The organism is Pseudofrankia coriaricola (genome assembly GCF_032027725.1).
Classification (GTDB): Bacteria; Actinomycetota; Actinomycetes; order Frankiales; family Frankiaceae; genus Pseudofrankia.
The window spans coordinates 1-56,368 of the sequence record NZ_JASNFO010000036.1 but is presented as its reverse complement, the minus strand read 5'-3'; the positions used below and the strand labels follow the sequence as shown (position 1 = coordinate 56,368).

54 protein-coding genes and 3 pseudogenes (1 of these 57 cut by a window edge) are annotated in these 56,368 nt (G+C 71.4%); 30 read left to right on the top strand and 27 right to left on the bottom strand.

Translation table 11 applies throughout. The features are described 5' to 3' along the window. Positions 1 to 350, bottom strand: the beginning of a protein-coding gene (locus tag QOZ89_RS20200) for an aldehyde dehydrogenase family protein (protein ID WP_312624534.1). The gene continues 1,123 nt to the left of window position 1, outside the view; the window shows 350 of its 1,473 coding nt (coding positions 1–350); the start codon lies at positions 348 to 350; its stop codon lies off the left edge, out of view. A 153-nt stretch (positions 351 to 503) separates the two neighbouring features. Between QOZ89_RS20200 and QOZ89_RS47430 the strand changes: the two are divergent. Then, positions 504 to 716, top strand: a pseudogene (locus tag QOZ89_RS47430) (SDR family NAD(P)-dependent oxidoreductase); the annotation flags it as partial. Between the two features lie 44 nt (positions 717 to 760). Beyond that, positions 761 to 937, top strand: coding sequence for a hypothetical protein (locus QOZ89_RS20195; protein ID WP_241842309.1), 177 nt, complete (start codon positions 761 to 763; stop codon positions 935 to 937). A gap of 80 nt (positions 938 to 1,017) precedes the next feature. Here QOZ89_RS20195 and QOZ89_RS20190 read toward each other — a convergent pair whose 3' ends face one another. Both QOZ89_RS20190 and QOZ89_RS20185 read right to left on the bottom strand, forming a co-directional pair. Then, positions 1,018 to 2,268, bottom strand: a complete 1,251-nt coding sequence (locus QOZ89_RS20190; RefSeq protein ID WP_312624533.1) for a cytochrome P450 — start codon at positions 2,266 to 2,268, stop codon at positions 1,018 to 1,020. A gap of 244 nt (positions 2,269 to 2,512) precedes the next feature. Continuing rightward, entirely contained in the window at positions 2,513 to 2,707 is a 195-nt protein-coding gene (locus tag QOZ89_RS20185) for a ferredoxin (protein WP_071053162.1), read from the bottom strand. Between the two features lie 642 nt (positions 2,708 to 3,349). On the opposite strand from QOZ89_RS20185, the gene QOZ89_RS20180 reads away from it, so the two are divergent. Beyond that, positions 3,350 to 4,408 carry a hypothetical protein gene (locus tag QOZ89_RS20180; RefSeq protein WP_312624532.1) on the top strand — a complete coding sequence of 353 codons (1,059 nt, stop codon included), beginning with the start codon at positions 3,350 to 3,352 and terminating at the stop codon, positions 4,406 to 4,408. A gap of 149 nt (positions 4,409 to 4,557) precedes the next feature. On the opposite strand, the gene QOZ89_RS20175 is transcribed toward QOZ89_RS20180, so the two are convergent. After that, on the bottom strand, positions 4,558 to 5,082 hold the full coding sequence (locus QOZ89_RS20175) for a SixA phosphatase family protein (RefSeq protein ID WP_071053161.1): 525 nt from the start codon (positions 5,080 to 5,082) through the stop codon (positions 4,558 to 4,560). Positions 5,083 to 5,260: 178 nt separating this feature from the next. Here QOZ89_RS20175 and QOZ89_RS20170 point away from each other — a divergent pair, with 178 nt between their 5' ends. Further along, on the top strand, positions 5,261 to 5,560 hold the full coding sequence (locus tag QOZ89_RS20170; RefSeq protein WP_312624528.1) for a hypothetical protein: 300 nt from the start codon (positions 5,261 to 5,263) through the stop codon (positions 5,558 to 5,560). Positions 5,561 to 5,748: 188 nt separating this feature from the next. Here QOZ89_RS20170 and QOZ89_RS20165 read toward each other — a convergent pair whose 3' ends face one another. Then, the gene (locus tag QOZ89_RS20165) at positions 5,749 to 6,357 is read right to left on the bottom strand and encodes a TetR/AcrR family transcriptional regulator (protein ID WP_312624526.1); all 609 of its coding nucleotides are present in this window, start codon (positions 6,355 to 6,357) and stop codon (positions 5,749 to 5,751) included. Between the two features lie 48 nt (positions 6,358 to 6,405). On the opposite strand from QOZ89_RS20165, the gene QOZ89_RS20160 reads away from it, so the two are divergent. After that, positions 6,406 to 7,290: an alpha/beta fold hydrolase gene (locus tag QOZ89_RS20160; RefSeq protein WP_312624523.1), complete on the top strand. Its 885-nt coding sequence runs from the start codon at positions 6,406 to 6,408 to the stop codon at positions 7,288 to 7,290. On the opposite strand, the gene QOZ89_RS47425 is transcribed toward QOZ89_RS20160, so the two are convergent. The 5 genes from QOZ89_RS47425 to QOZ89_RS20140 form a co-directional block, all read right to left on the bottom strand. Continuing rightward, entirely contained in the window at positions 7,232 to 7,552 is a 321-nt protein-coding gene (locus tag QOZ89_RS47425; protein WP_397428810.1) for a TauD/TfdA family dioxygenase, read from the bottom strand. The genes QOZ89_RS20160 and QOZ89_RS47425 overlap by 59 nt on opposite strands. A gap of 97 nt (positions 7,553 to 7,649) precedes the next feature. Then, positions 7,650 to 8,444, bottom strand: coding sequence for an SDR family NAD(P)-dependent oxidoreductase (locus tag QOZ89_RS20155; RefSeq protein WP_312624521.1), 795 nt, complete (start codon positions 8,442 to 8,444; stop codon positions 7,650 to 7,652). A 182-nt stretch (positions 8,445 to 8,626) separates the two neighbouring features. Then, positions 8,627 to 9,628, bottom strand: a complete 1,002-nt coding sequence (locus tag QOZ89_RS20150; protein WP_071052491.1) for an aldo/keto reductase — start codon at positions 9,626 to 9,628, stop codon at positions 8,627 to 8,629. Positions 9,629 to 9,737: 109 nt separating this feature from the next. Beyond that, a complete protein-coding gene (locus QOZ89_RS20145) occupies positions 9,738 to 10,556 on the bottom strand; it encodes a sugar phosphate isomerase/epimerase family protein (protein WP_071052492.1) in 819 nt (272 codons plus the stop codon). A 224-nt stretch (positions 10,557 to 10,780) separates the two neighbouring features. Continuing rightward, positions 10,781 to 11,818, bottom strand: coding sequence for a zinc-dependent alcohol dehydrogenase (locus QOZ89_RS20140; protein WP_071052493.1), 1,038 nt, complete (start codon positions 11,816 to 11,818; stop codon positions 10,781 to 10,783). 98 nt (positions 11,819 to 11,916) lie between these two features. On the opposite strand from QOZ89_RS20140, the gene QOZ89_RS20135 reads away from it, so the two are divergent. Continuing rightward, on the top strand, positions 11,917 to 12,621 hold the full coding sequence (locus QOZ89_RS20135; RefSeq protein WP_071052494.1) for a TetR/AcrR family transcriptional regulator: 705 nt from the start codon (positions 11,917 to 11,919) through the stop codon (positions 12,619 to 12,621). A gap of 387 nt (positions 12,622 to 13,008) precedes the next feature. Here the strand turns inward: QOZ89_RS20135 and QOZ89_RS20130 are convergent, their stop codons facing one another. Next, entirely contained in the window at positions 13,009 to 13,248 is a 240-nt protein-coding gene (locus QOZ89_RS20130) for a transcriptional regulator (RefSeq protein WP_083419618.1), read from the bottom strand. Between the two features lie 315 nt (positions 13,249 to 13,563). Here QOZ89_RS20130 and QOZ89_RS20125 point away from each other — a divergent pair, with 315 nt between their 5' ends. Continuing rightward, the gene (locus tag QOZ89_RS20125) at positions 13,564 to 14,997 is read left to right on the top strand and encodes a carboxylate-amine ligase (RefSeq protein ID WP_083419619.1); all 1,434 of its coding nucleotides are present in this window, start codon (positions 13,564 to 13,566) and stop codon (positions 14,995 to 14,997) included. A 40-nt stretch (positions 14,998 to 15,037) separates the two neighbouring features. Further along, positions 15,038 to 15,484, top strand: coding sequence for a hypothetical protein (locus QOZ89_RS20120; RefSeq protein ID WP_071052497.1), 447 nt, complete (start codon positions 15,038 to 15,040; stop codon positions 15,482 to 15,484). Here QOZ89_RS20120 and QOZ89_RS20115 read toward each other — a convergent pair. Both QOZ89_RS20115 and QOZ89_RS20110 read right to left on the bottom strand, forming a co-directional pair. Continuing rightward, positions 15,467 to 16,309: an oxidoreductase gene (locus QOZ89_RS20115; protein ID WP_312624515.1), complete on the bottom strand. Its 843-nt coding sequence runs from the start codon at positions 16,307 to 16,309 to the stop codon at positions 15,467 to 15,469. The two genes, QOZ89_RS20120 and QOZ89_RS20115, sit on opposite strands and share 18 nt — an antisense overlap. A gap of 46 nt (positions 16,310 to 16,355) precedes the next feature. Then, positions 16,356 to 16,655, bottom strand: coding sequence for a hypothetical protein (locus QOZ89_RS20110; protein WP_312624513.1), 300 nt, complete (start codon positions 16,653 to 16,655; stop codon positions 16,356 to 16,358). A gap of 176 nt (positions 16,656 to 16,831) precedes the next feature. Here QOZ89_RS20110 and QOZ89_RS20105 point away from each other — a divergent pair, with 176 nt between their 5' ends. Continuing rightward, the gene (locus tag QOZ89_RS20105; protein ID WP_312624511.1) at positions 16,832 to 17,485 is read left to right on the top strand and encodes a TetR/AcrR family transcriptional regulator; all 654 of its coding nucleotides are present in this window, start codon (positions 16,832 to 16,834) and stop codon (positions 17,483 to 17,485) included. 246 nt (positions 17,486 to 17,731) lie between these two features. Here QOZ89_RS20105 and QOZ89_RS20100 read toward each other — a convergent pair whose 3' ends face one another. Further along, the gene (locus QOZ89_RS20100) at positions 17,732 to 19,255 is read right to left on the bottom strand and encodes a purple acid phosphatase family protein (RefSeq protein WP_241842211.1); all 1,524 of its coding nucleotides are present in this window, start codon (positions 19,253 to 19,255) and stop codon (positions 17,732 to 17,734) included. A 151-nt stretch (positions 19,256 to 19,406) separates the two neighbouring features. On the opposite strand from QOZ89_RS20100, the gene QOZ89_RS20095 reads away from it, so the two are divergent. Further along, positions 19,407 to 20,048 carry a TetR/AcrR family transcriptional regulator gene (locus QOZ89_RS20095; RefSeq protein ID WP_241842219.1) on the top strand — a complete coding sequence of 214 codons (642 nt, stop codon included), beginning with the start codon at positions 19,407 to 19,409 and terminating at the stop codon, positions 20,046 to 20,048. Positions 20,049 to 20,057: 9 nt separating this feature from the next. On the opposite strand, the pseudogene QOZ89_RS20090 reads toward QOZ89_RS20095, so the two are convergent. From QOZ89_RS20090 to QOZ89_RS20060, 7 genes and pseudogenes are all read right to left on the bottom strand, one after another. After that, a pseudogene (locus QOZ89_RS20090) lies at positions 20,058 to 20,183 on the bottom strand (ATP-binding cassette domain-containing protein); the annotation flags it as partial. A 48-nt stretch (positions 20,184 to 20,231) separates the two neighbouring features. Beyond that, positions 20,232 to 21,347, bottom strand: a complete 1,116-nt coding sequence (locus QOZ89_RS20085; protein ID WP_312624506.1) for an NDMA-dependent alcohol dehydrogenase — start codon at positions 21,345 to 21,347, stop codon at positions 20,232 to 20,234. A 47-nt stretch (positions 21,348 to 21,394) separates the two neighbouring features. Beyond that, entirely contained in the window at positions 21,395 to 22,564 is a 1,170-nt protein-coding gene (locus tag QOZ89_RS20080; RefSeq protein WP_312624503.1) for an amidohydrolase family protein, read from the bottom strand. Positions 22,565 to 22,634: 70 nt separating this feature from the next. Next, on the bottom strand, positions 22,635 to 23,420 hold the full coding sequence (locus tag QOZ89_RS20075; protein ID WP_312624501.1) for an SDR family NAD(P)-dependent oxidoreductase: 786 nt from the start codon (positions 23,418 to 23,420) through the stop codon (positions 22,635 to 22,637). Between the two features lie 3 nt (positions 23,421 to 23,423). After that, the gene (locus QOZ89_RS20070) at positions 23,424 to 25,142 is read right to left on the bottom strand and encodes an N-acyl-D-amino-acid deacylase family protein (RefSeq protein ID WP_312624499.1); all 1,719 of its coding nucleotides are present in this window, start codon (positions 25,140 to 25,142) and stop codon (positions 23,424 to 23,426) included. Positions 25,143 to 25,363: 221 nt separating this feature from the next. Further along, a complete protein-coding gene (locus QOZ89_RS20065) occupies positions 25,364 to 26,266 on the bottom strand; it encodes a PaaI family thioesterase (RefSeq protein WP_312624497.1) in 903 nt (300 codons plus the stop codon). A gap of 217 nt (positions 26,267 to 26,483) precedes the next feature. Beyond that, complete coding sequence (locus QOZ89_RS20060) at positions 26,484 to 28,520, bottom strand: NADPH-dependent 2,4-dienoyl-CoA reductase (RefSeq protein ID WP_312624495.1); 2,037 nt, start codon at positions 28,518 to 28,520, stop codon at positions 26,484 to 26,486. 76 nt (positions 28,521 to 28,596) lie between these two features. On the opposite strand from QOZ89_RS20060, the gene QOZ89_RS20055 reads away from it, so the two are divergent. Then, entirely contained in the window at positions 28,597 to 30,045 is a 1,449-nt protein-coding gene (locus tag QOZ89_RS20055; RefSeq protein ID WP_198543504.1) for a class I adenylate-forming enzyme family protein, read from the top strand. 86 nt (positions 30,046 to 30,131) lie between these two features. Here QOZ89_RS20055 and QOZ89_RS20050 read toward each other — a convergent pair. Next, positions 30,132 to 30,281 (bottom strand): annotated as a pseudogene (locus QOZ89_RS20050) (transposase); the annotation flags it as partial. A gap of 146 nt (positions 30,282 to 30,427) precedes the next feature. On the opposite strand from QOZ89_RS20050, the gene QOZ89_RS20045 reads away from it, so the two are divergent. From QOZ89_RS20045 to QOZ89_RS20030, 4 genes are all read left to right on the top strand, one after another. Continuing rightward, positions 30,428 to 32,152: an N-acyl-D-amino-acid deacylase family protein gene (locus QOZ89_RS20045; RefSeq protein WP_312624490.1), complete on the top strand. Its 1,725-nt coding sequence runs from the start codon at positions 30,428 to 30,430 to the stop codon at positions 32,150 to 32,152. Between the two features lie 18 nt (positions 32,153 to 32,170). Then, entirely contained in the window at positions 32,171 to 33,463 is a 1,293-nt protein-coding gene (locus QOZ89_RS20040; protein ID WP_241842212.1) for an amidohydrolase family protein, read from the top strand. Positions 33,464 to 33,645: 182 nt separating this feature from the next. Continuing rightward, positions 33,646 to 34,959, top strand: a complete 1,314-nt coding sequence (locus tag QOZ89_RS20035) for an ABC transporter substrate-binding protein (protein ID WP_071052509.1) — start codon at positions 33,646 to 33,648, stop codon at positions 34,957 to 34,959. A gap of 245 nt (positions 34,960 to 35,204) precedes the next feature. After that, on the top strand, positions 35,205 to 35,969 hold the full coding sequence (locus QOZ89_RS20030) for a nitroreductase family protein (protein ID WP_071052510.1): 765 nt from the start codon (positions 35,205 to 35,207) through the stop codon (positions 35,967 to 35,969). A gap of 165 nt (positions 35,970 to 36,134) precedes the next feature. Here QOZ89_RS20030 and QOZ89_RS20025 read toward each other — a convergent pair whose 3' ends face one another. Both QOZ89_RS20025 and QOZ89_RS20020 read right to left on the bottom strand, forming a co-directional pair. Next, positions 36,135 to 37,019: an oxidoreductase gene (locus tag QOZ89_RS20025; protein ID WP_241842214.1), complete on the bottom strand. Its 885-nt coding sequence runs from the start codon at positions 37,017 to 37,019 to the stop codon at positions 36,135 to 36,137. Positions 37,020 to 37,099: 80 nt separating this feature from the next. Beyond that, positions 37,100 to 37,252: a tetratricopeptide repeat protein gene (locus tag QOZ89_RS20020; protein ID WP_312624485.1), complete on the bottom strand. Its 153-nt coding sequence runs from the start codon at positions 37,250 to 37,252 to the stop codon at positions 37,100 to 37,102. Positions 37,253 to 38,138: 886 nt separating this feature from the next. Between QOZ89_RS20020 and QOZ89_RS20015 the strand changes: the two genes are divergently transcribed. Continuing rightward, complete coding sequence (locus tag QOZ89_RS20015) at positions 38,139 to 39,188, top strand: lipocalin-like domain-containing protein (RefSeq protein ID WP_312624483.1); 1,050 nt, start codon at positions 38,139 to 38,141, stop codon at positions 39,186 to 39,188. 184 nt (positions 39,189 to 39,372) lie between these two features. On the opposite strand, the gene QOZ89_RS20010 is transcribed toward QOZ89_RS20015, so the two are convergent. After that, a complete protein-coding gene (locus tag QOZ89_RS20010; RefSeq protein ID WP_312624481.1) occupies positions 39,373 to 39,660 on the bottom strand; it encodes a DUF1330 domain-containing protein in 288 nt (95 codons plus the stop codon). A gap of 53 nt (positions 39,661 to 39,713) precedes the next feature. Here QOZ89_RS20010 and QOZ89_RS20005 point away from each other — a divergent pair, with 53 nt between their 5' ends. After that, a complete protein-coding gene (locus QOZ89_RS20005) occupies positions 39,714 to 39,932 on the top strand; it encodes a hypothetical protein (RefSeq protein ID WP_312624479.1) in 219 nt (72 codons plus the stop codon). 153 nt (positions 39,933 to 40,085) lie between these two features. On the opposite strand, the gene QOZ89_RS20000 is transcribed toward QOZ89_RS20005, so the two are convergent. After that, complete coding sequence (locus QOZ89_RS20000) at positions 40,086 to 40,772, bottom strand: response regulator transcription factor (protein WP_071052515.1); 687 nt, start codon at positions 40,770 to 40,772, stop codon at positions 40,086 to 40,088. Positions 40,773 to 41,462: 690 nt separating this feature from the next. Beyond that, complete coding sequence (locus QOZ89_RS19995) at positions 41,463 to 41,999, bottom strand: RrF2 family transcriptional regulator (RefSeq protein ID WP_241842215.1); 537 nt, start codon at positions 41,997 to 41,999, stop codon at positions 41,463 to 41,465. Positions 42,000 to 42,096: 97 nt separating this feature from the next. Between QOZ89_RS19995 and QOZ89_RS19990 the strand changes: the two genes are divergently transcribed. The 13 genes from QOZ89_RS19990 (at position 42,097) to der (ending at position 56,221) form a co-directional block, all read left to right on the top strand. Continuing rightward, complete coding sequence (locus tag QOZ89_RS19990; protein WP_071052517.1) at positions 42,097 to 42,831, top strand: SDR family oxidoreductase; 735 nt, start codon at positions 42,097 to 42,099, stop codon at positions 42,829 to 42,831. A 130-nt stretch (positions 42,832 to 42,961) separates the two neighbouring features. Continuing rightward, positions 42,962 to 44,290 carry an NAD(P)/FAD-dependent oxidoreductase gene (locus tag QOZ89_RS19985; protein ID WP_312624477.1) on the top strand — a complete coding sequence of 443 codons (1,329 nt, stop codon included), beginning with the start codon at positions 42,962 to 42,964 and terminating at the stop codon, positions 44,288 to 44,290. Between the two features lie 464 nt (positions 44,291 to 44,754). Further along, complete coding sequence (locus tag QOZ89_RS19980) at positions 44,755 to 44,994, top strand: lipopolysaccharide assembly protein LapA domain-containing protein (RefSeq protein WP_312624475.1); 240 nt, start codon at positions 44,755 to 44,757, stop codon at positions 44,992 to 44,994. 120 nt (positions 44,995 to 45,114) lie between these two features. Beyond that, positions 45,115 to 45,690 (top strand): PaaI family thioesterase, encoded by a 576-nt coding sequence (locus QOZ89_RS19975; RefSeq protein WP_312624473.1) that lies wholly within the window; start codon positions 45,115 to 45,117, stop codon positions 45,688 to 45,690. Between the two features lie 282 nt (positions 45,691 to 45,972). Continuing rightward, entirely contained in the window at positions 45,973 to 46,959 is a 987-nt protein-coding gene (locus QOZ89_RS19970) for a ParA family protein (RefSeq protein ID WP_071052521.1), read from the top strand. Between the two features lie 592 nt (positions 46,960 to 47,551). Further along, positions 47,552 to 48,241: a M50 family metallopeptidase gene (locus QOZ89_RS19965; protein WP_071052522.1), complete on the top strand. Its 690-nt coding sequence runs from the start codon at positions 47,552 to 47,554 to the stop codon at positions 48,239 to 48,241. A gap of 185 nt (positions 48,242 to 48,426) precedes the next feature. After that, the gene (locus QOZ89_RS19960; RefSeq protein WP_312624471.1) at positions 48,427 to 49,488 is read left to right on the top strand and encodes a segregation and condensation protein A; all 1,062 of its coding nucleotides are present in this window, start codon (positions 48,427 to 48,429) and stop codon (positions 49,486 to 49,488) included. Then, positions 49,485 to 50,357 carry an SMC-Scp complex subunit ScpB gene (scpB, locus tag QOZ89_RS19955; RefSeq protein WP_312624470.1) on the top strand — a complete coding sequence of 291 codons (873 nt, stop codon included), beginning with the start codon at positions 49,485 to 49,487 and terminating at the stop codon, positions 50,355 to 50,357. The genes QOZ89_RS19960 and scpB overlap by 4 nt, the downstream gene beginning before the upstream one ends. Positions 50,358 to 50,636: 279 nt before the next feature. Further along, positions 50,637 to 51,395, top strand: coding sequence for a pseudouridine synthase (locus QOZ89_RS19950; RefSeq protein ID WP_241842217.1), 759 nt, complete (start codon positions 50,637 to 50,639; stop codon positions 51,393 to 51,395). A gap of 2 nt (positions 51,396 to 51,397) precedes the next feature. Then, positions 51,398 to 52,567 (top strand): prephenate dehydrogenase, encoded by a 1,170-nt coding sequence (locus tag QOZ89_RS19945; RefSeq protein ID WP_083419624.1) that lies wholly within the window; start codon positions 51,398 to 51,400, stop codon positions 52,565 to 52,567. A 194-nt stretch (positions 52,568 to 52,761) separates the two neighbouring features. Then, positions 52,762 to 53,544, top strand: a complete 783-nt coding sequence (cmk, locus tag QOZ89_RS19940; protein ID WP_071052523.1) for a (d)CMP kinase — start codon at positions 52,762 to 52,764, stop codon at positions 53,542 to 53,544. Then, positions 53,541 to 54,503 (top strand): lysophospholipid acyltransferase family protein, encoded by a 963-nt coding sequence (locus tag QOZ89_RS19935; RefSeq protein WP_083419625.1) that lies wholly within the window; start codon positions 53,541 to 53,543, stop codon positions 54,501 to 54,503. The genes cmk and QOZ89_RS19935 overlap by 4 nt, the downstream gene beginning before the upstream one ends. 335 nt (positions 54,504 to 54,838) lie before the next feature. After that, on the top strand, positions 54,839 to 56,221 hold the full coding sequence (der, locus tag QOZ89_RS19930) for a ribosome biogenesis GTPase Der (RefSeq protein ID WP_071052524.1): 1,383 nt from the start codon (positions 54,839 to 54,841) through the stop codon (positions 56,219 to 56,221). Positions 56,222 to 56,368 lie beyond the last annotated feature (147 nt).

Here is a 56,368-nt window from a genome sequence, read left to right as displayed (position 1 = left end):
TCGGCGGCGGCGAGCGGCGCGTGGTGGTGGACGTAGGCGGGGCCGCCGCTGTCGATCACGGCGAGTGTCCCGAGCTCGTCGACGTGTGCCCGCAGCAGGTCCGCCAGCCGCAGCAGCACGTCGCGCCGCGCGGCTGTGGGCATCGCCTTCCAGACCGCCAGCGCCGCCCGCGCGGTCGTCACCGCCTGGTCGATCTCGGCGGCCCCGGCGACGGGCACCGCCACCGTCGGGTTCCCCGTCGCGGCGTAGACGTGCTGGTAGGTCCCAGCGGACGTGTCGCGTACCAGCTTGTCGCCGATCAGCAGGCCAGGCTCGCCGAGTAACTCGACGGGCGCTTCCAGGACGGGCATTCGTTCCTCCGACTTCCTGTCTTGGCCGCTCGGCCGGTGCTCTGTTCGCCTCGCCAGCCTGGCCCGCGGCAGTGGCGGACGACACATGCCTAAGTTAGATTAATGAACTGACTATTTCAACCACCGCTCGGGCCAGTCCGAGGGAGCGCGGGTATGTCGATGGCGGGGAAGGTCGCGGTCCTGACCGGGATCTCGTCCGGGGTGGGGCGGGGGGTCGCCGCGGAGTTCGCCCGGCAGGGCGCGCTCGTCGTCGGGATGGCCCGCCGGGAGGAGCTGGGCAAGGCGTTGGAGCGCGAGGTACGCGACGCGGGCGGCGAGCTGACGTTCGTCGCGGGCGACGTGCGCCGCACGGACGACTGCGACCGCCTGGTCCGCACCCGGGCTACGAACGGACCGGGGCGGGTGACGAGTTGGCGCGGGCGCTGCGGCAGTCCCCGACGGACGTCGGGAAGGCGCTGGCGTTGCTGTGCGACGACGATGCGGCCCTCATCAACGGTTCGACGATCGCCATCGACCGGGCGGCGACCGCGGGGTTCGTCGCCTCCAGCATGGTGCTCATGTCCTGCGCGGAGCTGCTCACTGGCTGACCGGCCGCGGCGGCCGGGCGTCGCCTGGCCGCCCGTCGGCGGTCCCGGTGCCGGTCGCGCGACCGGCACCGGGCCGGGAATCAGAGGACGAAGTCGCTGCCGACCTTGCCGCCGGGCGTGAAGACCGCGGGCATGTCGATCCAGCCGTTGACGATGCCGATGGTCGGGTAGCGCTGGGCGGCCGTGAAGTCGATCTGGAAGTCCGGGATGCGGCGCAGGACCTCCTCGAGCACGACGCGGAACTCGACCCGGGTGAGGTTGGAGCCGAGGCAACGGTGCGCGCCGAGGCCGAAGGCCTGGTGCCGGTTCGGCCACCGGCCGAGCACGACCTCGTCGGGTCGGTCGAACATCTCCGGGTCCTGGTTCGCGGCCGCGAACGAGATCAGCACCCGGTCGCCCTCCCTGAGCGGGCAGCCCCCGATCTCGACGTCGCGGGTCACGGTCCGCGCGAGCGCCTGGGTCGGGGTGAAGTAGCGCAGGAACTCCTCGCAGGCGGCCGGAATGCGCGCCGGGTCCGCGGCGAGCCAGGCCCGCTGGTCCGGGTGCTCGACCAGCCAGGCGAACGCGTTGGCCAGCAGACTGGTCGTGGTGTCGTTGCCGCCGGCGATCACCAGGTTGCACATCTCGACGATGCGCTGGTCGGACAGCTTCTCCCCGTCGATCTCCATGTCGACGAACACGCTGATCAGGTCGTCCTTCGGCTCCGCGCGGCGGGCGAGGACGGTCTGGAAGCAGTGCTCGAGCACCTTCAGGTTCTTGGCGACCGCGGCCTCGAACTCGGCCGTCCCCGGTGGATTGAACACGATGCTGTGCGCGGCGTCGGAGTACAGCCGCCAGTCGGTGAGCGGCACGCCCAGCACCTGCGCGGTCAGCAGCGCCGGCACGGGGCTCGCCAGGTCGTGGACCAGGTCGATCGTCCCGGTCTCGATGACGGCGTCGAGCATCGCGGTGGTGACCGAGCGGACGAACGGTTCGTACGCCTTCGACCTGCCGGGGGAGAACCACGGGTTGAGGTACTTGCGGTAGGCGGTGTGCAACGGCGGGTCCATCTCGATCGGGGTCGAGATGACGGGTGCCTCTGGCAGCGTGATGCCCTTGAAGGGCGACGCGGGGTCAGGGTCGTGGCGGGAGGAGAAGGAAGCGTCGTCCTTCACGACGGCCTCGACGTCGGCGTAGCGCGTCAACACGGTGAAGCCCCCGTGGGCGGTCGAGTGCGCTACCGGGCAGCGGCCGCGCAGGTCGGCGTAGGTCTCCCGCCAGTGTTCGGCGTATGCGGGGGAATGATGGTCGAAGTCGACCGACTCGGCGGTCTGGGCCTGCTGGGTGGTCATGACGGGGATCCGCTCTCGATGGTGCCGGAGCCCCGGCGTGGTCACGCCCGGGCGGGGCCAGTGATCTCTGCGCGTGAGGGTGCCGCAGGCGGCGGGAGCGGCGTCAGCGGCGGCGGCCTGATGGCGAAAGTCAGATAAAAGTCAGGTAAAAGTCAGGTAGAGGCCCGATGAGGTCGTGGGCGCGTATGCCATCGGCCAACCGCGCGGTCGGGTCGCCGGGGCCGCATCGAGCTGGCGATCGTCGTCATTCCTCGAGGACGACCGCGTGTTCCGGGCAGCCTCGATGGGCGAGCCGGGCCTTCGCCTCCAGCTCGGCGGGAACGTCGACGAGCAGGACCACGGCGTGGCCGTCGTCCTCCCGCAGGTCGAACAGCTCAGGCGCGTTCATCGCGCACAGCGTGTGCCCCTGGCACACATCCTCCTCGACACGGACGCGCACGACTCGCTTCTCCTCCTTCCTCGGCCGTTGGCAGCCGTCGCTGGGCTTCGGTGGCCTGCCAGAGCGATCTCGTCGCGCGGCGGATCCATGGGACGCGCGCCCGCCAACCAGCTGACGGGGCCGGCTCGGCCCAAGCTAAACGCTTAATTAGTTATATAAGTCGGCGTAAGGTCGAGAATGGCCCGGCACTGAGTCATCGTCAAGTCGCGCGCGGCGGCCTTTCGGCGCACGACGGGGGAGCGCCGCTGGCCCGTGCGGACGGGGCGCCTCGGGGCGGAGCTGGCGGACCGCGGCGGCTTGGCGTCGAGGCGCCTCGCAGCCACCGCTCTCCTCCTGACGGTCAGTGATCTCACCTCAGGCGTCGGATCTCAGGCGCGGACGATGCCGCGCGACGGTGCGGACGGACACGAGGTCGGTCCGCATGGCACCGTCGCCCGGCCTGACAGAACGTCCGCCCGCATGGCCCGCCCGCCGGTCTGGTCGGGGATGGGAGACCTGACGGGGAAGGTGGCGTTCGCGACGGGCGCGGCCCCGACGCCCGGATCATCGACTTTGGTCGGTACGGATTCGCACGATGGCCGTGGTCGACCCCCGCGGCGAACCGGGAGAGTGGTGCTCCACCCGAACCAAGCAGGAGGACCGGTGACTGTCGACAGACCAGGCGCCGACAGTGTCGCCTCGCCGGAAGCCGCCGACCCGCCATCGCGGTCGCGCCGGCTCGCGCCGGTCGTCGCCCTGATGCTGATCGCGCCGTGGGCCGCCGAATGCTCCTGGGGCGGCTTCCCGGCCGACGAGTTCCTGACCGTCGTTCTCATCCTGGCCCCGATGTACGGCGGAGCCGCGGTGCTAATCCGCGAGACAGCCCGCCGAGCCGGAGGCGGGTGGCCGGCGATCGTCCTTCTCGCCGCCGCGTTCGGGATGCTCCAGGCCGGCCTGGTCGACCAGTCGCTGTTCAATCCGGACTACCTGGACGACACCGGGTTCGCCGCGGAGGCAATGGTCGCGAAGGCGACATGGGTGCCGGCGCTCGGCTTCAGCGCCGGACAGGCGTTCGACTTCATCGGCAACCACATCACGCTGAGCATGTGCGCGCCGATTGCGCTCGTCGAGTCGTTCGTGGCCCCGCCCCGGCGCCACCGGCCCTGGCTGGGCCGGCCCGGTCTGGCGGTGGTCGGCGTCCTGTATCTGCTCGGCAGCCTACTGATCTTCTCCGACGAATCCGGACGCAAGGACTTCATGGCCAGCCCGTCGCAGGTGGCGTTCGCGACGTCGGTGGTGCTCGCGCTCGTCGGCATTGCACTGTTGCCACGGTGGCGGCGCCGCGGGCTCAGCCCCGCGTCCCGGCCCGCCCCACGCCCGGTCTGGGTGGGCGCGGTCGTAATCGGCGCGAACCTCGGTAGCTGGTTCGTCTCCGGCTGGCCCGGCGTGGGCGTGCGGGTCGCCCTCGTCGCGGCGATCGCGGCCGTCGTCGTGGCCTGGTCCCGGCGCGCCGACTGGGGGCAGCGGCACGTGCTGGCCGCGTGGGCGGCTCCGATGATTCTCGCGGCGGTCGGCGCCTACCTCGTGCCAAACTACGAGCCGACGTCCGCGCCGGCGGCGTTGATCAGCGACGTCGCCGTCAGCGTGATCACGCTCACGCTCGTAGGCGCGGCATACCGGCACGCGGCACGGACGCGCCCCGCGTACACACGACCGGCCTAGCCGCCGGCCCTGTGCCTGCCGGAAATGCCACAACGCGGTCGCGCTGCTACGCCTGCCGCCCCGCACTGATCGCGACAACGGCGTCGAGATCCTCACCCTGCGGCACCAGATCACCGTGAGCGGGTCACCGATCAGGGCGCTCGTGGCGGTCAGGGCTTCGCACCGCGCGGGACGGTGAACGCGGTCAGCCGGGCGGTGCCGGGAGCGAGCGCCGCCCAGGGACCTGCCCAGGTGACCACCGCGACCGCGCTGGTGGGGAATTTCGTCGCCGCCCGTTCCAGGAGGTTGCCGTCCGCGGTGGCGGCGAGGTGGAGGGTGAGCTGCTGCACGCCGGGGTTGTGGCCGATCAGCAGCAGGGTGCCACAGGCCGCGGGGGTTTCGCGGACGACGTCGAGCAGGACGGGGACGGTGGCGTCGTAGAGGCGGGGTTCGTAGACGACCGGCGCTGTGTCGGCGAGTTCCCGGGCTGCCAGCTCCCAGGTCTCGCGGGTGCGCCTGGCGGTGGAGCAGACGACCAGGTCCGGCAGGTAGTCGGCGTCGCGCAGCCACCGACCCGCGGCCGGGGCGTCGCGGCGTCCCCGCGGAGCTAGGGGCCGGTCGTGGTCGGCCACATCGGGCCAGGCGGATTTGGCGTGCCGCAGGACGACCAACCGCCGCGAGAACGGCGCGGTCATGGTGCGGGCCTGGGCGGGTGCGGGCGGCCGACCTCTTCGACCTCGGCCACGCGGCCGGAGTGGCCGTCGACAACTCGCAGCACGGTCCCGGCTTGCGCCGTCCGCGTCACCGGGACCACCCGAAGACGATTCATCGCAGGCATCCACCTCCCATCGCCCGCGAGGCTAGACCCCGTCGATGCGATCAGCATCCAGGGGAGCCGTGGCGACCTTCCTCGGCTCCAGCGACGTCGCCGACCGGACGGGGCTGGCCGGCCGCGCCGAGCTGGCCGCGTGCTACGCGGAGCGCACCGGCCACTCGCTCGCTGACCTGCGGTTCTATGAGGTGCTGGCGCTGTTCAAGCTCGGCTGCATCATGGAGGGCCACCACGCCCAGGCCGTCCGAACCGGGGACCCGTCGGGTGCCCGGTTCGCCCCGATGGCGCCGGCGATCTTCGCCGACGCGCTCGCGATCGCGCGCGGGGACCGGACGCCCTAGGCCTCCGGTCACGTCGGCGCGGCGGCTGGCGCGAGCTCTCAACCGAACCCGAACAGTTCAGTAGCGTGCCCAACACCTCAGTCGACGCTTCAGTCCGGGATCAATCAGTTCAGTAGCGGCGTCGGACGGTGGAGTTTGGAGTGCCGTTTGCCGGCCTGGGCCGCTCGCGCTCGCTCGGCGCTTTCGGTTCAACTTTGTGGGCCAAGTCGGTGGTCGAGGTGGCGCGCGAGGACGCGTCGGGCGTCGTCTGCTGATCGTCGGCCGCCGAGGATGGCGTTGCCGAGCCCGACGCCCAAGGCGAGGATGGCGAACGCCTCGTCGGCGAGGTCCTGTTCAGGGTCGAGTCGCCCATCGGCTTGGCAGGCGCGCAGCTGCTCGATCAGCCACGCCTCGAGAGCGTCGGGGTCGCTGCCGTAGGGCTGGGCCGCCAGCGCGGGGTCGGTCAGCGCGAGCGCGAAGTACTGGTTGTAGAGGACGTGGAGCGACCGGCTTTCGGCGTCCAGGGGCAGCGTCGCGAGCAGGACGAACTCGATCCGTGCCCGGCCGGCGGCGGGCAGCCCGGCGGCGGCGAGGCGCGGCAGCACCCGCTCGGCGAACTGCTCACCCACCCGGCGCAGACCGAACAGCAGCAGCTGCTCCTTGGTCTGGAAGTAGTACTGGACCAGCCGCACCGAGACCCCGGCTTCGGCTGCCACCTCCCGGAACCCAGCTGTGTGCAACCCACGTGTGGCCGCGACGCGCAGCAGCGCGTCGGCGATGTGGCGGCGGCGCTGCTCGTGGTCAACCCGTTTCGGCATCGCATCCTTTCGTGATACACACGTACCATGAAAGCTACGGAGGACCCCATGGTCGGCCGGTTCCGCGGTGACAAGCAGCGTGCCAGGTTTCTCGCCGCCTACGACGCGGCCTTCGCCGCGCTGTGGCCCACGCCGTGGACGGAAACCGATGTGGAGACCGACTTCGGCACCACCCATGCGCACCGCTACGGACCCGACACCGGCGTGCCGGTCGTGCTGCTACACGGAGCCAACTCCAACGCGGTCCAGTGGTACCCGTTCCTGGCCGCCCTCGGCGCGCGCCGCCCGATCATCGCGCTGGACACCGTCGGTGATCCCGGCCGCAGCGTCGCCCGCCGGCCCGTCCACGATCCGCCGGACAGCGCCGCCTGGCTCGATCAGACCCTCGCTGGCCTCGATATTGACCGGGCGCATCTGATCGGGCACTCCTACGGCGGATGGCTGGCCCTCAACCAGGCCCTGCACGCCCCGGACCGGCTCGTGAGCGTGACCGCGCTCGATCCCGGCGGGCTGGAGAAGGTCAGCGCCCGGTTCATCTGGTTGATGTACCTGAATGGGATGGCCGGCCTCACCCCGGCGCCCCTGCGCCGACGGCTCGCGGTCTGGCTGGACAACCCCGTCCTGATCATCCCCGAGCTCAAGAAGGTCCTGCTGACCGGTGGGTGGGCGTTCCGCACCCGCCGACCCGCCCCCCTCCCGCTCTCCGACGAGGACCTCCGGGCCATCCAGACTCCGGCCCTCGTCCTGATCGGGGAACGCAGTCCCCTGCTCCATCCCGCCCGCGCCCAGGCCCGGGTGGCGCTCATGCCGGGCGGCCACGCCGAGATCCTGCCCGGGGTCGGCCACGGACCGGGCTTCCAGCACGGCGGCGACGTCAACAATCGACTGCTCGCCTTCCTCGATTCCACCCAGGACCGCTCCCCACAGGGATAAGACCGCCCGCACCGCGGCTCCTCCCTGGCGAAGGACCGCCTGGCGCGGGCTCTCGGCGTTCGCCGTCGCGGTCGCTGTAGTGGGTGGGCGTCGCGCTGTGCACGACCGACCAGTTGTCCCAGATCAGGACGTCGTCGACCTCGGCGCGGATCTCCTGCCCGAAGCGCGGCTGCAGCGCGAACGCCTTGAGTTCCAGCGTGTACCGGCGAGGAGGGCAGCCGGCCTGGTCGGCCGGCGCGAGGAGCTCGGAGTGCTGCGGCAAGCCATGGATAGCAGTTCCGATTGTAGCCGATCTATGGCCACACAAGTAGCTGTGTGATCGGCCGGAATATTCGACTCCGGCTTACGTGGCGGTTGGGCTAGTCAGGGACCCTCTCGCCAAAGACGTCCTTGGCCATCTCGTCAATCATCAGAATCCTGGCGCGCCGTTCATCGCCCGCCGTGTCAACCGCCTGGCCCTGATTATGGGTGGGGCCGTGCGGAAGGCGCGTCACTCCGGCGTCAGCCACATCCCGCGGTGTCGCCCAGTCGGTCGGCTCCGGCAATCCCTTTTCCGCCAGCAGAGCCCGGAAAGACGGTGTCTCGGTCTTGCCGAGAACCAGGTTGAGCACATCGACGTTGTAGGGGCGCAGCTCGGCCCACAGGGACTCACCGAAGCACAGTTCGAAGGCTTTGCTTCCCGCGTAGGTCGCCATGAAGCTGCCGCCGCCGTAGGCTGCGCCGGAATTGACCAGCAGCAATCCGCCGCGACCACGCGCTCGCATGGGTCCGCCGAAATGGTGACACAACCGCATCATCGTCAGAACGTTGATGCGCATCAGGTCCAGCCAGGGCTGAACGTCGATGTCGAGGAAGTGCGCTCCGTTGGTGTCGGCGCCGGCGTTGGCGACGTACAGCCCGATCTCGCGGTCGCCCACCGCTTCGATGACCTGCTGGGCGCCGTCGTCGGCTGCCAGGTCCACTGACGCCGTAATACATTTAACGCCCGTTTCGGCGCGGATCGAATTGGCCAGGTCGGTCAACGGTCCCAACCGCCGCGCGAGAAGGACGGAAGGTAGCCCCTCGGAGGCGATGCGGCGGGCGAATGCCTGCCCGGTCCCTTCGGAGGCGCCAGTGATTACTGCCCATGGCCCATATTTTTCCGCGAATGTCACGAGGTTCCTTTTCTTCGGTCCGCGGCTCCCAGGCCGCAAGCGCTCGCGCTCACCGGCTACGCCTTGTGGCGTCGCCCACCACCTGAAGCCTCGGCGCGTGATAGCAAGTCAGCTGGAAGTACGGACGAATACTGATGCTCGGCAACCGGTTATCGAGCTATCTGATGCTCGACCAGAAAGGGTCATGAGGCCTCGGCCTCCTGGGCGACGATCGCGTCGACGGCCGCCAGTTCATCGGGGGTGAGCCGCCATCCGGCGGCGGAGGCGTTGGCGATGACCTGCTCGGGCTTCGTGACGCCGGCCAGGACCGACGCAACGGCTGGCTGGGAGGCGACCCACGAGATCGCGAGCTCGAGCAGAGAGCGCCCTCGTTCCTCGGCGAAGGTGGACAGCTGCTCGACGGTGGCGAGGCGCTCGTCGGACAGCGGCGGGCGGCGGGCCATGATTCCCTGGCGGAGCATGGTGCTGACCGGCGCGTCGGCGCCGAGCCGTGCGTCGGGCGGCGGTGGTTCGCCCCGGCGGTACTTGCCGGTAAGGAGTCCGCTGGCGAGGGGGAAGTAGGCAAGGACGGCCATGCCATTGCGCTCTACCGCGCCGAGTACGTCCTCCTGGGGTCGCTCCAGCACGCTGTACTGCACTTGACAGGACCGGTACGGCGAAAGCGACGACCGAGCCGCGGTCTCGGCGGCGTCCTCCAGCATCTCGCCACCGAAGTTGCTGCAACCGACCTCGCGCACCTTGCCGGCGCGCACCAGCCGGTCGAGCGCCTCGAGGATCTCCTCGATCGGCGTGAAGGGGTCGGGCTGGTGCTGCTGGTAGAGATCGATCCGGTCCGTTCCGAGGCGCCGCAGGCTGGCCTCGACGGCAGCCACGATGCGCGCCGCGCCCCGCTGATCCGGATCAGTCTCGCTCTGGTTGAGGAACTTCGTGGCGATGATCGCCTCGTCCCGACGCTGGCCGAGTGCCGCGCCGATCAGCTCCTCGGAGTGCCCCTCGCCCAAGAAGGACGTGATGCTGTACTCCTCGGCGGTGTCGAAGAGGTTGATGCCCGCGTCGAGGGCGGTGCGGACGATCCGATCGACCTCGCGCCTGTCGCAGCCAGCGCCGAAGAAGTCCGTACCGAAGTTGTTGCCGCCGAGACCGACGACGGATACCTCCAGGCTGCCGATGCGCCGAAGATTCACGACGAAGGCCTCGCGATCCGGTCATTGCGCCGTCGGTTCAGCCCAGAGATCGTGGCCCGCAACGAGCGGTGGAGCCGTCGCCCCGGTTCGTGTCGGTCTTCGATTGTCTTCATTGGTCGTCCAGCTGGACGAGGAGGTTCCGAGCGGCGTCGACACACCGGCTGAGCCTTTCGTGGGGACCGACACCGGCGTTGGCCTGCGAGCGGAGAGGCACCTCGAGTCCGATCACAAGGTGGCGCGGCAGCGCGTCGAGTATCTCGCGCAGTGGTGCCTCGCCGGTGCCCGGCACCATCCGCTCGAAACACGCCTCTTCCATGTAGTTAGGGATGGTGGGCACGAGCGGGACGTCACTGAGCTGGATGTACTCGATCAGGTCGGGGTCGACGGCGGCGACCTCGGCCGGGCCGGAGCCGGACCGCACGAGGTGCATCGTGTCGATGAGGAGACGGAAGTCCGGCCTGCCAACTGCCCGGACGGCGTCGAGCGCCGTGGGGAGGTCGGCGATCGCGAGCCCGGGCGAGAACTCCAGCGTCGTCCGCATCCCAGACTCGGCGGCCATCTCGGCAAGCACGCCGAACTGGTCGACGCTGCGGTTGAAGTCCGGATCGAAGGTGACGGTGTTGACCCGCTGGGCACCGAGCTCGGCCATGACGGCGACGTCGCCCGCGAGATCACGCATGTCCATGTCGGGATGGAGCACGAACCCGTCGCCCAGCGACACCGTCACGCCCCGGTCGCGCAGGGCGGCGAGCGTCTCGCGCCGCAGGGCGAGATCGTCTCGAAGCGAGAAGGACGGGTAGCCGTACGGATTCGGTAACGCGCTCAGGGCGAGCGCCACGTACCGGAGCCCGAGGTCGGCGGCCAGGCCCACGGATTCAACCGGCGGAAGTCCCATCACGCTCAGCGGCTCGATCGACAGTCGTTCCATCGTGCTCCCTCTCATAATCCACGGTCCTCGGGCCATGCCGCGACCGCGACGAGGCTGGGGTTGTGCCCATCAGGTCGGCCACGGTCGCCCTGCGACGTTGCCGCCGGAGTCCGTCCGGTGCACGGTGACCTCGGCGGTGCGGACCTGGCGGTAGCCCGCGGTTGTTGATCTCCATCAGCCGGCAGTGGCGGGCCTCGTGCCGCGTCGCCCCTCGACGCCGCACATCACGCAATCTCCAGCGAGACGCGCACGGCGTCCTTGCCTTCAACCCGTCTGTCAGCGAGCGCCAGGGCTTCCTCGAATCGCTCCAGGGGAAAGGACTCTCCCGCCAGTTCCGCGGTGGGGACCTTACCCTCGTTGATCATCGAGCACGCCAGGCTCAGGTCGACGCCCCCACCTGGCAGCACGGTGAGGTTCCGCAGCGGGATCTGGTTGATGTCGAAGCCGTCCAGCGGGCGGTCCTTCATCCCGGCGGCCACCACCTTCCCGCCGGGTCGCACCAGCTCGAAGGCCGTGATGAACGATCCGGGACCGCCGGAGGCGACGTCGAGCACGACGTCCGCCATCCTGCCGCCGGTCGCCTCCGCGACACGGGCGACCGGATCCTCGCCCTCAAGGTCGACAGTGTGGTCCGCCCCGACGCGGAGTGCGGTGTCGAGGCGCAACCGATCACGTGACAGACCGACGGCGATGATCGTGCCAACGCCCTGCGCTCGGGCGGCGACGATGGCGGCGAGGCCCATGTGACCCGGACCCAGGACGAGCAGTGATTCCCCGGGTTGCGCGGGGCGTACGAAGGTCGCCGAGTTGGACAGGCACTCGTAGACGGTGAGCTCGGTCGCCGGCAGGTCGTCGCGGAGCTTCTGCACCTCGGAGCCCGGCACGAGCTCCATGTAGTCGGCGTAGCCGCCGAACTGCCCGGACGCCTCATCGACCGGGAAGTCGAACCCGTAGACGCGCGATCTCCCGCCGGCCGTCCTGACGTAGGAGCGGACACCCACCCGGTCCCCCTCCCGCACGCCGAACTCCGCGGCCGCGTCGGGTGAGATCTGCTCGATCCGGCCGACGATCTCGTGGCCCGGAACCGTGGGGAACACGCCTCCCGACGGCACCGGCGCATGACCCCTGAACTGGTCGACGTCGCTGTGACAGATCCCGACCGCTTCGACCCGAAGCACGGCGCAGCCGGGCCTGAGCTTGGGCTTCGGGACCTCGCGGAGCTCCCAGGTCTCATCACCGTTGAACACGATCGCACGCGGCAATCGAGCCTCCCGAGTTGACTGAGCCAGTGTTACCTGGCGGGTGCCCGACAAGTTAGCACTTCTCTGGCGCATGCCAGGAATTTGTTATCGTCCTGACGGTGGTTGGGCATCCGGGACGGCGAACGCAGGTCGAGCGCCGCGCCGCGTCCGAAGCAGCGTTGCTGCGAGCCGCGGCCGAACTGATCGCGGAGCGCGGGTTCGAACGGACGTCGCTGCGCAGCATCGGCGCGCGCGCCGGGACGAGCCGAGAGATGCCCGCCTACCACTTCGGGTCGAAAGAGAGCTTGATCACCCGGCTGGCTGAGCGCGCCCACGAGCGCACACTCGAGGCAACGACCGAGGCCCTCGAGCGCACCGACCGGCAAGTCGAGGAGCTCTCCGCCCTTGAGGTGCTTCGTGTGACGATCGAGACCTACCTCGAGGTCTTCATCGCCGCTGACGCACCCGAGGAGCGCGCTGTGGTCGTGATGTGGGGCGCGACGTTCCCGTCCGACTCCCCGCTGCCCGCCGTCGTCCACGCGGACCGGAAGACACATCGCGACCTTGCCGAGACAATCCGAGCCGGTCAGCAGGACAGGTCGATCCGCGCCGACGCCGACGCCGACGCCGCTGCCGTGCTCGTCATGGGGATGGCCCGGGGCATTGCGGCTCTTTCCCTCGCGCATCCCGACGCCGCCGATCCGGCCAAAGTCCAAGGCCTTTGTGGTGAGGCCATCACCGCCTTGCTCCAAGGCCCGAGCCCTACGGTGTCGGACAGCCCAGAAACGCTCGCGACCTCCAGGCGGACGTCGCGGCCCGGCTGATGAATGCCTGGCGTCTCGCACCCGCGCACCCCTACGGCATGGACGACTGGAGCGGCGGCTGCGAGGGTTACGGGGCCGGTCCCGTTTCGCCGATCAGACGGGGCATGCAGGGGCGAGGAGTCTGTGTTCGGTATGTCGAGTTTGGTGTGGGTGTCGGTCCGGAGCTGCGTGACCAGGCTGCGTGCGTTGGCGGCGCGTGCACGGGTGCCTGGAGTCGTCTGCGCGTGTGGCGTGGACCGCTGAGAGGCCGGCGGCGGCACCTCTTTGATCGTTTGACAGCCAAGTTGACAGCCTACGGCCCCTGTAGCCAACCAGCGTCCCACCGTCTGTACCCAGGCCAGCCGGTCGCCCGCGGCCCGGGGGTGCGGCCCGCCCCCGAGTAGAGTCCTATCCTCCGCCGGCTATCTCGCGCAGGGCGTCCAGGTGATCGGCGAACGCGTGCCGTCCGGTCGCCGTAAGCGAGAGCCAGGTACGGGGGCGCTTGCCCACATACCCCTTGCGGACCTCGACCAGTCCGGCCGTCTCCAGCACCGCCACCTGTTTGGAGAGCACGGAGTCGGAGATCTCGACGGTATCGATCTCACCGATCGGACCCTTGTAGCTCGCCAGCGAGCCACTCTGATCCATTTTGTAGACGAAGACGGCAATGATTCCGGCGATGATGACCGCCGCGCCAGCGACGCGCGCGAAGGCCGGTTCCCTGCAAGGCGCGGGGCGGGCTCAAGGCGCACGGTCGGCGCGCCGTTGAGACCGGGAGCAACCCTCCCCAGGCGGATTACCGCTGGAGGCGGCGGGAAGCAGATCGGAGTGACGACGGATGCCGGCCAGGGGCCCAGGGTTGCCCGGGCCGGGCGTGGGCAGCGGCGCGCGCCTGACGGCGAGCCTGCGAGCCCGGGCTCTGTCGGCTGGGGCGCGCAGGCCATGGATCGGATGCCGCGGAATATGGACCCTGTGGACGGGCGCCAGCAGGGGCGGGAGCCGGTCGGCGCGGCCGCGGCGCGGCCATGGGTGCGGACCGTCGGGGTGGAGGAGGAATTCCTGCTGTTCGACCCCGTCGCGCGTGTCCCGCGGGCCGCCGCGTCACGGGTGCTCGCCCGGGCGGGCGAGCGGTCACCCGGCCTCGGCCCCCGCCTGGACGGTGAGGGTGTCGGCGGGCTGGACGTCGAGTTCACCCGGGAGCAGGTGGAAACCGCATCGGCGCCCCAGTCCTCCCTTGCCGCGGTGCGCGCCTGCCTGGTGGCGCTGCGCCGAACGGTCCTGGATGCCGGGGCCGCCGAGGGTGTGGCGCTGGCCGCGACCGCGACCAGCCCGACGCCGGCCAGTTCGCGGCCCACCCCGAAGCGGCGCTACCAGCGGATGTACGCCGAGTTCGGCCTCACCGCCACCGAGCAGCTCACCTGCGGCTGCCACGTGCACGTGGCGGTTCGCTCGCGGACAGAGGCCGTGGGCGCGCTCGATCGCCTCCGTCCCTGGCTCGCGCCGCTCGTCGCACTGAGCGCGAACTCGCCGTTCTGGCAAGGCCGGGACACGGGGTACGCGAGCTTTCGCACCCAGGTCTGGCAGCGGTGGCCGACGGCAGGTCCGACGGCGCCGTTCGGTTCGCTGGCGGAATACGAACGGCTGGTCGACCTGTTGATCGGCAGCGGCGCGGCACTCGACGGCGGGATGATCTACTTCGATGCTCGGCTGTCCCGGCACTGGCCGACGCTCGAGCTGCGCGTCGCCGATGTCTGCCTGTCCGTCGACGACACCGTCCTGCTCGCCGCGCTGGCCAGGGCGCTGGTGTCGACCATGGCCGCCGACTGGGCCGACGGGCGTCCGGTCCCCGACGTGCGCCCGGAGCTGCTGCGCGCCGCCAGCTGGCGGGCAGCCCGATACGGCCTGTCCGCGGAGCTGCTCGACCCGGAATGCGGCGAGCGGGCCACGGCACGTACGGTGGTGGACCGGCTGGTCACCCGCGTTGGTCCGGCGCTCGCCGCGGCCGGCGACCTCGAAACCGTCGTCCGGGGCGTCGGGGAGTTGTTCGATCGTGGCACCGGAGCGGATCGACAGCGGGCTGCATACCATCGCCGCGGCCGTATCCACGATGTCGTCGATCTCGTCCTGCGTGAGACGGCCGACGACATCGGCGTGGCTGTCGCCTCGCGCCGTTCTGCCTCCCCCGCCGGCGGGCCGTCCCCTGTCGCCGAACCGGCCTCCGCCACGCCCGCTACCACGGTCGCTCCGAGGTCTCACACCCTCGCCGCACCCGCCGCCGCCGCGCCACCCTCGGTCGCGCCCGCCGATGACATGGGCGCCGCGCTCCCGCCGGGACCTGTGGGGTGCAAGCGGGTGATCAGGGTCGCCGAGCTGGGCAGACCTGCGCAGGGATCATGATGGGTCGCTGAGATGGGCACTGGGTGCCGTCGCCGCAGCGGTGGTCGGCGTCGTCGTTCTTGTCATTGTTCTCGTCGTCAACATGCTGCCGGATTTGCGGCGCGACATCGGAGCGGCCTACGACCCATCAAGCCCGACAGCCACCGCGACCCAGCTGGCCGGAAAGATCAGTGAGGTAGGTGGCGGTCGTGCCGGCGTCCTCGTGGGCGGTGTACCAGACGGACTCGCTGCGTCCGCCGGCCGCGGGTCGTTCCGCTTCGAGGAGACGGTGGACGCTCTCGGGATCGTCGGCGGCGAGCAGGTGCGCGACAAGCGCCGCCAGCGCATAGTGGTCCGCCTCGTCGCGTGCCGCGGCGTCGGGAAGCAGCCGCAGCGGTGGCTGCGAGGCCAGGCCGCCCCACCGTTCAGCAGCCAGGCCGCGCCGGGGCGTCGATTGAACGGCCCGGCCCGGCGTCAGCGGTGGCCATCGTCAGGCCGGTACGCCTGAGGTGCGCTTGATGAAGGCGTCGAAGACCCGGTCCGGCAGGACCCTGCTGAGCAGGATGAGCGGGCGGGCGCCGAAGCCGACGATGTACCGGGTGCGGGTGCGGGGGCGGCGGGCGGTGGCGGCCTTGGCCACGACGTCGGCGATGACGCTGGGCGGTGAGGTCCTCCGCGCGTCGGGTCGCGAGCCCTCCTCCAGTGATCTGGCAATGGCGGCGGCCTGTTCCGCGTAGGGTCCTCGTCCCGAGGTGGCGCGGAGCTTGTCGGCGGCGATGGCGCCCCATTCCGTTCGAATCAGGCCGGGCTCGATGAGGATGACGTCGATGCCGAACCGCTTCAGCTCCAGGCGCATCGCGTCGCTGAGACCTTCGACGGCGAACTTGCTCGCGTGGTACCAGGCACCCAGAGGCATGGCGAACCGTCCGCCCATCGAGCTGATGTTGACGATGGTGCCGCTGCCCTGGGCGCGCATGGCCGGCAGCACCATCCGCGTGAGGTGCGCGAGCCCGAAGAGGTTCACGTCGAACTGCGCGCGGGCCTCGGACATCGGGACGTCCTCGACTGCGCCGTACGAGCCGTAGCCGGCATTGTTGACGAGGACGTCGATGCGGCCCTCGGCCGCGAGGATCTCGGTGACGGCCTTCTGGGTGGAGACGTCGTCGGTGACGTCGAGGGCGATGGTGCGCACGCCCGTGGCGGCGAGCTCCGCCATCCGGTCGACGCGCCGAGCGGCGCCGTAGACGACGAAGCCGGCCTCGTGGAGGCGACGGGCGGTGGTTTCGCCGATGCCTGAGGAGGCGCCGGTGACCAGGGCGATCTTGCGAGCCATGGCGGTTCCTTTCAATGGGAGACGGATGGGCGGCCGGTCGCCGGGGTCAGAAGTCGGGGCGCCGGAAGTGCCCGAGAACGGCGGTGCGGGCCAGAGCGAAAAACCGCGGCAGCGTGGGGTCGATGCTGTAGCGGGCGAAGCGGTCGGCCAAAGCGAGCCAGCCCCGCTTGTGGTCCATGATCAGATGGCTCGGTGAGGTGAATCCGCTGGTCACAATCGACTTCTCGACGTTCTCGAAGCCGAGGAGGTTGCCGAAGTCTTGCGTGAGCAACCTCAGCCGCTCCGCCGGTGGCGTGGCTCGCCAGCGCTCCGGGTCGACCCACGCGACAGCCTCGGTGGCCTTCATGCCATGTCCCTTCGATGCAATGCAGGTCGCTGAACAGCACCGACGAGACTCCGCCCCAGCATCGCGGAACAGACCGTCGGTCTCTTATAACTTAAGAGACCGACGGTCTGTAGTCAAGAGACCATCGGTCTCCTAAACTGAGGGGTATGGCAGCCTTCCAGCGCGCGAGGAGCGAGGTGCAGCGCACGGAACGCCGTGAGGGCATCCTCAGGACGGCGGCCGCGATGCTCGACGAGATGCCCGTGTCGGCGATGAGCCTCAACGAGCTCAGCCGCCGTGTGGGGCTGGCGAAGTCCAACGTCCTGCGCTACTTCGAGTCGCGCGAGGCGGTCCTGCTTGACCTGCTGGCCAACGCCGCCGCCGGGTTCCTGGTCGAGATCTCCGAGAAGCTCCCGTCGGCGGTCGACCCGTCCGCTCCGGTGTCCGTTCGCGCAGGCGAGCTGGCGTCTGGGCTCGCCGCGTCGTTCGAGGCCCATCCGATGCTGTGTGAACTTCTCAGCGCCCAAGCCGCCATCCTGGAGCGGAACGTCTCCGCAGACGTCGCGCTTCACTACAAACGGGGGGCGCGGGACAGCATGGTCGGGCTCGCCGCCCTGCTCCGCCGTCTCCTTACCGAGCTCGACGAGCGGCGATCGGCGCAGGCGGCCGGCCTGGTCATCGCTCTCGTCGGCGCCTTGTGGACCCGCGGCCATCCCGCGCCGGCCCTGGTCGCCGCCTACGAGATCGACCCGGGCCTGGCGTTCATGAATCCGCCATTCCGTGAGTCCCTCGACGCCGCGATCGAAGCCGTCCTCCTAGGCCTGGCGGCGCAGAGCGACGCCGCGGGGTAGCCGCGCCCGACCACCACCTGCAGACGAGGATCGACTGGCCCGGCAGTCAGATTGCCGCGATGGTCGTGGACCTGCCCGGCGTTGCGCGGCTCTTGGAGGCCGAGTACAAGCACCACCGGCCGGGCTCGCGCCGACATCATGATCCTCACCGATGGCGCGCCAGCCCGACACTTGCGGCGCCCTCCTGAGGCGTCGGGCGACACCTGGCCACCGACAGGTTCGTCGCGCTGGCCGACGCCTGACGGCTCAGGCGGGCGTGAGCCCGGACAGGTCCCGCGAGGCCACGCTGTTGCGGTCGCTGACGGCGGCGCCCAGCGAGAACTGCGGCCAGAAGCCGGTGAGCTCCTGCCGGCTGCGTTCACTCCACTCGCGGGCCAGGTCCGTGCGCGACTTGTAGAAGTTCAGCGCGTACCCGCCGGCGTGGACACGCAGGAGGGAGAAGCCGCCCGGGTACTCCTTGGCCGCGCAGACCTCCTGCAACACCACGCGCGGCGCGGCCGGGCTGACCGTCCGGTGGTTGCGGTGGGTGTGCCCGGCGTGGTGGAGGAACACCCCGGGGGTCGACGCGTAGGTCGCCAGCAGCCCGGTGGCCTGCGTGGCGTCGAGCATGCTGCCCGCGCCGCCGCCGAAGGGCGTCCCCTCGACGACCAGCGGGTGGTGGCCGAAGACGATCGTCGGCTGGTCGCGGTGTGCCTTCAGGTCGGCGGCCAGCCAGGATTGCTGAGCGGCGGACATCCCGCCGGCGTCGCCGCCGTTGCCCGCCTTGTCGTACGTGTCGAGCCCGACCACGTGCAGGCCATTGAGGTCGTGCGAGAAGTACGTCGTCGCCGAGCCCGCGAAGAAGTCGTCGCGGAAGCAGTCGTCGCCCTGCCACTCGCCGGTGCCGCAGCCGGCGTAGGCCGCGCCGGCGTGCGCCCGGTCGTGGTTGCCGCGGGCGACGAAGTAGTCCTGCCGGTAGGTGCCGAAGCGGTCGAGGTGCGTCCGGACGCGGGTGACGTCGGCGGGGGCGGCCTCGCTGGACAGGTCGCCCGCGGCGAGCAGGTAGTTGGCGCCGCGGGCGGTGGCCTCGGCGACCAGCCCCTCGGCCATGACCTCCGGGTACGGCCGAAGCCCGGGCTGCTGCGAGAGGCCCTTGATGGAGGTGCCGCCGACCAGGCCGGCGACGGTCTCACCGAGGTGCAGGTCGTTGCACAGCGCGATCGAGAACAGGTGGCGTCCCGGCGGTGGCTGCGGGGTGGTGAAGGTGAAGGGGCCGTCCGCGCCGGCCGGTGCGGCGGTCCCCGCCGCGTTGCCCTGCACCAGCTCCAGCGCGGTGGGCGTGGCGGCCTTGCCGGCGGAGGCCGCCCGGTAGTAGTAGGTCTGGCCCGGCTCGAGCCCGGTCAGCTCGACGTAGTGGTACGGGGTCGGCCCGCCCTCGTCGTGCGCGGTCTTGGTCAGCTGGGACGGGCTGGTGCCGTAGGAGACCTGGCCGTCGGCGGGTTTGGGCACCATCCGCTTGGTGCCGTCGTCCGTGCCGGGGACGCCGGTATACCAAGTGATCACGGCGCTGGTCTCGGTGAGGGTGACCAGCTCCAGGTTCACCGGGCTGACCGTGCGTGGGTCGACGTCGGCCGTCGTCGCGGCCGCGGTGGCCCGGGCGGCGGGCTCGTCTCGGTCGGAGCAGGCGACGAGTGGCGCGGCGGCGATCAGGGCGGACCATCGCAGCAGGTCGCGGCGGGTGGTGTGGCAGCGGCAGGGCACGGCGGCATTCTCCCGCAGGGGTTCCGACATGTGGGTGAAATCGTCCTGGCCGTTCGCGGTACGAACGCGGCGCGCGCCGGGCGTGCCGGGTCCGCCGTATGGGCCAGGAAACCGGGCGGCGTCGGTTTCCGGCGGCCGGACTCGGCCGTGCTCGCCGGGGTCGGGTCGTAGGATCGCGGCCATGCCTGCCGATGCGAGCGTTGCGGCCGGTGTTGATGACGGCGCGGCGGGCGGCGAGGGTCAGCGGCGGCGGGGCCGGGGGCGCCCGGCGCAGTTGAGCCGAGAGCAGATCGTCGCCGCCGCGTTGGAGCTAAACCTGGAGACCCTGACGGTCCGGGAGCTCGCGGCGCGCCTTGGGGTCACGCACGGAGCGCTGTATCGGTGGGTTGGCGATCGTGACGAGCTGCTGGACTTGATCAGCGATGTGATCGTGGAGCGGATCCTCCCGGCCGATCAGCCGCGGCCGAATCAGTGGCGGGCGTGGTTGCGGCGCCTGGCGTGGTCGATGCATGACGAGTTCTTGGCCGTGCCGGGGTATGCGACGCGCACCTCGCGGCCGCACCGGCACAACCCCGAGTCGTTCGGTCGACTTCGGGCTGGCGTCATAGGGGCCTTCGTCACTTCGGGCGTCTCGCCGGAGCTGGCCGAGCAGAGCTGGTACATCTTCGGCGTCTCGATCGTGAGCTGGCTCGCGGCAGCGGAGAGCTCGCTGGAGCTTGGGCCTGCCGAGCCGCGCTTCGACGTGTTCCTCGACGTCCTGCTGCGTGGGCTGCCTGCGCGGGAACCGGCCACGCCTCGACCGGTGGGTCACGGGGGCTGCTAGCTCATCGCAGATCAGCACCCGGGGTTCGGCGGCCATGGCGCGTGCGATCGCAATGCGTTGGCGCTGCCCGCCGGATAGCTGTCCGGGGTAGCGGCGGGCCAACTCGGGCGCGAGCTGCACAGCGTCGAGGAGGTCTCGTACCTGGGTCTGCGCCCTGGCGCGGTCGAGGCCGGCGAGCGCGCATCAGCGCGCCACCTCGACGATGCCGCGGATGTTGAGCCCGTCGGCCATGTCCTGGTATGCCTTCTCGATCTCGTCGAGGGCGTAGCGACGGGTCACCATCTCGTCGAGCCGTAGCCGGCCGCCACGGTAGAGGCCGAGCAGCATCGGTACGTCCTGGTGCGGGTTGCAGAAGCCGTACAGGCAGCCGACGACGGTCTTCGCGAACGAGGTGAGCAGCCCCCCCGGCAGCTTCACGGTGATCTCCTCGTAGCGGTCCGCAATGCCGGTGAGGACGAGCGTGCCGCCCTTGCGGGTCATCTCGTAGCACTCGGTGACGACCCGCTCGGTTGCCACGCCGACGCACTGGATGACGCTGTCGGCGAGCGCTCCGGCGGTGTGGTGACGGACATGGTCGAGCGCCTCGGCGTGCGTGGCGAAGCCGGCGTGGGCGCCGAGGCGCCGGGCGAACTCGTTCTTGAAGGGCACCGGGTCGACGGTGACGACCGTCGCCGCGCCGGCCATGAGTGCGCCCTGCACGGCGGCGGCACCGACGCCCCCGACCCCATAGACCACGACGACGTCGCCGGGGCGGACGCCCGCCGCCCGTACCGCCGAGCCCCAGCCCGTCGGGACGCTGCAGCCCAGCAGGCACGCCGCGTCCAGCGCGGTGTCGTCGGGCACCTTGACCAGCGAGCGCTCCTGGGCGACGAAGAAGTCGGTGAACGTTCCCAGCGCGCAGAACCCACCGGCGTCCCGGCCGTCGCCCAGATGCATGCGGTAGGTGCCGTCGGCGAGCGCCCCCGTCAGGGTGCTCGCGCCCGCGTCGCAGAGCCAGGACTGGCCGACCGTGCACCAGCGGCACAGGCCGCACGCCGGGATGAAGGAGGTCACCACCTTGTCGCCCGGCCGCAGCCGGGTGACCCCCGCGCCGACCTCCCGCACGACCCCGCTGCCCTCGTGCCCGCCGACCAGCGGGAAGCGCAGACCCGCGCCCTTGTTGAGGTGGTCGTCGGAGTGGCACAGGCCCGCGAACGCGGTCTCGACCAGGACCTCGCCGGCGCGAGGCCCGTCCAGTGAGATCTCCTCGACGGTCCAGGGCTGGCCCGGACCGTGCAGGAGCGCGGCACGCGTCTTCATTTCCGACCCTCTCGAGTTGTCCGGCGTGCGGCTGGATGCCCGGGCTCTCAGCGGGCGACGAGCTGGGACGCGGTGTTGTACATGACGTCGTCCTTGACCTGCTCGTCGAGGCCGTCGAGCAGGTTGCGGAAGTCCGCGGGGGAGGCGAGTCCTTCCGCGTGCGGCCAGTCGGAGCCCATGACGATGCTGTGGTGGAAGCCGAGCTGGCGGATGATCTCCACCGGCTCGTCCTCCGGGTAGGGGACGACGCGGATGTGGTCGCGGAACACCTCGCTGGGCCGGCGGTCGAGCTGGCCGCCGATCCACGGGCCGTTGCGGCCCATGCCGCGGCTCTTGTCCATGTGCCTGACGAAGTGCGGCACCCAGGACGCGCCGAACTCGCTGGCCAGCACCTTGATATCGGGAAAGCGGCCGAACAGGTTGTCGAACACCAACGCGGACAGGGTCTCCGTGATGGGCCGCTCGCCATAGGTGTTCTGCCACTGCCACGCCGACATGCGGAAGTGGATCGGGTCCGGCTCGTGCCCCCAGGCGGGTGCCAGGTTGGCGTTGTAGTACGCCTCGGTGATGTGGTAGCAGACCGTGGCCTTCGCCTCGTTGATCCGTGCCCAGATGGGGTCGAAGTAGGGGTCGCCCGGGCTGCGGCCGTAGGCGGGGCCGGTCGTCATGAGAATGAACCGGGCGCCGTCGGCGAGGACCTGGTCGAGCTCCTTGACGGCGAGGTCGCGGTCCTTCAGAGCGATGGTCGCTGGCGCATAGATACGGCCCTCGTGGTCGAACCCCCACTGCTCGTTCATGTAGGTGTTGAACGAACGTAGGTTCGCGTACAGGGCGTCGGGCCGGGTGATGTAGGCCTCGGCCATCAGCCCCCAGCTACCCGGGTAGATGATGGTCGCCTCGAGCCCCTGGGCGTCCATCTCGCGCAGCCGCGCGTCACGGTCCTGGTAGACGTCGCGCATCGGCTCGAACATGTAGGTCTCGACCGGGGCGCCGGTGCTCATCTGCTTGAGCATCTCCTTGAGCGACCCGGGCTTGTAGGCCTTCCTGAACTCGGGCTCGACGGCGACGAGGATCCGTTCGCCCATGAGGATCGCCTCGTCGCCGTTCTGCAGCGTGACCGGCTTGACGGTCCGGTGTGCCCATTCCGGCGCGATGTGCCGGGTGAACGCGTCGGGCGTCTCGTACATGTGCTGGTCACAGTCGAAGATCCTGCCCACGGCTGCCTCCCTGCGCGTGCGTGCGCTTGTGGGCGCGAATGGTGTGGTGGAGAGAAGGACCTGACCGAGGTCAGGTGATCGTCCGGCCGCCGTCGACGGCGAGCTGCTGGCCGGTGACGTAGGCGGCGGCGTCGGAGAGCAGGAACCGGACCGCGTCGACGATGTCGCCGGGGGTGCCGGTGCGCTTGAGGACAAGCCGGTCGGCGAAGAAGCCTGGTGGTTCGGCCAGCCCGTCGACCATCTCTGTCGGGAACATCCCGGGCGCGACCGCGTTGACCCGCACCCCGTGGCGGCCCCACTGGACCGCGAGCTCGCGGGTGGCGTGCGCGAGCCCGGCCTTGGCGGCGCAGTAGCCCGCGCTCGGCACCGTCAGCCCGGTGGCGACGATGCCCGACATCGACGTGATGTTGACGATCGAGCCGCCTCCGGACTCCCGCATCGCCAGCGCGCACTGGCGGGCCAGGTCCAACGGCGCCACCAGGTTGATCTCCAGCAGAGCGCGGACGTCGTCGGCGGTCTCCTTGAGCGCCGGGACTGCGCGTAGGACGCCCGCGTTGTTGACCAGCCCGTCGATCCGGCCGTGTGTGTCCAGCGCGGTGCTGACGAGCTCGGCGCGGGCGTCGTCGTCGGTCAGGTCGGCGGGCAGGACGACGCAGCGCTGGAGCCGGGCGGCGAGTTCTTCCAGCCGGTCGGCCCGGCGGCCGGTGGCGACCACCAGCGCCCCGGCCGCGTCGAGCCCCTCGGCGATCCACGCGCCCAGGCCCGAGGTCGCGCCGGTCACCAGCACGACGCGGCCGCCCACGTCGAACGGCTCACCGGCCGACCGGGCAGCCTCGGAGCTGACTGCGACGGTCACCGGCTAGACCATCGCCGGCGTGTCGGTGTCGCGTCCCGACCGCAGCACCCGGCCCGGGGTCTGTCCGGTGAACGTCCTACCCGCCACGATCGGCGTGCCGCCGACGACGACGTGCGCGATCCCTTCCGGCTCGCTGTAGAGCCTGCCAGCGCCGGCAGGCAGGTCGAACCTGGTGGTCAGAGGCCGCTGGGTGACTGCTGCGGGGTCGAACACGACGACGTCGGCGGCGGACCCAGCAGCGAGCCGGCCGCGGCCGCGCAGCCCGTAGAGGTCGGCGGGCACGGACGTCAGCAGCCGTACCGCCTCCTCGAGGCTGATCACCTTGTGCTCGCGGACGCCATGGTGTAGCAGCATGGTCGTGTAGGCGAAGAAGCCGATCATGTCGAGGTGCGCGCCGGCGTCGGAGGCGCCGACGACCGCGCGCGGGTCGCGCCAGATCTCGGCGCGCGCGGCCCAGTCCTCGGCGGTCGGGGTGCGCCACGGGTTGGAGAACGTGGTCCGCAGCTCGTCGGCGACGACGATGTCCATGAACGTCTCGAACGGGTCGCGGCCCTGTTCGGCCGCGATCTCGCCGACCGCGCGCCCCGCATACCCGCGGGTGGCGTCGCTGAAGGTCTCGATGATGTGCCGATTGCGCCAGTCCACCAGGTGGCTGTACGGGGACGGCGCCGCGCAGGCGTCGCGCAGCGCCGCCCGGCGGGCCGGGTCGCGCAGGATCGCGAGCCGCTCGGCCGGCGGCAGGAACAGGAAGTCGTGCAGCCCGGGCACCATGTCCAGGACGAACCCGGACAGGAACGAGAACCGCGACGGCGGCGTGTCGGGCATGGTCAGCCCGACGACCTTCGCCCCGCGGGCCTTCGCCTGGTCGCCGAGCGCCAGCTTGGCGCGCGCGTCGTCGAGGGTGCGCGCGGCGACGGTGAGGATGTTCCAGTTCAGCGGCCGGCCCGCCGCCAGCGACATCTGGATCATCAGCTCGCCGATGTCGTCGGGGAAGGGGCCCTTGCCGGGCACGGTGGGCAGGTACTCCAGTGACGTTCCTGGGTGCTCGCCGGCCACCGCGGCCAGCTCCAGGAGCTCGGCGTCGGTCGCCCACCGCGACGGGACAGGCCGCCCCTCGCCGTCGTGGTGGCTCTGGGCACGGGTCGTCGAGAAGCCGAGGCCGCCGGCCGCGAGCCCCTCGTGCAGCAGCCGCCTCATCGTCGCCAGCTCGTCGTCCGTGGCCGGCCGCTCGGTGGCGGCCGGTCCCATCGCGACCCGGCGCAGGGCCGAGTGGCCGACCATGTAACCGGTGTTGATCGCGAGCGTGCCGTCGAGCCGGTCGAGGAACTCGGCGGTCGTGCGCCAGTCCCAGGGCACGCCCTTCTCCAGGGCCGCCAGCGGCATTCCCTCGACCCGGGCGAGCATCCGCATCAGGTAGTCGCCGGACGTGTCGTCGAGCGGCGCGACCGTGAAGCCGCAGTTGCCGGCCAGCGCCGTGGTCACGCCATGCAGCGGGGACGGCGACAGTGTCGGGTCCCAGAAGCCCTGCACGTCGAGGTGGGTGTGGACGTCGACGAAGCCGGGCGCCACGACGAGTCCCTCGGCGTCGATCGTGCGGGCGGCGCCGTCTGTGAGCTCGCCGACCGCGACGATCCGGCCGCCGTCCACCGCGACGTCCGCGCGCCGCGCCGGCGCGCCCGTCCCGTCGACCACCTCGCCGCCACGGATCACCAGGTCATACATGACTCTCCCTCGCCGGCCCCGACCTCGAGGCCATGGACGCCATAATAAGCTAACTAATTAATTTCAGCCAACTATCGATCGATACTGGTTGGGCGCGGAGTACCCGCGACTGGACCAGGTCCTCGGCCGCCAGCACCGCGGTCTTCCGGTGAACCAGGAAGCCGCGGGCGGAAGCGCCGTGCGGGCCGCCACGTGACCGGTCGGGATCCGCGGCCTGGCTGTCACGGGCGGCCCGCGGGGCGGATCTGCGTGCTGGCGGAGAACCGGACGGCGAGGCGTCCGTCGCCGACCGTGATCTCGCCCTCGGCGACTACGAACCGCCGGCCGTGATGGGTGACCTGGGCCGCGCTGCTCACCGGGCCGCCGCCCGCCGGCACGCCACGCACGTAGTTCACGAGGATGTCGAGCGGCAGGGCCTCGTCGTCCGGGCCGAGCAGGGTCGCGACAGCGTCCGCCACCGTGATGTGGGCGAGCATGGCCAGGACGCCGCCGTGCACCGCGCCGAAGCTGTTCGCGACCGCCCTGGTCGGCCTGAGCTCGAGCTGGGCGCTACCGCGGCCGGCGGCGGCGCTGGTGACGCCGAGCAGTCGATGCGGGTCGGAAGGCTGTGCCTGGTTCGGGCCCTGTGTGGGGACGGTGGTGGGTGGCGCCGCCGTCGCGGGCGCGCGCCACGTCGTGCCGAGTGACCGCAGCGAGCAGATGGCCAGCAGCTCGCCCGCGGGGTCGACCAGCTCGGCGCGGGCCAGCGCCGCTGCGTCGCGGACGGCGGTGAGTGTCGCCCTGCCTTCGACCCAGCCGGGCGCGGGCGGCGTGGGGCCGGCGAACTCCAGGCGCAGCTGGGCGCTGAGCACCGCTGTGGTGGGCGGGAGCCCGGTCGACGCCGCCGAACCACAGCACGCGTCGGCGACGATGGCCAGGGCACCGGCGAGGATCCGCCGGTCGGCGCCGAGCACCGCGGGGCTGGCAGGCATCCGGGCGACGCAGCGGCCGGCCTCGGCCTCGCGCACCTGCAGGCCAAGGGTCTCGTGGACGGGCAGCGCCGCGCCGCCTCGGCCCCGTCCCTTGCGCAGCCATTCCAGCTCCGCGGCGGCGCCGGGATCGCTCGCCGTGACGGGCGTGGTCATCGGATCACCGACGCGCGGCACCTTGTCCTCCTTGGCTCGTCCAGTCCTGGACGGAGGATACCTGAATTAGCTAAAAAATTGTTCTAAATAGAACGTCTGGGTTGGCGGTGCCCGCGCGCGGCGCGACCCCCGACGGGGGAGACCTGGACGGGGGAGACGAGGCGGCGCTCCGCCGCCGCGCTGGCCGGCCTGCGCGGCGGCGTGCCGCGGCCGGCCGTCAAAGCGTGATTGCCAGGCGGGTGGCCTGGTCGATGGCGCGGACGGCGTCGAGTCCCTCGGCGTCGTCGGCGCCGCCGACCAGGTGGGCCCTGATGCCCCGGGCGGCGAGTGCCTGGTAGAGGCCGCGGTCGCTCTCCTGGCCGGCGCAGATGACGACGGTGTCGCAGGGATGGACGTGGGCCTGCCCGTCGACGGAGTAGTGCAGGCCGTCAACTTTGATCGCGAGATAGCTGGCGCCGGTGATCTCGGCGACCCCGGCCCTGCTCAGGCGGCCGCGAAGGATCCACCCGGTGGATTTGCCCAGGCCGCGGCCGGTACGGCCGGCGTGCCGCTGGAACAGGGTGATCTCGCGAGCGGCCCTGCCCGCCGCCTGCGGGTCGGTGACGTCGCCGCGGCGACGGGCGTCCGGGTCCGCCACGCCCCAGTCCCGCAGGAACAGCTCCGGGTCCAGGGCGAGCTGGGGGTCGCCGACCAGGTAGTCGGCGGTGTCGAACCCGATGCCGCCGGCGCCGATGATGGCTACCCGCCGCCCAGGTGCCACCCGCCCGGTCAGCACGTCGGCGTAGGACACGACCTTGGGGTGGTCGAGGCCCGGGATGTCCGGCCGGCGCGGGGTGGCGCCGGTGGCCAGGACGATCTCGTCATATTCCTCGGCGGTGAGCTTGTCGGCGTCGACCGGCCGGCCGAGGCGCGGCGTGACGCCGAGGCGAGCGAGGCGGACACGGTAGTAGCGGATGGCCTCGGCGAACTCCGCCTTGCCGGGGACGGCCTTGGCGAGGTTCCACTGGCCGCCGATCTCGTCCGCCGCGTCGTAGAGGGTGACCGCGTGGCCCCGTTCGGCCGCGGTGACGGCGCACGCCAGGCCAGCGGGCCCGGCGCCGACAATCCCGATCCGCCTGCGCACGGCGGGCGCGTCGGCCAGGAACTCGATCTCTCTCCCGGCGCGCGGGTTGACCATGCATGAGGCCGTGGCGTCCGTGAAGATCCTGTCCAGGCAGGCCTGGTTGCAGGCCACGCAGGTGTTGATCTCGTCGGAGCGTCCGGCGCGGACCTTGTGGGCGAAGTCGGGATCGGCCAGCAGGGGGCGGGCCATCGAGACCAAGTCGGCCGTACCGTCCGTGAGCAGCTTCTCGGCGACCTCCGGGTCGTTGATCCGATTGGACGCGATGACCGGCACCGTGACCGCGGACCTGACACGGCGCGTCGCGAAGGCCCACGCCGCGCGCGGGACGCTGGCGGCGATCGTCGGCACCGCCGACTCGTGCCAGCCGACGCCGGTGTCGAGGACGTCGGCGCCCGCGGCCTCGACCCGCCGGGCGAGCTCGGCGATCTCCTCGCCGGTCAGGCCGTCCTCGACGAGATCCACCGCGGAGATGCGGTAGATCAGGAGGAGGTCCTCGCCGACACGCTCGCGGACCCGGCGCACGGTCTCGACGGGGAGTCGCAGCCTGCCGTCGAGGTCGCCGCCGAACTCGTCGGCGCGGTCGTTCGTCCGCGGTGAGGTGAACTCGTTGATCAGGTAGCCCTCGGAGCCCATGACCTCGACGCCGTCGTAGCCGGCCTCGCGCGCCAGCTGGGCGGTGCGGGCGAACTGGTCGACGACCTCCCAGACCTGCGCGGTGTTCAGCGCCCGCGGGGCGTAACGGTTGATGCGGGCCTTTGTGGCGGACGGGCCCACGCAGCCGGGCACCTTGGCGTAGCGGCCCGCGTGCAGGATCTGCAGGGCGATCAGGCCGCCCGCGTCGTGGACCGCGCGGCACACCGCCCGATGCGGCTCGAGGTCGTGGTCGTCGTCGAGGACGCCGGACTCGGGATCCATGCGGCCGTCCGGGTGGGGGGCGTAGCCACCGGTGAGGATGAGCCCGATCTCGCCGCGCGCCCTGGCCCCGTAGAACGCGGCCATCCGTTCCACCGGCCGGTCGAGGGTCTCCAGGCGGGTGTGCATCGCGCCCATGACCATGCGGTTGGGCAAGATGACCGGTCCCACGCGCAGCGGCGCCAGCAGGCGTGGGTAGGAGCGGGCGACGATCTTCATATAGATAACTTAATGTTATTATTGTGGAGTGTCGAGCGTAGATCGTCACGGTGGCCGGCCGGCAACCCAGGTGGACGTGCGCGAGGGAACCTGGTCGGCGCTGGTCGCTGGAGCCGTGTCGGGAGCCCAGGAGGCGGTTGTCGGTACCGCCAACCGGTGGAGTCGCGGGGACCTCGCGGACCGGGTGGGCGGCGTCGGCGCCTGGCTGACCGGCCTGGCGCTTCCGCGGGGCCGGCCGGTTCCCGCCCTGGTCGCGGACACCGGCCCCGCGCTGGCGCTCGTCATCGCCGGCGCGGCGATCGGACGGCCGATCGCGCCGCTCGGCTCTCGGCTGACTGTCGCGGAGCTCGCCGCCATGGCCCGAGGCCTGGGTGGTGGGGTGCTGCTTGCCGAGGCCTGCTTCGCGCCGCTAGCCGCCGAGGTCGCGTGGGCCACCGGCAGCCAGCTTGTGGTGCTGCCGGACCCGTTGCCGGTCGGCGGCCCGCGACTGCCCGCCCCGGAGGCCGACGACGTGGCCATGGTTCTGCACACCTCAGGCACGACCGGCGCGCCTAAAGCCATCGCCTACCGGCAGCGAGCACTCGCCGCCCGCGTCCGGGCCTACCAGTCCGTCGTGCAGCTCGGTCCTGGGGACGTGTTCGTCACGGCGGCCGGGTTCCACCACATCGCCGGGCTGGGCAACCTTGCCGTGGCGGTGGCCGCGGGCGCGACCGTGGTCTCGTTTCTGGCCTTCTCCATCGACGCCTGGCGGGCGCTCACACCGCTGGGCGTGACCCACGCACTGCTCGTCCCCACCATGATCGAGATGCTCCTGGCCGCCGACGCGCTGGCCCTGCCCGCGCTGCGTTGGGTGCAGTACGGAGCGGCCCCGATCCATCCCGACACGCTCCGCGCGGCACTCGCGGCTCTGCCCGGTGTACGGCTGGCCAATCTGTTCGGCCAGACCGAGGGCTCGCCCCTGTGCGTGCTGACGGCCGACGACCACCATGCCGCCATCACCGGCCGCCCAGAGCTGCTCTCGTCCGTGGGCCGGGCCGCTCCCGGCGTCGCGCTGCGTGTCGAGGGCGCCGGCGCGGACGGCGTCGGCGAGCTGTGCGCGCGTGGCGACCACGTGTTCGCCCCTGGCAGGGACGGCTGGCTGCGCACCGGCGACCTGGCGCGCATCGAGCCCGGTGGCTACGTCTACCTCGCAGGCCGGACCGGGGACACGATCAACCGCGGCGGTGAGAACGTCCGCCCGCTGGAGGTCGAGACCCTGCTGCGCAGCCATCCCGCGGTCGCGGACGCGGCCGTCGCGGGCGTGCCCGACCGACGCCTCGGGGAGGAGGTCGCCGCCTGGGTCGTGCCCGCCGACGAGAGCAGCCCGCCGAGCGAGGAAGAGTTGACCGGCTATCTGCGGGCTCGGCTCGCCGGGTTCAAGGTGCCCCGACGCTGGGCTTTCGTCGAGTCCCTGCCCCGCGGCGCCGCGGGCAAGCTGTCGCGCCGAGCCCTGGCCGAGACGTCTGTGCCCGCGCAGGGTGACTGAGCACCACCGGCCGCACCGACACGGGGCTTGCGGATCGCGCGGGAGCTGTACGCCTTGTCAGCCAGGACATGATCGAGTCGGGTTCAGGGTCGTCCCGGCCTGTCGCGACGGATGCTGATCCCGGCCATGGCCTGCTCGAACTGGGGCGAGTCGTTCACCTTGCCCACCGTCAGCACGACGGACAGCGGCCGGCCCTGCCCGTCGCAGGCCAGGTGGATTTTGCTCGTCAGTCCGGCCGCAGCGGGCGGGCGTCTGCCACCGCCTCCTTGAGCAGCGGCCTTCTTGGCTCGACCCACGCCGGGTTGACCGCCATAGTGCTCCAGGTCACTATGAAGCTCAACATTGAGGTCGATGTCGAGCTTGGAAGGCGCGTGATGGTTGGATGCCGCCCTACGACCTGGTGATCAAAGGTGGAACGGTCATCGACGGCTTACAGACCCCTCGTTACAAGGCCGACGTAGCCATCGCCGGCGGCCGGATCGTCCAGATCGGCAGGATCAGCGCGAGCGACGGCGCCGAGGTGGTCGACGCGTCCGGCAAGGTTGTCGCGCCCGGCTTCGTCGACCTGCACACGCACTACGACAGCCAGCTGTTCTGGGACCCGTGGTGCACGATGTCCGGCTGGCACGGCGTCACCAGCGTGGTGATCGGCAACTGCGGCTTCGGCTTCGCGCCCTGCAAGCCCACCGACCGCGAGCGGGCCATGCTGAGCCTGTCCCGCAACGAGGCCGTGCCGATGGAGACGATGAGGGTCGGCATGCCGTGGGACTGGGAGACCTTCCCGGAGTTCCTCGACAGCCTCGGCCGGGCGCCCAAGGGCGTCAACGTCATGTCGTTCGTACCGCTCTCGCCGCTGTACGGCTATGTGGTGGGTCTTGACGAGGCCAAGGGCCGGGCGGTGACCGACGACGAGCTGCGGCGCATGTGCGAGCTGCTGGTGCAGGCGATGGAGGCCGGTGCCTGCGGCCTGTCCGCGCAGATCCTCGGCGACGTCGGCAACGTCCAGCTTGACTACGACGGCACGCCCATGGTGACCGACCTGATGAGCGAGCGCGACCTGCGGGCGTTCTGCCAGGCGCTGGGCTCGCTGGGCCGGGGCGTGGCCCAGGTGACCGCCCCGCTGGAGACGGCGGCCTTCATGGCGCGCGAGAGCGGCCGGCCGATCATCTGGAACGCCCTGCTCGCCGACGGCGCGCTCAACCAGCACGGCGGCCAGCAGCTGTCGCACCAGGAGGCGCTCGCCCGTCTGGTCGAGCTGAACGAGGGCGAGGGCGTCCGCGTCTTCGCCCAGGCCCTCACCACCAACTTCGCCTCCGAGTTCACATTCGAGGAGTACAACCTCGCCGACGCGATTCCGTGTTGGAAGGAGGCTCTGCTCGGCACGGTCGCCGAGAAGCGGGTGAAGCTCGCCGACCCCGCGCGGCGCGCGGCGATGAAGGAGATCCACGAGCAGCGCGGCGGCCTGTTCGGCGCCGGCTACCCGCTCGACCAGATCAAGGTCCACTGGATCTCCAGCGATGTCGCCCGGGCCAGGGAGCTCAAGGAGACCTACGAGGGCTACACAGTCGGCGAGATCGCCGCGCGTGAGGGCAAGCACCCGATCGACGCGATGCTCGACGTGGCCGTCGCGGGCGAGCTGCGCGTCGGATTCGCCACGCCGCTGCTGGAGACCCCGCCGGAGTCGATGCGCGAGATCGCGAACTGCCCGGTCGCGCTGCCCGGTGTCAGCGACGGCGGCGCCCACACCAAGTTCGTGACGACCGCGCGGTACCCGAGCGAGCTGCTCGGGCTGTGGGTCCGCGAGCACGAGATCATGACGCTGGAGCAGGCGCACTGGCGGCTGTCCGCCTACCCGGCGGCGGCCGCGGGCCTGAAGGGCCGAGGCTTCCTCGCCGAGGGGGTGCCGGCGGACGTGATCGTGTACGACCCGGAGACGGTCGACAGCCTGCCCGCCGAGCGCCTCTGGGACTACCCGGCCGGTGAATGGCGCCTCGTTCAGAAGGCCAAAGGCTACGACCGGATTATCGTCAACGGGAAGACCACCTTCATCGACGGCGAGTGCACGAAGGCGACTCCAGGCCGGCTTCTTCGCCACGGCACGGACTGAGCGCAGGAACGAGACGTGATGGCAGACAACGATGCCTCTCCGTTAGTGATCCTGGGGACAACGGCCGCCGGGTGTGCGAAGGAAGATCATTTTCGCACACCCTTTGGCCCTCTAGAGACCGTGTTCGACGCGGACAACCACTACTGGGAGTCGAGCGACGCGTTCACCCGGCATCGCGACCCCGCGTTCGCCGATCGGGGCCTGCGGGTCGTCGAGGTAGACGGCGCTCTCCGGTACTTCGTCGGCGACCGGCCGCATCCGATTCTGCCAGGGCCGGGGGACGCGCACCCGCGGCCGCGGCCCGGTGCCCTGTACGACTACTTCAGCGGCCGTTCCGACAAGGGCTCGGTCGGCGCGGAGCTGGCCTGCGAGGTGCCCGCCGAGCATCCCGAGTGGTTCAACCGGGACGCGCGGCTGGCGTGCATGGACGTGCAGGGCGTGCAGGCGGCATGGATGTTCCCGTCGCACGCCGTCTGCCTCGAGGGGCCGATGCAGCCCGACATCGAGGCGTCGCTGGAGGTGCTGCGGGCCTTCAACCGCTGGCTCGAGGAGGACTGGGGGTTCGCCTACCAGAACCGGATCTTCGGGGTCCCGTACCTATCGCTGTCGGACGTCGACGGCGCGGTCGCGGAGCTGGACTGGTGCCTGGACCGCGGCGCTCGGGTCGTGAGCATCCGCAACGGGCCGGCGTTCACCCCGGACGGCACCCGATCGCCAGCCGACCCGATGTTCGACCGGTTCTGGGCGCGCGTCCAGGACGCAGGCGTCGTGGTGGCGCCGCACGCCGGCTTCGATGACGGCTACCGCGAGGTCGAGGCGGCGGTCGCGCGCGCCTGGGGCTACGGTGCCGCCCAGCGCCAGGGCGACACGAACGCGATCACGCTGAGCGAGCCGTTCGTGAACATGCTGATGAAGCACCGGCTCGTCCAGGACTTCGCGGCCGCCCTTGTGGCCCACGGCCTGTTCGACCGGTTCCCGGGCGTTCGCGTGGCCTATATCGAGAACGGCGGAACCTGGGTCGGGCCGCTGCTGCATGGCCTCGAACTGCTGGCCGCCCAGAACCCGGGCATGTTCCAGGACTCGCCGGTCGACCAGTTCATCGAGCACTGCTGGGTCGCGCCGTTCGTCGAGGACAACGTCGAGGAACTGGCCGTGCACCTGCCGGTCGAGCGGATCCTGTTCGGCTCGGACTGGCCGCACGCCGAAGGACTCGGCGCGCCGAAGGACTTCCTGGCCGCACTGGCCGGGTTCGCGCCCGAAGCCCAGCGTCGGATCATGGTCGACAACGCCCGGGAACTGACCTTCGGCTGACACTGGGCACCGACGCCACCAGTCCGCACCGACGCCACCAGTCCGCACTGATCCACCAGTCCGCACTGATCCACCGATCCGCGCCGACCTGCACCGAACCTCGGCCCGTTCCCTGGCACCGCCGAGGAACGGGCCGATTTCACCGCCCTTTTCCTTACCTGACCGAAATGGATGGACCAGGCATGCTCAGGACAGAGATCTCGCCCGACCGGGCTGACCGCGTATGGCGATGGCGGCGGCCTGCGGCCACGCGCTGGGGCGCGGCGGCCTTAGCCGCCGGCCTGGTCGCCGTCCTGGCCGCCTGCGGTGGCGGTAGCGGCGGTAACGCGGGCGCCTCCTCGTCGGGAGCGCCAAGCGCGGGCGGGCTGCTGGGGCCGTCCAACCCGGCGAAGGGCACGCCGGTGCGGATCGGGCTGATCTCGGATGACAAGGGCCCCGTCTCGGACCTGTCCATCGAGACCGCCGTCGCCAAGGCCACCGTCGGCTACCTGAACGACCACAAGGGCGGTATCGCCGGCCACCCGATCGAGCTGGTGACGTGCAAGGCCCTCGCCGACCCGGCCAACGGCACGGACTGCGCGAACCGGATGGTCGAGGACAACGTGACCGCCGTCCTCGTCGGCACCTCCTCGGTCGTGGAGAGCATCTGGCAGCCGCTGCAACAGGCGCATATGCCGACGTTCCTCAGCTATGGGGCCGGAGACATGCTGAAGAACGCCGACACGACGTTCTTCCTCACCGACTTCTCCTACCCGGTCAAGGCGGTGATCCAGCAGGCCAAGGACAAGGGGGCGAAGAAGGTCACCGCCATCACGATCGACGTCCCCGCCGCGATGGGCGTTTGGAACGATGTCGCGCCGGCGATGTTCAAGTCGGCCGGCCTCCAGCTGGAGGTCGTGCCGATTCCCCCGGGCACCGCCGACATGACACCGCAGATCCAGAGCCTGATCTCTCGCGGCGATCCCGGGGTCGTGCAGGTCGTGGGCAACGACGCGTTCTGCATCAGCGCCTTCAACGGACTGCGGGCCGTCGGGTTCACCGGCGTCGTGGTCCCGCACCCGAACTGCATGTCGGACAAGACCCGGACGGCGGTGCCCAGCAGCTTCCTGAAGGGACTGGTCGTTCCGGGGGTCGCGCCCGTCGGCGTGGACAGCCCCTCGACACGCCTTTACAAGGCCGTCGTGGCCGCATACGGCGGCAAGGGCATCGACACCGGCAGGGTCGCCGGGCTGTCGATGTTCACGCAGGTCGCCGCCTTCCAGCTGGCGACCGCGAAGATCTCCGGTGACGTCACGGCCGAGTCCATCGTCGCCGCGATCCGGGCGATGCCGGAGCAGGACCTGCCGGGCGCGGGCGGCCTGCGGTTCCGGTGCAACGGCAAGGCCATCCCGAGTGAGCCGGCGGTCTGCGTCCGTGGCTGGCTGACCACCACCCTCGACGACAAGGGGCAGCCCACCGACTATCTGCCCGTCGGCGTCACGCCGATCGAGAACTAGTGCCGGCCGGGCGCGTCCGGCCAGCCGGCCAGCCGGCCAGCCGGCCGGACGCGCCCGCAAGGCGCCGCCGGATCGCGGATGAGGCGAGTGCGCGGACGGCCGCTTGGTGGATCTCGCGCTCGTTGCGCTGGCCGCCACGCCGTCTCTGGCGGGCATGGCACCCACGAGGCGGCCGCGGGGCCCTGGTCAGCTGTACAACGGAGTGCAGGCAGATGTCCCCCAACGCGAAAGGTTGACCGGAATCGATGTGTCCTGATCAATCCGACGCGGCATACGACCTGTCCGCGGTGCCTCTTCCACCGGACACCGTGGGCCTGCTGGAGGGGCTGACCACCACCCGGGCCATCCGGCGCTACGGCGACGAGCCAGTGCCGGAGGAGGCGTTGCGGGCGATCCTGTTCGCCGCCACGCGGGCGCCGAGCGGATCCAATCGCCAGCCGTTCCGATTCCTCGTGCTGACCAGCGGTCCGAAAGCACAAGAAGCCAAGAAGATCATTGCTGGCGGCGCCCGCCGGATCTGGGGTGGCAAGCGGAGCGCGGACCAGTACGAGCAGGGCTCGGGAGCGGTGGCCGACTCGCCCAAGGCTCGGATGGCCCGGACGATGCAGGAGTTTGTGGACACCTTCGAACGGGTGCCCGTGCTGATCCTGCCGTGCCTCGTCCGCTACCGCGACCCGACGCCCAGCGAGGGTGCGTCCGTGTACCCGGGCTGCCAGAACCTGTTGCTCGCGGCGCGGGCCTTGGGCTACGGCGGCGTGTTCACGGGCTTCAACTTCGCCGTCGACGCGGAGCTACGGGCGTTGCTGGACGTTCCCGACAACACGTTCATCGCGGGCACCATCACTCTCGGCCGACCGGTCGGCCATCAGGGACCGGTACGCCGCCGACCGATGCCGGAACTGGTGTACAGCGAGTCCTGGGGTGAGCCCGCGCCGTGGGCGGTCGACCCACCGGGCACAGCCTTCACCTCCGCGGGGCCGCCCAGATCCGCCATGCGCCGTGAGGAATAGACCCCGCTGGGATCGCAGATCGCACGTGGTCGGTTGCCTCGCTCGAGCCGTGCGACGGCCCTGGCGATGTCCGTACCGGAATCGACCGTTTGCGAGCCGTTGTTCTGGAGCGTTTAAACCGCGCCGATCCAGGCGCAACAGTGAGCCGGCGCGTGACGCCAGGAGTCAGCCGGGTCCATCGCTGGCGGCCGCGAGGAGTGGCACCACCAGGTCGCTGATCGGCGTCGGGATGCCGCGGGCCCGTCCGCGACGCAGCACGACACCGTTGCGGGTGTTCCATTCGAGCGGCCGGTTGGCTTCGCGGTCGGCGAGGATGGAGGTGCCCATGTCGGCCGGGTAAGCCTGGAAGCTGTCAACGATCTCTTGCGGCACCTCGTCGCTCAATACCGCGCCCTCGGCTCGGGCAACCTCTAGGCACTCCCGTAGATAGGCCAGAGACAGCTCGGCAATATCGGCCCTGGCAAATATGCCGGCGCGGCGGCCCGTGAGGACCATCAATCCGGCGACCGCGTTCTGCAGCAGCTTGCGCCACGCCACAGACTTAAAGTCCGTGGCCAGGTCGACCGAGCACCGAGTGCCGCGCAGAGCCTCGAGCACCACACGAGACGCCGGCGTGTCCGGCAGGGTGAGGCGCGCTTCGCCGCGCAACCACACCGTACCGTCGGGCTGCGCTTGGGCGGGGAACCACACGACCGAGGGGACGACCCGTGCGCCGGAGAGGTAAGACGCGATAATCGATCCTTGCTCGACGCCGTTCTGCAGAACACAGACAACGGTGTCTGCACCGCACAATTCCGTCAACCATGGTGCTGCCGCCTCAACCTGCGTCGACTTGACGGCAAGGAAAACAAGGTTGACCGCTCCCTCAGCCTGTGCCGTGTCGATCTGCACAGGCCCCGGCACGACGACGCGACCTTCTTCTACGTGCAGCTCGAGGCGTTCACGCGCTGTGCGGCCATAAATCCTCGGTGTATGGCCGATCTCATGCAGCGCCGCCGCCATGACCGTGCCGATCGCCCCCGGACCCACAACTGCGACGGTTGGATTCATCGACATCATCATCTCCCTTGAGTAGTCCCGGCCGTCCTGGACAGCCAGCCGAGCAGAACCTTGCGTCTCAGACAGATCGTCTAGGCGAGGGGGTCCGGGTGGTCGCGGCCCAGGACGCGTTCCCGGTCAGCCAAATTCCGTTCGTGCAGGTTGATCGCCTGCTTCACCCGCCCCGCCACCTGGTAAGCGCCGGCCAGGCGGTCTCGCGAGGCTAGCGTGTGGGTGGTCGACACGCGGGGCACGATTCTGATCAGCGAGGGTCCGTTCGTACAGTCCGACCGCGACTGGGGCTGGCCAGCCGGAAGCGGGCGTCCCGACGTCGGGCGGGACACGAATGCCGGGGTACTGAGGTACCGCCGCGTCGCGTCCGCGATGCGGACGGACCGTGAGAAAGATTTCAAGGTATACGCGCTGGGCTGGCCGCGCCGCCGTCACTGCCGAGGACCAGCGCGGCGCCGTGCGGTCGCGTCCGGCGGCCCGATGTCCTCTGGGCGGTGCCGTCGCCGACGCGCGTCTCCCCGATCATCGTCGGCCCGGCACCGGCGCCGCCGGCGGTGGCTACGACGGCTTGCCGGGCGCGGTTTCTCGTGGACCACCACCCGGTCACGCCGCCCGCGCACCAGGACTGCCGAGGTCTTCTTGGCGGGCCGTTCGTGCATGAACGCTGCAACACGGCCGCATCGGGGCGTCTCCGGCGCAGGTCAACGGCCCGCTGCGGCATCTCCGAAACCCGTCGTTGACATGACGCTGGGTTACTTCTATCGTCCCATCGTCAGATCAATATCTCTAGATATTTAGCCCCTTCCGCCCGGTGGCACCCTTGGATGTCCCGTGCGCAAACAGACCAGCGCGGTCTCGGTCGCCCTGATCGTCGCCCCGGCGGCGGGGCCGCCCGAGACGCCTGCCGCTGCCCGCTGGCGTTGACGCGTGGCCGCGGATATCCCCTTCGAGCATCGGCGGACCCCATGGTCCGCCGACGGGCGAGCGGTACCCGCCGCGCGCCACCGCCGAACGCACTGTGAGAGGGGCAAAACCATGTCAACATCCAAGCGTACACCCGCGAGGAGAACCCGGTTCCGAAAACTGGCCACGCTCTTATTGGGCGCCCTGACGAGCCTGATGCTGATGCTCACCGGCGGGACCGCGCACGCGGCTGGCGGGGTGTCGCTGCCGGGTGACGAGTCGCCGCACGTCAGTGCCGGAATGGAATGGTGGTACATCACCGGCCACCTCAGCGGGAAGGACCTCCTCGGAAAGACCCATTCGTATGGCTTCGAGACCCTGATCAACCGCGTCGACGGGCTCTCCACCGCGCCGGTGGCGACCATCTACAACGGGAACTTCGCGATCGCGGACCTCACCCGGGGCACCTACACCTCCACCAAGAGCCTCTACAGCATCGGCCCGGACTCGGTTCCGGCCGGCGGCGGCTTCAGCGTCAACGCGGGCACCATTCACATCGATGGCAAGAACCGCGTCAACCATTTCTCCGGCGGCTTCTCCGACGCAAGCTACGTCTTCGGTACGATGACCGCGAGCCAGTCCACCCCGGCCGCGCTGCACGGCAACGCCGGCACCATCGGCTACGGGCCGTTCGGAACCTCGGGCTACTACTCCGAGACGAACCTGAAGGTCAACGGGACGCTGTTCGACCACGGCATGCCGGTGCTGGTGACCGGCACCGCCTGGCTGGACCACCAGTGGGGTAACTGGACGCCAGGCCAGGGTGGCTGGGAGTGGTACAGCCTGCAGCTGTCGAACAACACCCAGTACATGCTCTACTTCATCCGGGACGCGAACGGCAACTACGTCGAGACGATAGGCACCCGAGTCAACGCGGACGGCACGACCACCAATCTGCCGGCAGCGCAGCTCAGCCGCACGACGACGGCCACGTGGAAGAGTCCGAACACCGGAATCACCTATCCGGTGGCCTCGACGGTCAACATTCCTGGCGGGACGCTCTCCGTCACGCCACAGCTGGTGAACCAGGAGGTCTGGAGCAGCCTCATTCCTCAGGGCAACTACTGGGAGGGCACCGCGACCGTGGCCGGCACGATCAACGGCCAGGCCGTCACCGGGATGGCATACGCCGAGGTCATTCCGTTCATCGACATGCCGGGCCATGGCTACGTCTGGCAGTCCGTAAAGGACCTGCTCGGCCTCTGACGAAGGACCTGCCCGCGGCCCCGGGGAAACCCGAGGCCGCGCGGCGGCGTGACTCGCGGCGACGGATACCCGCGCTGGCATGCGTCGTCTCGTGGCATCGCCGGACGCCGGGAAACGCCCCACGCCGCGACCGTCCGGACCGCCCGCGGTGCCCCGGTCGCGCGCGGCGCAGGCTGCTCGCTCGCTACAGGCCGGGCACGACGCGCAGGTCACGAACGGCGCCGCCGTCGAGGGCGGCGAGGGCCTCCTGGTAGGCGGCGCTGTCATGCGCGGCCCGGGCGGCCTCGACCGAATCGAATGTGATGAGCACGGTGCGGGTCTTCTCCCCAGCCTCGTAGGTCAGCTCAGGAATGCCACGGGCTATGAAGGTGCCGCCGGCGGCGCGCAGGGCCGGACCGGCCAGCTCGGCGTACGCCGCGATCTTGCTCTCGTCGACGATCTCCTTGTACACACTGATCCAGTAGGCAGTCATGAGGCCATCGTGCCCGAGGCCGGGACACAGACGGGGCTCAGTCCCGGGCGATCGTGGCAACGTTTCCGGTAGAGGTCGGTGGCTTCGGTTTCGTCGTCGAACCCGATCGCGCCCGGCTCGCGGACCTCGCCCAGCGACTCCGGGACGGACGCCTCAAGCCGATCATCGGGGCCGTGCGGACACTCCGGGAAGCGCCCTCCGCGTTCGCCCCCGACCGGCGCACCCCCGGCAAGACGATCATCAGGGTCACGGACGACCGAGAGTCGTCATGATCGGAATACGGATCCGGTGCACGGGCTCGATGTCGGTCTCGCCGCCGAACGGGTGCCGTCCGGTCCCGGCGTAGGCGACGAGCCTGCCCCAGGCGAGCACGTCGGTCGCTGATCCGATGGGCTGACCGGTCAGCTGCCCACCGCGTTACTGGGTTACTGGGGCGCCTGTTCTCCGGGGGTCATGAGGCCGTGTTCGTAGGCGAAGACGACGAGTTGGGCCCGGTCGCGGGCGTGGACCTTGGTCATGGCCCGGTTGACGTGGGTCTTGGCGGTGGCGGGGCTGATGTAGAGCTGGTCGGCGATCTCGTCGTTGGACAGGCCGCGGGCGACCAGGATGGTGATCTCGCGTTCGCGGGTCGTGAGCTCGCTCATCGCGGGGAGTGCTGCGTGGGGGTGCGCCGTCGGGCGGGTGAGGAATTGCTTGATCAGGGTCGTGGTCGCGGTGGGGGATAGGAGCGATTCGCCGGTGGCGACGGTCCGGATGGCGTTCAGGAGTGCCGCTGGGGCGACGCCTTTGCCGAGGTAGCCGCTGGCGCCGGCCCGCAGGGCGGCGAGGATGAGCTCGTCGGTCTCGAAGGTCGTCAGGACGAGGACGTGCGTGCCGGCGAGGGCTTGGTCCGAGGTGATCTGGGCGGTGGCGGCGACACCGTCGAGGTCGGGCATGCGGATGTCCATGAGGACGACGTCGGGCATCGTCGCTCGCGCCACGGCGATGGCCTCGACGCCGGTGCCGGCCTCGCCGACCACCTCCATCTCGGGCACCGCGTCGAGCAGCAGCCGGAAGGTGGCGCGCAGTAGTTCCTGGTCGTCGGCGAGCACGATCCTGATTGAGGCGGTCATGGCCTGGGCTTCTCTGTGGGGCGGTCCGGCTTGGTCCGGAGCTCGGCGGTGACACGGTAACCGCTGTCGTCGGTCGGGCCGGCCTCGAGCCGGCCGCCCGTGGCGCGTGAGCGTTCGCGCAGGCCGATCAGCCCGTGTCCGGTCCCGGCACGGCGGGCGTGACTGGGCTGGGGCGTGGGCGCGTTGCGGATCTTGAGGTTGAGGTGACCGCTGGTCCAGTGCAGTATGACGGCGACGGGCGCGCCGGGGGCTTGCCGGGGGCGTGCTTGGTGGCGTGGTGAGCGTCTCCTGGACGATGAGGTAGGCAGCCAGGTTGTTCTGGTGGTTGAGTTCGTTGTCTGGCTGCCGCGGGACCGGATGTCGCGACCAAGGTCATTTTCTCGGTGGTTGCCGCCCCGGCCAGTGCCGAAGGCCGCACGCCCAGATACCGCATCCGTGGTGGTCCAGAACCACCACGTAGGGATGATGGCGAGGGCGCAGTCCCGGACATAGTGGTGAGGAATCAGCGATCAGCCTGGAGCCCGCCTGTGGCCAACGATTCTCTTTCGGTGACCGGTCGCGCTCGATCGTCCCGCTGTTATCAATGGCGGCGCTGGCCATCGCGCTGTGGCGCGGCTGAAGCGCTGCCGCGCCCGCGGTGCGTTCTTCGTGACTGGCGGTGGATTTGCAGGTCGGCTCCGCTCTGTTGAATTAATGTCCCCGGTTCCCGGGCGCGGCGATGGGAGATTGCGTTCGTACTCCCGCCGGTGCAACAGACCCCGCTAGCCAGTTGGCGATCTCGCCGAGTGCGTCGGACTCGTAGTCCTGGGCGACGGAGCGGCCGAGGTCGGCGATCGACACTTCGCGGAGTGCCGCGCGCCAGGCTCGGTCGGCGGCGATCATCGTGCGGGTGATGGCGCACGGCGCGGTGCACGCCTCCGGTGGGGCGGCCATCGGGCCCCGCTGCCGGATCTCCGTGCACACGAACGTCGGCTGCGGCCCCTCGACGGCCTCGACCACGTCAAGCGCCGTGATCTCCTCCGGCGGGCGGGTCAGCACGTACCCGCCGGACTTGCCCTGCACCGAGTGCACCAGCTCCGCGCGGGACAGCGCCTGCAGGTGCTTGGCCAGGTACGTCGCCGAGACGCCGTGCAGCTCTGCCAGGCGCGCCGCGGGGACCGGCTCGGTCGCCGCGGTCAGCACCACGCAGCAGTGCAACGCCGCCTCGACCCCACCGGACAACCTCACGGATTCAGCGTATCGACGACAGCTTGACTCGGACAACATGTATCTGGGTATGCTCAAACTCGGACATGATGAATCCGAGTTAAGGAAGGCTGGCACCATGAAGATCGCGGTCATCGGCACGGGCCTCATCGGATCCCAGGTCGCGCGGAAGCTCGCGGCGGCGGGCCACGAGGTCGGCGCGCACTCGCGTGCCACCGGCGTCGACCTGCTCACCGGGGCGGGGCTCGACGAGGCGGTGCGCGGCGCCCAGGTCGTCGTGGACCTGACCAACTCCCCGACCTTCGACGAGGCCTCGGTGGACTTCTTCCGCACGTCGGTCACCAACCTGCTGGCCGCCGCGGAGCGGGCCGGCGCCAGCCATGTCGTCGCGCTGTCGATCGTCGGTGCCGACCAGGTGCCCGACCTGGTCTACTACCGCGCCAAGACCCTGCAGGAGGACCTGGTCAAGGCCGGGCCAGTCCCGTACTCGATCGTGCGCGCCACCCAGTTCATGGAGTTCGTCCCGGCGGTGCTGACCTGGACCACCGACGGCGACGTCGTGCGCCTGCCGGCCACGCCGATCCAGCCCATCGCCGCCGCCGAGGTCGCCGACGCCGTCGCCGGGGTCGCGGCCGGCGCCGCGCTGCGCGGCACGCGCGAGGTCGGCGGGCCAGATGTCTTCCCGCTCGACGAGCTGGGCCGCATCACCCTGGCCGCGACCGGCGACAGCCACCAGGTCGTCACCGACGACACGGCGGGCATGTTCGCCGCGGTCAAGGGCGACGTGCTCACCACCTCGGAGGGTGCCCACATCGCCGCCACGCACTACCGCGACTGGCTGCGGTCGCGCTGACCCGGCGACCCGCCTCAACCCGGCCTGGCCGCCCCGATCTGATCCGATCCGGGCATCGCGCGCGCCGTAGTTGTCATACTCTGCCGGGGTTGCGCCTCCTGGCAGGCAGGGCGACAGAACAGAGGGCGTCATGCGCAGGATCCTGATCGTCGGCGGCGGCTACGCCGGCTTCTACGCCGCCTGGAAACTGGAGCGGAAGCTCCGTTCCGGCGAGGCCGAGGTCACCCTCGTCGACCCTCGCCCGTACATGACCTACCAGCCGTTCCTGCCCGAGGTCGTGGCCGGCTCGGTCGAGGCGCGGCACGCCGCGGTGTCGCTGCGCCGCCACCTGCGCCGCACTCGGGTTGTCGCCGGCACGGTGACGGCCATCGACCACGAGCACCGCGTCGTCACCGTCCAGCCCGCCGACGGGGACACGTTCGAGGTCACCTACGACCTGATCGTCGTCACCGCCGGCGCGGTCACGCGGAAGATCCCCGTGCCCGGCATCGCCGAGCAGGCGATCGGCCTCAAGCACGTCGAGGAGGCCGTCGCCATCCGGGACCAGCTGCTCACCGCGTTCGACCGGGCCGCCGCGCTCCCGCCCGGGCCGCGGCGGCGCAAGCTGCTCACGGTCACCTTCGTCGGCGGTGGTTTCTCCGGGGTGGAGGGGTTCGGCGAGCTGTTGTCGCTGGCGACAGCGCTGTTCAAGCGCTACCCGGAGCTGCGCCGTGACGAGCTGGGGTTCCACCTGGTCGAGGCCTCCGGCCGCATCCTGCCCGAGGTCACCGACCGGCCGGGACGCTGGGTGGTGCACTCGCTGGAGCGGCGGGGCGCGCACGTCCACCTGAACACCCAGGTGACGTCCGCCGTCGACGGGCACGTGGTGCTCTCCACCGGCGTGGAGTTCGACTCGGAGCTGATCATCTGGACGGTGGGCAACGGCGGGAACCCGGTCATCGGCAGGCACACCGATCTCCCGGTCGACGAGCGCGGCCTGGTCGTCGTCCGGCCGGACCTGCGGATCGGCACCGAGAGCGACCCCGTGCCCGACGCCTGGGCGGCCGGCGACGACGCCGCCGTGCCCGACCTCGCGTCGACTGTCCCGGGCGCGCGCACGGTGCCCAACGCCCAGAACGCCTACCGCCAGGGAAAGCTGCTGGCCCACAACCTCGTCGCCACCCTGCGGGGCCGGGAGCCGAAGAAGTACGTGCACCACAGCCTGGGCGCCGTCGCGACCCTGGGCCTCGGCCACGGCATCTTCCAGTATCGGCGCATCGTCGTCACGGGGCTGCCGGCGTGGCTCATGCACCGCGGCTACCACGTGCTGGCCGTGCCGAGCTGGGAGCGCAAGGCCCGGGTCTTCGCCATCTGGCTGACCGCCGCGCTGTTCGGCCGCGACACCCTCTCGCTGGCCGCCGTGCAGCACCCCCGGGCCGCCTTCGTCAGCGGTGGCGAGCCGTCCGCCCTTCCGGAGTAGGACGGACCGCGATCGACCTCCGAGGGCCCGGGGCCCGGCCGCCGCACCCCGGGCCCCGGACCCGGCCGCTGGGCCCGGACACCGACCCCTTGAGCCCGGGCCCGGCCGTCGGCGTGCTCCGGGCCCTCGCACCCCGCTCACCTCCGCCTACACGGGCTCGGCCCGCGTCCCAGACTTGGTCTGAGCTGCCGGAATGGGGCGCGATGGATCTACACTTGCGTGAGCTTGCGGTGCCACAGGGGAGAGAGACGCCGATGACCACGCCAGGGCAGCCGACCGGCAGTTTTAACTACGCGCCTCCCGGGTCGACGGGCGGCGCAGCGATTCCACCCCCGTCGGCCCCGGCGGCTCCCACGGCGCCGCGAGGTCCCGGGGCCCCGGGCGCCCCCGTGCCGCCGACGCAGCCACGGGGGGCCAGGTCACGGCTGCCGGGGAGGCGCCAGCGCGGCGGCGGGGTCAGCTGGGTGGTCTACGCGGCGACCGTCATCGTGCTCGTCCTCGCGATCCTCGTCGTGCTGTTCGTCGCCCAGAACGACCAGCGGGTGACCATCTGGCTGTTCGGCACCCGCAAGTACATGTCGGTGGCCGGCGCGCTCAGCATCGCCGCCGCCGCCGGGCTGGTCGTCGGGCTGCTGCTCGGCGTCATCACCCAGATCCCGGTGCGCCGCAAGCTGCGGGCCGCCAAGCGCCGCCTGGAGGGCTGACCGGCCCGCCGGCCCGGGCCCTCCGGGCGCGCGCTGGCGCGGGACCGGCGAGGGCGGGCGAAGTGAGAGCTGGGTCGCGAACGGACTGGTGACGGTGGCGGGCCGGATATCGTCCGGCTCGTGACGGCGTCTCGAACCGATCTCCCGGCCGACGCGACGGCGCCGGTGCGCCATCCGGACGCGCCGGCGCCGGGTACCGCGGTGCCCGCCCACTACGCGCACTGCTTCGGGTGCGGGGCCGCCGAGGAGCACGGGCTGCATCTGGCGATCGTCGCTGGCGAGGGTGTCGAGCTCGCGGCGACGCTGGAGGTCACCGAGCACCATCAGGGCGCCCCAGGTCTCGCGCACGGCGGGCTGCTGGCGTCGGCGCTCGACGAGATCCTCGGCATGCTCGGCCATCTGACGCGGATGAGCTGCGTCACCGCCCGGCTGGAGACCGACTTCCGGCGGCCGGTGCCGGTGGGCTCGACCCTGCACCTGCGCTCCCGGGCCGACGGCGTCGCCGGGCGCAAGCTGTACGCGAGCGCCGAGGGGCGCCTGGACGCCACCGACGGGCCGGTCGCGGTCCGGGCCCGCGCCCTGTTCGTCCAGGTCGGCCTGGAACACTTCGCGGAGCACGGCCGGGCCGAGGAGCTTGAGGCGGTCGCCCGCGACCCGCACCTGATCAGCATCCCGGACTACACCGTCAACCCATAGCGGGACGTCGTCCGTCGTCCCCGGCGCGCGGGGCCGCGTGGGGCCGGCGCCGCGGGCTCGAGCTCATGCCCGGACATGACGGGGGGTGCGCGCGAGGCCGGCCGGGACAGGTGGTAAGCGGATTTGGCGGATGCGCGCGACACGCCGTGATGGGGCCACCCATAGCCGCTTACGGCCCGTCTTGTCGGTACGCTCCAGTCGCGGCCAAGGTCTGCTGCTGGACCAGCGGCTGGTGCTGTGCCACCGGCCGTGCCGCCCCTCGCGGAAATGGCAGGTTCATTCGTGGCTGGATTCTCCGACGCGCCCTCGGTGGGCGGTGCTTCCCGGGTGCCCTTCGGTGAGGTCACCATCGAGAAGCCGCGGATCCCCGAGGAAGGCCGCCTCGAGCTGGCCCACGACGACGACAAGGTCGGCCAGCGGGGTCCGACGGGACGGCCGATGCCGCTGTTCCCGGTGCCCGAGCCGCTGACGTCGCACGGTCCCGCCTGGGTGCTCGCCATGTGCAACCAGAAGGGCGGGGTCGGCAAGACCACGAGCACCATCAACCTGGGCGCCGCGCTCGCCGAGTACGGCCGCCGGGTGCTGCTCGTCGACTTCGACCCGCAGGGCGCGCTGTCGGTCGGCCTGGGCATCAACCCCAACCAGTTCGAGCTGACCGTGCACGACCTGCTGCTCGGCGGTGGTGACACGGACATCAACGACGTCATCATCGAGACCCAGGTCGAGAACCTCGACCTGCTGCCCAGCAACATCGACCTGTCGGCCGGCGAGGTGCTGCTCGTCAGCGAGGTCGGCCGCGAGCACAGCCTGACGCGCACCCTGAGGCCGGTCCTCGACGAATACGACGTCATTTTGGTCGACTGCCAACCGTCGCTCGGCCTGCTGACGGTGAACGCGCTTACGGCCGCCGACGCCGTGATCATCCCATTGGAGTGCGAGTACTTCGCGCTGCGTGGTGTCGCGCTGCTGCTGCAGACCATCGACAAGATCAGGGACCGGCTCAACTCCCGCCTCGACCTGGCCGGAATCCTCGCGACCATGTACGACGCCCGCACCCTGCACGCCCGCGAGGTGCTCGCCCGGGTCGTCGAGCGCTTCCCGGACGAGGTGTTCCACACGGTGATCAACCGGACGGTCCGTTTCCCGGAGACGACCGTCGCCGGCGAGCCGATCACCACCTACGCTCCGACCTCCGTCGGCGCGGCCGGCTACCGCCGTCTCGCCCGCGAGCTCATCTCCCGCCGGGTGACGCCGCCGGTTGTCGGCTAGGGCGGCGGGCGCTGGACGCGCCGCCCGCCTGTCGGACGCTGAGCGGCGTGCGGCGCTGGACGCGCGCCCTGCCTGTCGGACGCTGAGCGTCCTCCCTGCGTGGTGACGGCTACATGCGTATGGCCGTGGTTGCTGTGGTGCTGGGTCGAGGACGTGGCTGGGTTGGTGGTGCGCTTGAGGCGCCGTCACCTCGCTGTGGTTGCGGGTTGCCTGGGTCTGGCGGTGCTCCTGGCTGCTGGCCGCTGGCGGTGGCGGGGGTGGTGCCGGGCTGAGGACGTGGCTGGGTTGGTGGTGCGCTTGAGGCGCCGTCACCTCGCTGTGGTTGCGGGTCGCCTGGGTCTGGCGGTGCTCCTGGCTGCTGGCCGCTGGCGGTGGCGGGGGTGGTGCCGGGCTGAGGACGTGGCTGGGTTGGTGCTGAGCCAGAGGCGCCGTCGCCATCCCTGGCGTTGCGCGGGTCAGTAGCTTGGGTGCCCGGCCACCCGCCTGGTCGCCGCCCGCTGGGGGAAGTGCGACCCGGGAGTGGGAGAATCGGCGCCTACTTCGGCGTTGTAGGGACGACGGAGACGGACGAACTGGAGGCGGACGACCTCTCGTGCTGTTCCACCTGGCCGAGCCCGCGGCGCTGCTCGGGATTTTCCTTGCCCTGGTCATCGGGGTCTACGCCCACGACACCGCCCAGATCTTCGCCGCAAGGCTGGTGCGCGACCCGACGCCGCTGCGGTCCGGGCGGCTGAAGGCGAGACCGCTCCCGACCCGGGTGGGCCCCTTCAGCGCGGTCGCGATGCTCATCGCCGGCAACGGCTGGACCGAGCCGATCCGGATGAACGAGGTCTGGCGCAAGCGCCGGTTCCACGTCAGCGCGGCGATCCTCGCCGGGCCGCTCGCCTACCTGCTGCTCGCCTTCGGGGCGTTGGCGGGGGTCGCGGGCCTGTCCGAGCCGGCCACGCTGGTCATCGGCGACCGGACCATCGAGTACGACAGCATCGACAGCTTCCCGGCGGAGCTGCTGCTCTCGATGGCCGTCACCTTTGCCGCCATGTTCATTCTGAGCCTGATCCCGATCCCGCCGACCGACGGCGGCCGGTTGCTGTTCCTGCTCGGCCCGCAGTCACCCGGCTGGCGCAACGCGAACTACAAACTCACCGAGACCCACCTCGGCATCATCCTGCTGCTGGTGATCCTCCTCGTTCCGATCCTGCTGCCGAGCCTTCCCTCGATCGTCGGCCAGCTCGTGCCACCGCTGCTGCGCGGCCTCGGCGACATCGTCGGCATCAGCCTGTAGACCAGCGGCGGCCTGTCGGCCAGCGGCACGCGGTTGTCCGTAGCTGGACCGGACGTGTTCGCACGGGGTGCTCAGGTGGCCATGTGCCGGCGCCACGCTGCCGCAGGCCGCCGGCCTGGGCACGCGGCCGGGCGCTGTGGGCGGCATGTCCGCGGGCCGTCGGTGATCGGCGGTAACGTTGCGCCATGCCGCCGGCTCACTCCTCCCTCCCCTCGGGGACGGCCGGGCTGCATGCTGTTCCCGACCCGACCGACCCGACCGACCCGGGCGGTGAGGCCGGTGAGGCCGCGGTCGGCCCGGCCGCCGATGCGCCCTCACCCGACATCCCGGGCCCGCAGGCGAGGCCCGATCACGCGGACAGCGGCCCGCTGGACGGGGTGCTGACCGGGCGGAGCGGGCGCTCAGATGTGTTCGTCGTCGAGCTGGAGAACTTCTCCGGGCCGTTCGACCTGCTGCTGTCACTGATCGCCAAGCACAAGATGGACGTCACCGAGGTGGCGCTGGCCAAGGTCACCGACGAGTTCGTGGCGCACATCCGGCGGCTCGGCGACCGGTTCGACCTCGGGCAGGCCACCGAGTTCCTGGTGATCGCCGCGACCCTGCTGGACCTGAAGGCCGCCCGGCTGCTGCCGTCGTCGGGCAGCGAGACCGACGACGAGGACCTCGCGCTGCTCGAGGCGCGTGACCTGCTGTTCGCCCGCCTGCTCCAGTACAAGGCCTACAAGGAAGCCGCCGCGATCTTCCAGACGCTGATGGCGCTGGAGGCCCGGCACACCCCGCGGGCGGTGCTGCTGGAGCCGCGCTACGCGGCCGCGCTGCCCGAGGTGCAGATCACCATCGGCCCGTCGGAGCTGGCGGCGCTCGCCGCGAAGCTGCGGGAGCCGGTGCTGCCGCCGCTGGTCGCCACCGACCACGTGCACGCCCCACGGGTGAGCGTTCGCGAGCACATGCTCGTCGTCATCCAGCGGTTGCGGGAGCTTGGTGTCGCGTCGTTCCGCACGCTGTGCGTCGGCTGCCTGGAGACGATCGAGGTCGTCGCCCGGTTCCTGGCGCTGCTGGAGCTGTTCCGCGAGGGCCGGATCTCCTTCGAGCAGGACCTGCCGCTCGGCGAGCTGGTCGTGCGCTGGTCCGAGCAGCAGCCGGACAACCTCGACATCGGCGGCGGCCTCGTCCCGGTCGCCGAGCTGGCCGCCCGCAGCAGCTTCGACGAGGACGAGGACGGCGTGCACGACGAGGAGGGGCGTTGACCGAGGCCACCGGTGACACCACGGGTACCGGCGACGGCGAGACCGCGGGCGGCATCCCGTGGCCGCGGGTCATTCCCGACCGTCCCCCCGAGCCGCGGGCCGACCCCATGGCCGACTCGACGGACGGTGCCGACTCGGCGGACACCGCCGCCCCCGACACATCTGCTCCCGACACATCTGCTCCCGGCACGTCCGCCCCTGACAGGCAGGGCCGCGAGCCTGGCGCGGCGGCGGACGTGGCCACGGCGGCGGACGCCACGGACGCGGCAGGCGCCACGGACGCGGCGGACAGGACGGAGGCCCCGGACGCGGCGGACACCGCGGACCGGCCGCCGCTGCGGACGCTCGTCGAGGCGGTGCTGATGGTCGCCGAGAAGCCGGTCGGCGTCGCCGAGTTCGCGACCGGGCTGGAGGCGCTGGCGCTGGACGTCGAGCGGGTGCTCGCCGAGCTCGCCGCCGAGTACCGCCGCGACGGCCGGGGCTTCGACCTGCGCCACGTCGGCGGCGGCTGGCGCTTCTACACGGCGGAGGACTGCGCGCCGTGGGTGGAGAAGTTCGTGCTCGCCGGGCAGATGTCGCGGCTGTCACAGGCCGCGCTCGAGACGCTGGCCGTCGTCGCCTACCAGCAGCCGGTAAGCCGCGGCCGGATCTCGGCGGTCCGCGGCGTCTCCGCCGACGGCGTGATCCGGACACTGACCGCCCGCGGGCTGGTCGAGGAGGCCACCACCGACCCAGAGACCGGCGCGATCCTCTACCGCACGACCGACTACTTCCTGGAGCGGATGGGCCTGCGTTCCCTGGACGAGCTCCCGCCCCTCGCGCCGCTGCTGCCTGGCATCGACGACATCGAGGACATCATCGCCCCCTGACCCCCGCCTCACTTCTGCGCCTGGCTGTCCGTGGGGTCCCCCGGGTTCCTCCCGGATCGGCGACAGGGTTCCTGCCGGATCGGCGGAGCCGATCTGGGAGGTAAGCGATCTGGGAGGTCTGCTGGGAGGTCCGGATTGGCCGCCGAATGGCGTAGACCCGGACGTTCCGGTGTGGGTTGGGCCGACACCTAGCCAATCGGTGGGGGAGGCCGTGATGAACTGGAAGGGGACCCGTCGGCGATGAGGCCGTCGGGCGCGGCGAGGGACGTGGTGGAAGCGGTGGCGACGGTGGTCGAGACGGACAAGCCCGAGGGAATCCGGCTGCAGAAGGTGCTGGCGGCGGCCGGCGTCGGCTCGCGCCGGCACAACGAGGAGCTGATCGACGCCGGCCGGGTACGCGTCGACGGGCAGGTCGTCCGTGAGCAGGGCCGCCGCGTCGACCCGGAGACGGCGGTCATCGAGGTCGACGGTGAGCGGGTCGTCACCAGGACCGGGCTGATCCACCTGGCGCTGAACAAGCCGCGCGGCGTGCTGTCGACCATGGCCGACGACCAGGGCCGCGCGACGATCGCCGAGCTGCTCACCGAGTTCGGCTCGCATCCTGGCCTGTTCCACGTCGGCCGGCTCGACGCCGACAGCGAGGGCCTGCTTCTGGTCACCAACAACGGCGAGCTGGCGCACCGGCTCACCCACCCGTCCTTCGGCGTGCCCAAGACCTACCAGGTCGAGGTCAACGGCCCCGTCCGCAAGGAGACGCTGCGCTGGCTGCGCGTGGGCGTGCAGCTGTCCGACGGGCTGGTGCGGGCCGACAACGTCCGCGTCATTGACCAGGCCGGCTCCCGGGTGCTCATCGAGCTGGTGCTGCATGAGGGCCGCAACCGGATCGTGCGCCGGCTGATGGACGAGGTCGGCCATCCGGTGCAGCGCCTGCTGCGCACCGAGTTCGGCGCCGTCCACCTCGGCAACCTGCGCTCCGGCCGTGCCCGCCACCTCACCCGCTTCGAGGTCGGCGCGCTGCACAGCGCCGTCGGCCTGTAGCTGTGGCCGCTGTCCATGCCGCGCCAGCCGATCCGTCGGCCGGCCGCGCGGCGGCGGCGAGGCCGCATGCGGCCGGCGGCTCCCCGGCGGAGCTGCCGCGCCGCGTCGGCATCGTCGGGTCCGGCCTGATCGGCGCGAGCATTGGGCTGGCGCTGCGCCGCGTCGGCGTCGAGGTGCTGCTGCGCGACACCGACCCCGAGCAGGTCAAGCTCGCGGAGGCGATGGGCGCGGGCACCCTCTGGCAGGGCGAGCACGTCGACCACGCCGTCATCGCGGTGCCGGCGCACGCGATAGCCCCCGAACTGCGCGCGGTCCAGCGGGCGGGCCTCGCCGTCACCGCCAGCGATGTCGCGAGCGTCAAGAGCCGGCCGATCGCGGAGGCGGTCGTCGCCGGCGTGGACCTGACGACGTGGTGCCCGGCCCACCCGATCGCCGGCCGGGAACGCGGCGGTGCCGCCTCCGCGCAGGCGGACCTGTTCGCCGAGCGGACCTGGGTGCTCTGCCCGATCTCGCAGACGGACGCCGCGGCTGTCGCCGCCACCGAGGCGCTCGCGCGGGCCTGCGGCGCGCTGCCGGTGCGCGCCACCCCGGACCGCCACGACGAGGCGATGGCCGCGCTGTCCCACCTGCCGCAGGTGGTCGCGAGCCTGCTCGCCGCCGCCGCCCCGCACCTGGCGCCCGGCGAGGTGGCGCTGGCCGGGCAGGGATTCCGGGACACGACCCGGCTCGCCGAGTCCGACCCGGCGCTGTGGTCGTCGATCCTGGAGGGCAATCGCGGGCCGGTCTCGGCGCACGCGCGCCGCCTCGCCGCCGAGCTCGGCGCGCTCGCCGACGCGCTCGACCATGCCTCCGAGGCCAGCGTCACCAAGGTCGTGACCGACATCATGGAACGCGGCCGGACCGGCCGGGCGCAGCTGCCGAGCAAGGCGGGCGGGCAGGCGGCCCGGCCGTGGGGCTGGGTCGGCGTCGTGCTCGACGACCGGCCTGGGCAGCTGGCCGCGCTGCTGACCACGGTCGGCGGCTGGGGGGTCAACCTCGAGGACGTCGCGCCGTTCGAGCACAGCCTCGACGCGCCCGCCGGCGTCATGGAGCTCGCCGTCGCGCCCGACGAGGCCGGCCCCCTGGTCGACCGCCTCAACGCCGCCGGCTGGGTGGCATACCGCCGCTCCTGAGCCCCGCGCCGGGCTGGCGGGCGGGGCGGCGGCGTGGGTCTCGTCACCGGCGCGCAGCCTTGGGCCGTGCCGCCGGTCATGATCCGACCGGGACGAGTAGCCTGATCCCGGCCACGGCGAGTATCGGCGGGTGGGGACGGTACCCCGCGGGCGTGGGCGCAGGTGTGCAAGGACATCCGGACGGAGGGCACGGGGTGGAGCACGACCACGGATCCGGATCGCCGGCAGGCGGCGACGCGGCGGCGGCTGGGCATGGACCCGGGCTGGTGGTCGCGGTCGACGGGCCCGGCGGTTCGGGGAAGTCCACCGTGGCGAAGGCGGTCGCCCGCCGGCTCGGCCTGCGCTACCTCGACACCGGCGCGATGTACCGCGCGGTGACCCAGCTCGCGCTCGAGCAGCGTGTCGACCTGGAGGACACCGAGGCCGTCGCCCAGCTCGCCGAGCGGGCCACGATCACCCCCGGTACCGACCCCGACGGCCCGACGATCGCCGTCAACCAGGTCCGGGTCGACGCTGAGATCCGCACCCGGGCAGTGACCAACGCGGTGAGCGCCGTGAGCGCGGTCGAGGCGGTGCGCCGCAGGCTCGTCGCCCAGCAGCGGCAGATCGTCGCCGACGCGGTCGGAACCACCGGCGGCATCGTCGTCGAGGGCCGTGACATCGGCACGGTCGTCGCCACGGACGCGCCGGTGAAGGTGTACCTGACGGCGTCCACCGAGGTGCGGGCGCTGCGCCGCTCGCGTGAGCTGGGGGAGAAGGGCGTCGACGACGTCGCCCGGACGCTCGCCGAGCTCGGCCGGCGCGACGCGCTGGACAGCACCCGCACGGTCGACCCGCTGCTGGTCGCGCCGGACGCCCTCGTGCTTGACTCGACCGGGATGTCCATCGACGAGGTCGTGGGCTTGGTGTTGCGCCGCTGCGGCGAGGCGGGCTTCGTCGTGCCCACCGTCGCCGGCACCCCCGGGGCGGCGTCGTGAGCACGGGCGACGACGTGCCCGCTGATCCGCCGCCCACCCACGTCACCGAGGCAGCGGAACAGGTGCAGGCGACGCAACCGGCGCCTCCGGCGGCCGGTACCGAGACGGCGCGGGCCGGCGAAGTGGTCCCGGCCGGCGTCCCGGCCGGCCAGGTGGTGCTCGCGGTGGAGCCGGCGCCGGCCGTGCCGCCGTCGGCGGGAGCCAGCCGGAGGACCACGGGGAAGGCACCCGCGCTGACCGCGGCGGGGCCCGCGCATCGGGGCGCCGAGTCGCCGCCGTACAACGACATCCTGCACCGGCTGCTCAAACCGCCGGTACGCTGGGTGCTCAACCATGTGGTGATGCGGATCCGCCTGGAGGGCGTCGACAACGTCCCGAAGGGCGAGCCGCTGATCTTCGCGGGGAACCACTCGAGCTGGCTCGACGGGCCGCTGGTCGTCATCGAGTCGCCGCGCACGGTCCGGTGCCTGACGAAGGTCGAGATGTACAAGGGCATCCTCGGCTGGCTGCTGCGCCTCGTCGGGCAGATCCCGATCGACCGCGGCAAGGCCGACCGGGTCGCGCTGCACACGGCGCTCGACGAGCTCGCCCGTGGCAACGCGATCGGGGTCTTCCCCGAGGGCACCCGCGGCAGCGGCGAGATGGCTGCCGTGCAGCACGGCATCGCCTACCTCGCGGTGCACGGCCGCTGCCGGGTGCTGCCGGTGGCCTGTCTCGGCACGGGCGGCGCGCTGCCGAAGGGGGCGCACTGGCCGAAGCGCTCGGCTCGGGTGCGGGTGGTCTTCGGTGAGCCGTTCACCGTGGAGATTCCGGCGAACCCGCGGTCGCGCAAGGCCTTGGCCGCGGTGGCCGAGGACATCAGGGTTCACCTGGCCGATCATCTGACCGCCGCCCGGTCGGGCGCCCCGGCGCCGGAGATCGCCGCCGGGAACACGGAGGCCGGTCGGCGGGCTGAGTAGGGCGGCGGTACGGCGGTACCCCGGCGAGCGGGGCACCGCCGGCCGCGTTCTGGCCGGCGCCGGGCGGGCCACGGCCGGGCGGGCCACGGCCGGGCGGGCCACGGCCGGGCGGCCCGCACGGGCCGCGTCGCCGCCCGAAGTGGACGATGGTTGCCAGGCGCCAGCCATGGCTCTCCGCGGACAGGCGCGACGGGCCACGGCGCGAGGCGCCTAGGTGGGACAGACGGTCGGCGTAGGACAGTCGACGTGGCAGACGAAGGATGACAGCCGGAGTCGGGGCAGGCGGTGACGCCGCCCGGACCGACGACGCGGGAACGACAGGAAGCAGTACGACGGTGACGACACAGGACAGCCCGAGCCAGGACAGCCCCGCCGTGGGCACCGCATCCGGGGGGCAGCCGGTGCTCGCCGTCGTCGGCCGGCCCAACGTGGGCAAGTCGACGCTGGTCAACCGCATTCTCGGCCGGCGGGCGGCCGTCGTCGAGGACGTTCCCGGCGTCACCCGCGACCGGGTCGCCTACGACGCGACCTGGTCGGGCCGGCGGTTCACGCTCGTCGACACCGGCGGCTGGGAGCCGGACGCGAAGGGCCTGGCGGCCCGGGTCTCGGCCCAGGCTCAGTCCGCCCTCGCGACCGCGGACGCGGTGCTGTTCGTCGTCGACGCCGTCGTGGGCGCGACCGACGCTGACGAGGCCGTCGCCCGGGTGCTGCAACGGTCCGGCCATCCCGTGGTGCTCGCCGCGAACAAGGTCGACGACCAGCGGCTGGAGTCCGACACCGCCGCCCTGTGGAGCCTGGGGCTGGGGGAGCCGTACCCCGTGTCGGCGCTGCACGGCCGGGGCAGCGGAGACCTGCTCGACGCGGTGCTCGCCGCCCTGCCCGAGGCGCCGGCGGAGCGGTTCGACGACGAGGACGGCCCGCGCCGCGTCGCGCTCGTCGGCCGGCCCAACGTCGGGAAGTCCAGCCTGCTCAACAGGCTCGCGGGCGAGGAGCGCTCGCTGGTGCACGACGTCGCCGGAACCACCCGGGACCCGGTCGACGAGGTCGTGACCGCGGGCGGGCAGCCGTGGCTGTTCATCGACACGGCCGGCCTGCGCCGCCGCGTCGGCCAGGCCAGCGGCGCCGAGTACTACTCGTCGCTGCGCACCGCGGCGGCGATCGAGGCGGCCGAGGTTGCGATCGTGCTGCTCGCCGCCGACGAACCGCTCACCGAGCAGGACCAGCGGGTCATCCAGATGGTCGTCGACGCCGGCCGGGCTCTCGTGCTCGCCTTCAACAAGTGGGACCTGCTCGACGAGGACCGCCGGCTCACGCTCGAGAAGGAGATCACCCGCGACCTGGCCCGGATCGCGTGGGCGCCCCGGGTGAACATCTCCGCGCGCACCGGCCGGGCGACCGACCGGCTCGCTCCCGCGCTGCGCACCTCGCTGGAGAGCTGGGGCAACCGCATCCCGACGGGCCGGCTCAACGCGTGGCTCGGCGAGGTCGTCGCCGCCACCCCGCCGCCCCCGCGCGGCGGCAAGATCCCCAAGATCCTGTTCGCCACCCAGGCCGGTGTGCGCCCGCCGCGCTTCGTCATCTTCTCCACCGCCTTCCTCGAGCCCGCCTACCGCCGCTTCCTGGAGCGCCGCCTGCGGGAGGACTTCGGCTTCGTCGGCTCGCCCGTGGAGATCTCCATCCGCGTCCGCGAACGCGACGACCGCCGCCACGGTCGCTGAGCCCGGTCCGTCGCGATCCGGCGTGCTGCCGCGCGCCAGATCACGACGGGCTCCGCTGGCCGGTCAGCTCGCCGCGCGGGATGATCGCGTGGCGGGCTGCCACCCCGGATGTGCCAAAGGCCGTTGATCAGGGCTGGAAGCCCTGAT

Coding starts and splice junctions, on each gene's coding strand:
- QOZ89_RS20015 (WP_312624483.1), top strand. CDS start 38,139: ATGCTGATGCTCACCGGCGGGACCGCGCACGCGGCTGGCGGGGTGTCG.
- QOZ89_RS20160 (WP_312624523.1), top strand. CDS start 6,406: ATGGTCGGCCGGTTCCGCGGTGACAAGCAGCGTGCCAGGTTTCTCGCC.
- QOZ89_RS20065 (WP_312624497.1), bottom strand. CDS start 26,266: ATGACCACGCCCGTCACGGCGAGCGATCCCGGCGCCGCCGCGGAGCTG.
- QOZ89_RS20145 (WP_071052492.1), bottom strand. CDS start 10,556: ATGGAACGACTGTCGATCGAGCCGCTGAGCGTGATGGGACTTCCGCCG.
- QOZ89_RS19990 (WP_071052517.1), top strand. CDS start 42,097: ATGAAGATCGCGGTCATCGGCACGGGCCTCATCGGATCCCAGGTCGCG.
- QOZ89_RS20170 (WP_312624528.1), top strand. CDS start 5,261: ATGCGATCAGCATCCAGGGGAGCCGTGGCGACCTTCCTCGGCTCCAGC.
- QOZ89_RS19985 (WP_312624477.1), top strand. CDS start 42,962: ATGCGCAGGATCCTGATCGTCGGCGGCGGCTACGCCGGCTTCTACGCC.
- QOZ89_RS20165 (WP_312624526.1), bottom strand. CDS start 6,357: ATGCCGAAACGGGTTGACCACGAGCAGCGCCGCCGCCACATCGCCGAC.
- QOZ89_RS19960 (WP_312624471.1), top strand. CDS start 48,427: ATGCCGCCGGCTCACTCCTCCCTCCCCTCGGGGACGGCCGGGCTGCAT.
- QOZ89_RS20040 (WP_241842212.1), top strand. CDS start 32,171: ATGGCAGACAACGATGCCTCTCCGTTAGTGATCCTGGGGACAACGGCC.
- QOZ89_RS20030 (WP_071052510.1), top strand. CDS start 35,205: ATGTGTCCTGATCAATCCGACGCGGCATACGACCTGTCCGCGGTGCCT.
- QOZ89_RS20095 (WP_241842219.1), top strand. CDS start 19,407: ATGCCTGCCGATGCGAGCGTTGCGGCCGGTGTTGATGACGGCGCGGCG.
- QOZ89_RS20100 (WP_241842211.1), bottom strand. CDS start 19,255: ATGTCGGAACCCCTGCGGGAGAATGCCGCCGTGCCCTGCCGCTGCCAC.
- QOZ89_RS20085 (WP_312624506.1), bottom strand. CDS start 21,347: ATGAAGACGCGTGCCGCGCTCCTGCACGGTCCGGGCCAGCCCTGGACC.
- QOZ89_RS20025 (WP_241842214.1), bottom strand. CDS start 37,019: ATGAATCCAACCGTCGCAGTTGTGGGTCCGGGGGCGATCGGCACGGTC.
- QOZ89_RS20175 (WP_071053161.1), bottom strand. CDS start 5,082: ATGACCGCGCCGTTCTCGCGGCGGTTGGTCGTCCTGCGGCACGCCAAA.
- QOZ89_RS20190 (WP_312624533.1), bottom strand. CDS start 2,268: ATGACCACCCAGCAGGCCCAGACCGCCGAGTCGGTCGACTTCGACCAT.
- QOZ89_RS20110 (WP_312624513.1), bottom strand. CDS start 16,655: ATGAAGGCCACCGAGGCTGTCGCGTGGGTCGACCCGGAGCGCTGGCGA.
- QOZ89_RS20010 (WP_312624481.1), bottom strand. CDS start 39,660: ATGACTGCCTACTGGATCAGTGTGTACAAGGAGATCGTCGACGAGAGC.
- QOZ89_RS20115 (WP_312624515.1), bottom strand. CDS start 16,309: ATGGCTCGCAAGATCGCCCTGGTCACCGGCGCCTCCTCAGGCATCGGC.
- QOZ89_RS20070 (WP_312624499.1), bottom strand. CDS start 25,142: ATGTATGACCTGGTGATCCGTGGCGGCGAGGTGGTCGACGGGACGGGC.
- QOZ89_RS20000 (WP_071052515.1), bottom strand. CDS start 40,772: ATGACCGCCTCAATCAGGATCGTGCTCGCCGACGACCAGGAACTACTG.
- QOZ89_RS20060 (WP_312624495.1), bottom strand. CDS start 28,520: ATGAAGATCGTCGCCCGCTCCTACCCACGCCTGCTGGCGCCGCTGCGC.
- QOZ89_RS20125 (WP_083419619.1), top strand. CDS start 13,564: ATGGACCCTGTGGACGGGCGCCAGCAGGGGCGGGAGCCGGTCGGCGCG.
- QOZ89_RS20130 (WP_083419618.1), bottom strand. CDS start 13,248: ATGGATCAGAGTGGCTCGCTGGCGAGCTACAAGGGTCCGATCGGTGAG.
- QOZ89_RS20035 (WP_071052509.1), top strand. CDS start 33,646: ATGCTCAGGACAGAGATCTCGCCCGACCGGGCTGACCGCGTATGGCGA.
- QOZ89_RS20045 (WP_312624490.1), top strand. CDS start 30,428: ATGCCGCCCTACGACCTGGTGATCAAAGGTGGAACGGTCATCGACGGC.